The 57,671-nt window shown below is 65.3% G+C and carries 53 protein-coding genes and 1 other RNA gene (1 of these 54 running past the window's edge); 37 read left to right on the top strand and 17 right to left on the bottom strand.

Annotated features, from left to right (window positions below; translation table 11 throughout):
* From VGE27_RS16570 to VGE27_RS16560, 3 genes are all read left to right on the top strand, one after another.
* A protein-coding gene (locus VGE27_RS16570) for a ribonucleotide-diphosphate reductase subunit beta (protein ID WP_331050786.1) crosses the window boundary here: on the top strand, nt 1-1,080 show its 3' portion. The gene continues 12 nt to the left of window position 1, outside the view; 1,080 of the gene's 1,092 nt are visible here — the last part of the coding sequence; the start codon falls outside the window, past its left edge; the stop codon is at nt 1,078-1,080.
* 157 nt (nt 1,081-1,237) lie between these two features.
* On the top strand, nt 1,238-2,224 hold the full coding sequence (gene coaA, locus VGE27_RS16565; RefSeq protein ID WP_331050785.1) for a type I pantothenate kinase: 987 nt from the start codon (nt 1,238-1,240) through the stop codon (nt 2,222-2,224).
* Between the two features lie 13 nt (nt 2,225-2,237).
* A complete protein-coding gene (locus VGE27_RS16560; RefSeq protein ID WP_331050784.1) occupies nt 2,238-3,182 on the top strand; it encodes a pirin family protein in 945 nt (314 codons plus the stop codon).
* 10 nt (nt 3,183-3,192) lie between these two features.
* Here VGE27_RS16560 and VGE27_RS16555 read toward each other — a convergent pair whose 3' ends face one another.
* Entirely contained in the window at nt 3,193-3,891 is a 699-nt protein-coding gene (locus VGE27_RS16555) for a pentapeptide repeat-containing protein (protein ID WP_331050783.1), read from the bottom strand.
* Between the two features lie 234 nt (nt 3,892-4,125).
* On the opposite strand from VGE27_RS16555, the gene VGE27_RS16550 reads away from it, so the two are divergent.
* The 3 genes from VGE27_RS16550 to VGE27_RS16540 all read left to right on the top strand — a co-directional run bounded on the left by VGE27_RS16550 (nt 4,126) and on the right by VGE27_RS16540 (nt 9,711).
* Nucleotides 4,126-5,619 carry an amidohydrolase family protein gene (locus VGE27_RS16550; RefSeq protein WP_331050782.1) on the top strand — a complete coding sequence of 498 codons (1,494 nt, stop codon included), beginning with the start codon at nt 4,126-4,128 and terminating at the stop codon, nt 5,617-5,619.
* A gap of 17 nt (nt 5,620-5,636) precedes the next feature.
* The gene (locus tag VGE27_RS16545; RefSeq protein ID WP_331050781.1) at nt 5,637-6,995 is read left to right on the top strand and encodes an MATE family efflux transporter; all 1,359 of its coding nucleotides are present in this window, start codon (nt 5,637-5,639) and stop codon (nt 6,993-6,995) included.
* A 112-nt stretch (nt 6,996-7,107) separates the two neighbouring features.
* The gene (locus tag VGE27_RS16540) at nt 7,108-9,711 is read left to right on the top strand and encodes an ATP-binding protein (RefSeq protein ID WP_331050780.1); all 2,604 of its coding nucleotides are present in this window, start codon (nt 7,108-7,110) and stop codon (nt 9,709-9,711) included.
* Between the two features lie 28 nt (nt 9,712-9,739).
* On the opposite strand, the gene VGE27_RS16535 is transcribed toward VGE27_RS16540, so the two are convergent.
* Nucleotides 9,740-10,192, bottom strand: coding sequence for a PTS sugar transporter subunit IIA (locus tag VGE27_RS16535; protein ID WP_331050779.1), 453 nt, complete (start codon nt 10,190-10,192; stop codon nt 9,740-9,742).
* A gap of 82 nt (nt 10,193-10,274) precedes the next feature.
* On the opposite strand from VGE27_RS16535, the gene dusB reads away from it, so the two are divergent.
* Both dusB and ssrA read left to right on the top strand, forming a co-directional pair.
* Nucleotides 10,275-11,324, top strand: a complete 1,050-nt coding sequence (gene dusB / locus VGE27_RS16530) for a tRNA dihydrouridine synthase DusB (protein WP_331050778.1) — start codon at nt 10,275-10,277, stop codon at nt 11,322-11,324.
* Nucleotides 11,325-11,400: 76 nt separating this feature from the next.
* Nucleotides 11,401-11,758, top strand: a transfer-messenger RNA (tmRNA) gene (ssrA, locus tag VGE27_RS16525).
* A gap of 51 nt (nt 11,759-11,809) precedes the next feature.
* On the opposite strand, the gene VGE27_RS16520 is transcribed toward ssrA, so the two are convergent.
* The 11 genes from VGE27_RS16520 to truA are packed head-to-tail and all read right to left on the bottom strand — an operon-like array spanning nt 11,810 to nt 23,302.
* Entirely contained in the window at nt 11,810-12,418 is a 609-nt protein-coding gene (locus VGE27_RS16520; protein ID WP_331050777.1) for a hypothetical protein, read from the bottom strand.
* A complete protein-coding gene (gene purF / locus VGE27_RS16515) occupies nt 12,415-13,797 on the bottom strand; it encodes an amidophosphoribosyltransferase (RefSeq protein ID WP_331050776.1) in 1,383 nt (460 codons plus the stop codon). The genes VGE27_RS16520 and purF overlap by 4 nt, the downstream gene beginning before the upstream one ends.
* 14 nt (nt 13,798-13,811) lie before the next feature.
* A complete protein-coding gene (purL, locus tag VGE27_RS16510; protein WP_331050775.1) occupies nt 13,812-16,127 on the bottom strand; it encodes a phosphoribosylformylglycinamidine synthase subunit PurL in 2,316 nt (771 codons plus the stop codon).
* A gap of 20 nt (nt 16,128-16,147) precedes the next feature.
* On the bottom strand, nt 16,148-16,852 hold the full coding sequence (gene purQ / locus VGE27_RS16505; protein ID WP_331050774.1) for a phosphoribosylformylglycinamidine synthase subunit PurQ: 705 nt from the start codon (nt 16,850-16,852) through the stop codon (nt 16,148-16,150).
* The gene (purS, locus tag VGE27_RS16500) at nt 16,849-17,106 is read right to left on the bottom strand and encodes a phosphoribosylformylglycinamidine synthase subunit PurS (protein ID WP_331050773.1); all 258 of its coding nucleotides are present in this window, start codon (nt 17,104-17,106) and stop codon (nt 16,849-16,851) included. Before purS ends, purQ begins: the two co-directional genes overlap by 4 nt.
* Nucleotides 17,103-18,005, bottom strand: coding sequence for a CDP-diacylglycerol--serine O-phosphatidyltransferase (gene pssA / locus VGE27_RS16495; RefSeq protein ID WP_331050772.1), 903 nt, complete (start codon nt 18,003-18,005; stop codon nt 17,103-17,105). Before pssA ends, purS begins: the two co-directional genes overlap by 4 nt.
* Before the next feature lies 1 nt (nt 18,006).
* Entirely contained in the window at nt 18,007-18,657 is a 651-nt protein-coding gene (locus tag VGE27_RS16490) for a phosphatidylserine decarboxylase family protein (RefSeq protein ID WP_331050771.1), read from the bottom strand.
* A complete protein-coding gene (locus tag VGE27_RS16485; RefSeq protein ID WP_331050770.1) occupies nt 18,657-19,601 on the bottom strand; it encodes a phosphoribosylaminoimidazolesuccinocarboxamide synthase in 945 nt (314 codons plus the stop codon). The genes VGE27_RS16490 and VGE27_RS16485 overlap by 1 nt, the downstream gene beginning before the upstream one ends.
* Nucleotides 19,598-21,055 carry an adenylosuccinate lyase gene (purB, locus tag VGE27_RS16480; protein ID WP_345788030.1) on the bottom strand — a complete coding sequence of 486 codons (1,458 nt, stop codon included), beginning with the start codon at nt 21,053-21,055 and terminating at the stop codon, nt 19,598-19,600. Before purB ends, VGE27_RS16485 begins: the two co-directional genes overlap by 4 nt.
* Nucleotides 21,052-22,521 (bottom strand): trypsin-like peptidase domain-containing protein, encoded by a 1,470-nt coding sequence (locus VGE27_RS16475; protein WP_331050768.1) that lies wholly within the window; start codon nt 22,519-22,521, stop codon nt 21,052-21,054. Before VGE27_RS16475 ends, purB begins: the two co-directional genes overlap by 4 nt.
* A 1-nt stretch (nt 22,522) precedes the next feature.
* A complete protein-coding gene (gene truA / locus VGE27_RS16470) occupies nt 22,523-23,302 on the bottom strand; it encodes a tRNA pseudouridine(38-40) synthase TruA (RefSeq protein ID WP_331050767.1) in 780 nt (259 codons plus the stop codon).
* A 106-nt stretch (nt 23,303-23,408) separates the two neighbouring features.
* Here truA and VGE27_RS16465 point away from each other — a divergent pair, with 106 nt between their 5' ends.
* A complete protein-coding gene (locus VGE27_RS16465) occupies nt 23,409-24,719 on the top strand; it encodes a GAF domain-containing protein (protein ID WP_331050766.1) in 1,311 nt (436 codons plus the stop codon).
* Nucleotides 24,709-25,746, top strand: coding sequence for an anthranilate phosphoribosyltransferase (gene trpD / locus VGE27_RS16460; protein ID WP_331050765.1), 1,038 nt, complete (start codon nt 24,709-24,711; stop codon nt 25,744-25,746). Before VGE27_RS16465 ends, trpD begins: the two co-directional genes overlap by 11 nt.
* Nucleotides 25,747-25,803: 57 nt before the next feature.
* Here trpD and lexA read toward each other — a convergent pair whose 3' ends face one another.
* Complete coding sequence (lexA, locus tag VGE27_RS16455; RefSeq protein WP_331050764.1) at nt 25,804-26,412, bottom strand: transcriptional repressor LexA; 609 nt, start codon at nt 26,410-26,412, stop codon at nt 25,804-25,806.
* Between the two features lie 146 nt (nt 26,413-26,558).
* On the opposite strand from lexA, the gene VGE27_RS16450 reads away from it, so the two are divergent.
* Genes VGE27_RS16450 through VGE27_RS16415 form a run of 8 tightly spaced genes read left to right on the top strand, consistent with a single transcriptional unit; the run spans nt 26,559 to nt 34,286 of the window.
* A complete protein-coding gene (locus VGE27_RS16450; protein ID WP_345788031.1) occupies nt 26,559-27,344 on the top strand; it encodes an indole-3-glycerol phosphate synthase TrpC in 786 nt (261 codons plus the stop codon).
* 28 nt (nt 27,345-27,372) lie between these two features.
* Entirely contained in the window at nt 27,373-28,086 is a 714-nt protein-coding gene (locus VGE27_RS16445; RefSeq protein ID WP_331050762.1) for a phosphoribosylanthranilate isomerase, read from the top strand.
* On the top strand, nt 28,086-29,285 hold the full coding sequence (trpB, locus tag VGE27_RS16440; protein WP_331050761.1) for a tryptophan synthase subunit beta: 1,200 nt from the start codon (nt 28,086-28,088) through the stop codon (nt 29,283-29,285). The genes VGE27_RS16445 and trpB overlap by 1 nt, the downstream gene beginning before the upstream one ends.
* A 2-nt stretch (nt 29,286-29,287) precedes the next feature.
* Nucleotides 29,288-30,979 (top strand): HEAT repeat domain-containing protein, encoded by a 1,692-nt coding sequence (locus VGE27_RS16435; RefSeq protein ID WP_331050760.1) that lies wholly within the window; start codon nt 29,288-29,290, stop codon nt 30,977-30,979.
* On the top strand, nt 30,976-32,430 hold the full coding sequence (locus tag VGE27_RS16430; protein ID WP_331050759.1) for an HD-GYP domain-containing protein: 1,455 nt from the start codon (nt 30,976-30,978) through the stop codon (nt 32,428-32,430). Before VGE27_RS16435 ends, VGE27_RS16430 begins: the two co-directional genes overlap by 4 nt.
* Entirely contained in the window at nt 32,399-33,214 is an 816-nt protein-coding gene (gene trpA / locus VGE27_RS16425) for a tryptophan synthase subunit alpha (RefSeq protein ID WP_331050758.1), read from the top strand. Before VGE27_RS16430 ends, trpA begins: the two co-directional genes overlap by 32 nt.
* Complete coding sequence (locus VGE27_RS16420) at nt 33,204-33,767, top strand: hypothetical protein (RefSeq protein WP_331050757.1); 564 nt, start codon at nt 33,204-33,206, stop codon at nt 33,765-33,767. Before trpA ends, VGE27_RS16420 begins: the two co-directional genes overlap by 11 nt.
* Before the next feature lie 9 nt (nt 33,768-33,776).
* Nucleotides 33,777-34,286 (top strand): LytR C-terminal domain-containing protein, encoded by a 510-nt coding sequence (locus VGE27_RS16415; RefSeq protein ID WP_331050756.1) that lies wholly within the window; start codon nt 33,777-33,779, stop codon nt 34,284-34,286.
* Here VGE27_RS16415 and rlmN read toward each other — a convergent pair.
* Together rlmN and VGE27_RS16405 are read right to left on the bottom strand one after the other, a co-directional pair.
* Nucleotides 34,215-35,297: a 23S rRNA (adenine(2503)-C(2))-methyltransferase RlmN gene (gene rlmN / locus VGE27_RS16410; RefSeq protein WP_331050755.1), complete on the bottom strand. Its 1,083-nt coding sequence runs from the start codon at nt 35,295-35,297 to the stop codon at nt 34,215-34,217. The genes VGE27_RS16415 and rlmN overlap by 72 nt on opposite strands.
* Complete coding sequence (locus tag VGE27_RS16405) at nt 35,294-36,190, bottom strand: hypothetical protein (RefSeq protein WP_331050754.1); 897 nt, start codon at nt 36,188-36,190, stop codon at nt 35,294-35,296. Before VGE27_RS16405 ends, rlmN begins: the two co-directional genes overlap by 4 nt.
* Before the next feature lie 138 nt (nt 36,191-36,328).
* Between VGE27_RS16405 and aspS the strand changes: the two genes are divergently transcribed.
* From aspS to VGE27_RS16310, 19 genes are all read left to right on the top strand, one after another.
* Nucleotides 36,329-38,131 (top strand): aspartate--tRNA ligase, encoded by a 1,803-nt coding sequence (gene aspS, locus VGE27_RS16400; RefSeq protein ID WP_331050753.1) that lies wholly within the window; start codon nt 36,329-36,331, stop codon nt 38,129-38,131.
* Nucleotides 38,131-39,111 (top strand): PhoH family protein, encoded by a 981-nt coding sequence (locus VGE27_RS16395; RefSeq protein ID WP_331050752.1) that lies wholly within the window; start codon nt 38,131-38,133, stop codon nt 39,109-39,111. The genes aspS and VGE27_RS16395 overlap by 1 nt, the downstream gene beginning before the upstream one ends.
* The gene (ybeY, locus tag VGE27_RS16390) at nt 39,111-39,608 is read left to right on the top strand and encodes an rRNA maturation RNase YbeY (RefSeq protein ID WP_331050751.1); all 498 of its coding nucleotides are present in this window, start codon (nt 39,111-39,113) and stop codon (nt 39,606-39,608) included. Before VGE27_RS16395 ends, ybeY begins: the two co-directional genes overlap by 1 nt.
* The gene (locus VGE27_RS16385; protein WP_331050750.1) at nt 39,605-40,909 is read left to right on the top strand and encodes a hemolysin family protein; all 1,305 of its coding nucleotides are present in this window, start codon (nt 39,605-39,607) and stop codon (nt 40,907-40,909) included. The genes ybeY and VGE27_RS16385 overlap by 4 nt, the downstream gene beginning before the upstream one ends.
* Nucleotides 40,906-41,883, top strand: a complete 978-nt coding sequence (locus tag VGE27_RS16380; RefSeq protein WP_331050749.1) for a CNNM domain-containing protein — start codon at nt 40,906-40,908, stop codon at nt 41,881-41,883. The genes VGE27_RS16385 and VGE27_RS16380 overlap by 4 nt, the downstream gene beginning before the upstream one ends.
* Entirely contained in the window at nt 41,864-42,928 is a 1,065-nt protein-coding gene (gene meaB / locus VGE27_RS16375) for a methylmalonyl Co-A mutase-associated GTPase MeaB (RefSeq protein ID WP_331050748.1), read from the top strand. Before VGE27_RS16380 ends, meaB begins: the two co-directional genes overlap by 20 nt.
* Entirely contained in the window at nt 42,925-43,728 is an 804-nt protein-coding gene (locus VGE27_RS16370) for a class I SAM-dependent methyltransferase (protein ID WP_331050747.1), read from the top strand. The genes meaB and VGE27_RS16370 overlap by 4 nt, the downstream gene beginning before the upstream one ends.
* A 97-nt stretch (nt 43,729-43,825) precedes the next feature.
* On the top strand, nt 43,826-44,239 hold the full coding sequence (locus VGE27_RS16365; RefSeq protein WP_012683197.1) for a cobalamin B12-binding domain-containing protein: 414 nt from the start codon (nt 43,826-43,828) through the stop codon (nt 44,237-44,239).
* A complete protein-coding gene (locus VGE27_RS16360; protein WP_331050746.1) occupies nt 44,236-45,852 on the top strand; it encodes an acyl-CoA carboxylase subunit beta in 1,617 nt (538 codons plus the stop codon). The genes VGE27_RS16365 and VGE27_RS16360 overlap by 4 nt, the downstream gene beginning before the upstream one ends.
* Nucleotides 45,852-47,228, top strand: a complete 1,377-nt coding sequence (locus VGE27_RS16355; protein ID WP_331050745.1) for an acyclic terpene utilization AtuA family protein — start codon at nt 45,852-45,854, stop codon at nt 47,226-47,228. Before VGE27_RS16360 ends, VGE27_RS16355 begins: the two co-directional genes overlap by 1 nt.
* A gap of 4 nt (nt 47,229-47,232) precedes the next feature.
* Nucleotides 47,233-47,586, top strand: a complete 354-nt coding sequence (locus VGE27_RS16350) for an AtuA-related protein (protein ID WP_331050744.1) — start codon at nt 47,233-47,235, stop codon at nt 47,584-47,586.
* Nucleotides 47,583-47,735: a hypothetical protein gene (locus VGE27_RS16345; protein ID WP_331050743.1), complete on the top strand. Its 153-nt coding sequence runs from the start codon at nt 47,583-47,585 to the stop codon at nt 47,733-47,735. Before VGE27_RS16350 ends, VGE27_RS16345 begins: the two co-directional genes overlap by 4 nt.
* Before the next feature lie 80 nt (nt 47,736-47,815).
* On the top strand, nt 47,816-50,323 hold the full coding sequence (locus VGE27_RS16340) for a U32 family peptidase (RefSeq protein ID WP_331050742.1): 2,508 nt from the start codon (nt 47,816-47,818) through the stop codon (nt 50,321-50,323).
* An 89-nt stretch (nt 50,324-50,412) separates the two neighbouring features.
* Complete coding sequence (locus tag VGE27_RS16335) at nt 50,413-52,209, top strand: ATP-dependent DNA helicase RecQ (protein WP_331050741.1); 1,797 nt, start codon at nt 50,413-50,415, stop codon at nt 52,207-52,209.
* A 36-nt stretch (nt 52,210-52,245) separates the two neighbouring features.
* Entirely contained in the window at nt 52,246-53,463 is a 1,218-nt protein-coding gene (locus VGE27_RS16330) for an acyl-CoA dehydrogenase (protein ID WP_331050740.1), read from the top strand.
* Between the two features lie 568 nt (nt 53,464-54,031).
* Complete coding sequence (locus VGE27_RS16325; protein ID WP_331050739.1) at nt 54,032-55,594, top strand: Rne/Rng family ribonuclease; 1,563 nt, start codon at nt 54,032-54,034, stop codon at nt 55,592-55,594.
* A 94-nt stretch (nt 55,595-55,688) separates the two neighbouring features.
* Nucleotides 55,689-56,006: a 50S ribosomal protein L21 gene (gene rplU / locus VGE27_RS16320; protein ID WP_012683188.1), complete on the top strand. Its 318-nt coding sequence runs from the start codon at nt 55,689-55,691 to the stop codon at nt 56,004-56,006.
* Between the two features lie 52 nt (nt 56,007-56,058).
* Nucleotides 56,059-56,352: a 50S ribosomal protein L27 gene (gene rpmA, locus VGE27_RS16315; protein WP_012683187.1), complete on the top strand. Its 294-nt coding sequence runs from the start codon at nt 56,059-56,061 to the stop codon at nt 56,350-56,352.
* Nucleotides 56,353-56,499: 147 nt separating this feature from the next.
* Nucleotides 56,500-56,889: a hypothetical protein gene (locus VGE27_RS16310; protein ID WP_331050738.1), complete on the top strand. Its 390-nt coding sequence runs from the start codon at nt 56,500-56,502 to the stop codon at nt 56,887-56,889.
* Nucleotides 56,890-56,896: 7 nt separating this feature from the next.
* Here VGE27_RS16310 and VGE27_RS16305 read toward each other — a convergent pair whose 3' ends face one another.
* Entirely contained in the window at nt 56,897-57,613 is a 717-nt protein-coding gene (locus tag VGE27_RS16305; RefSeq protein ID WP_331050737.1) for a glycerophosphodiester phosphodiesterase, read from the bottom strand.
* Nucleotides 57,614-57,671: the final 58 nt, after the last annotated feature.

Here is a 57,671-nt window from a genome sequence, read left to right as displayed (position 1 = left end):
ACCGCTCACGATCCGTCGCTGGCGGACCTGGCCACGGGCCTTGGCGAAATCGACCGGCATGGTGGCCGGGTGCGCGTCGACGACAAGGCGATGATCAATTGCCGCGCCGACGTGAATCAGCTGTTGCCGCTCAAGTATCGCTGGGCGTGGGAGAAGTATCTGAGTGGATGCAACAACCACTGGATGCCCACCGAAGTGTCGATGCAGGCCGACCTGGCGATCTGGCGTTCACGGGACGGGCTGACGGAAGACGAGCGTCGCGCCATCAAGCGCAACCTGGGCTTCTTTGCGGCTTCGGAATCGCTGGTGGCCAACAACATCGTGCTGGCGATCTATCGCCATCTCACGAACCCCGAATGCAGGCAATACCTGCTGCGTCAGGCGTTCGAAGAAGCCATTCACACACACACCTTCCAGTACATCTGCGAGAGTCTCGGTCTCGATGAGGGAGAGCTCTTCAACATGTACCGCGAGGTGCCGTCGATCACGGCGAAGGCCGCGTGGGCGCTCAAGTACACGCAGCACCTGTCGGACCCGGGATTTAGCACGGGCACACCCGAGACAGACCAAGCCTTCCTGCGCGACCTCGTGGCGTTCTACGTGGTGTTTGAAGGCATGTGGTTCTACACGGGCTTTGCGCAGATCCTTTCGCTTGGCCGGCGCAACAAGATGGTGGGCATCGCCGAGCAGTATCAGTACATCCTGCGCGACGAGTCCATCCATCTCAACTTCGGCATCGACGTGATCAACCAGATCAAGGTCGAGAATCCGCACCTGTGGAGCATGGAGTTCCAGCAGGAAGTGCGTCAGATGCTGGCCGAAGCATGCGAACTCGAAGTGGCCTACGGTCGCGATACGATGCCACGCGGGTTCCTCGGGCTCAATGCGGCGCTGTGCGAGACGTACATGCACTTCATCACCAATCGGCGGTGCGCGCAGCTTGGATTGGCACCGGTGTTCCCGGAGACAGAGAATCCGTTCCCGTGGATGTCCGAAGCGATCGATCTCAAGAAGGAGAAAAACTTCTTCGAGACGCGCGTGATCGAGTACCAGAACGGCGGCGCGCTCAAGTGGGATTGAGGGATGCCAGGGTTCGCCCTCTGTCGGGGTGAACCCGCCATCCGGGTTGCGCGGGCCATACCCCGCAAGAACATTTCCCGGATGCGTGCTCCAGCGAAGTCGGCCCGATGTCAGGGCGCGGTCAGGATCAACAAGATGGGCGGGCGGCCTGCGCGTCATGCGCAGCCCGGTGCTTGACGTGGACGAGCAGGTCACCGCTGGTGCGCCCCTGTCCTCGGCGCCGCGCCTCGCTCCGCCGTATGTCATTTTTGACCGGGCCCACTGGGCCACGTTGCGCGGAGCAAGCCAGGTGGCGCTGCCGGAGGCTGAACTTCGGGCACTGGCCGGTGTGAACGACCCGGCATCGCTCAGTGATGTCACCGAGGTCTTCCTGCCGCTGGTGCGGCTCATCGAGCTGCACATGGCCGCAGCCCGGAGCCTCAACCAGATGGTGGGGGGCGCATTTGTGGGACAGTGGCGCGGGACGATGCCCTACGTCATCGCCATTGCCGGCAGCGTGGCGGTGGGGAAGAGCACCTTTGCCCGCTTGCTGCGAGCCGTGCTGTCACAGGGACCAAGCCGTCCTCGCGTGGATCTTGTTGCGACGGACGGCTTTCTCCATCCCACCAAGTTCCTGAAAGAACATCAGTTGATGGAGCGCAAGGGATTTCCGGAGAGCTACGATCTCCGGCGCATGCTGACCTTTCTCGAAGGCGTGAAGGCGGGTGATGGACACCTGCAGATCCCCAACTATTCGCATGAGGCATACGATGTCGTGCCTGGCGAATTTCAGGTGGTGAATCGTCCGGACATCCTGATCTTCGAAGGATTGAACGTGCTGCAGACCGCCAACAGTACCGCGGTCGCCTCCGACTTCTTCGACTTCACGATCTATCTCGACGCCGACACGGCCACGATCGAAGATTGGTATGTAGATCGCTTTCTCAAGCTGCAGCGCACCGTGTTTCAACGGGAAGCGTCGTATTTTCACCACTACAAGGACCTGACGCCCGAGGCTGCGGCGAAGGTAGCGCACGACATCTGGCGCCGGATCAACCTGCCGAATCTGGTGGAGAATATCGAGCCCACACGTCGCCGCGCACGTGTGGTGATGCGTAAGGGTCGCGATCACCGCATCGAAGAGATCTGGTTGCGGCAGACCTGAGCGAGGTGACGACATGAGCTGGAATCCCGCATTGGAACCCGGTTGCCCGGGGGCCGGCGATGTAGATGCGATCGAGACGCTGATCGTACCAAGAGCGCGTGACATCGGTGGGTTCGAGGTGCGCCGCGCCTTGCCCGCTCCGAACCGGCAGATGGTGGGCCCCTTCATCTTTTTCGATCAGGCCGGACCCGCTGAGCTGCTGACCGGACACGGGGTGGATGTGCGCCCGCATCCACACATCGGACTGGGCACGGTCACCTATCTCTTCCAGGGTGAGTTCCACCACCAGGACAGCATCGGCACGAATCAGGTCATCACACCTGGTGCCGTGAACTGGATGGTCGCCGGTAAGGGCGTCACGCATTCGGAGCGCACACCGGCGCTGCATCGCCAGCATCCCAATCGGCTCTTTGGCATCCAGACCTGGGTGGCCTTGCCGGAAAACGATGAAGACATGGAGCCCACGTTCTCGCATCACGGCGTCGACACGCTCCCGCTCATCGAAGATGCCGGTGCCTCGGTGCGCCTCATTCTGGGACGCTCGTATGGTGCGCAAGCGCCGGCGCATCTGTATTCCGATGCGTTCTACGCGGACGTCATGCTGCAACCACACGCACGCCTGCCGTTGCCAGACGACCACGAAGACCGCGGCATTTACGTGGTGGAAGGCTCGCTGACCGTCGCCGGCCAGACCTTCGAGGCCCAGCGCATGATGGTCTTCCGACCCGGCGACTCGCTCGCTGTCACGGCCGGCCCACAAGGCGCGCGCCTCATGCTGCTCGGCGGCGCCACCTTGAATGGACCGCGCTACATCTGGTGGAACTTCGTTTCCTCACGCCGCGACCGAATCGAAGCAGCCAAGGAAGACTATCGACGCGCAAAGTGGGGACAGGGGTTGTTCGATCTGCCACCGGAGGATCGCGCCGAGTTCGTGCCGCTCCCAGAGGAACGTCCGTAGCGCCCTGCGCTCAATCGGGGTGTACGTCGAGCCCCATGGCCGAGAGCAGGGGGTACTGTTGACGCGCAGAGATCACCAGTCCCTCGAAGCTGCTTAGGGACTGCAGGTTGAGGCCATCGATGGTGGCCCCACGCACATCCGCGCGAGCGAGCCGCGCGCCATCGAATGCGGTGCGTGTGAAATCGGCATCGCGCAGGTCGGCGTCTTCGAGATCGGCCTGATGCAGCACCGCCTCGCGGAATCGACTCTCCCGCAAGTCACCTTCGCGTAGTCGCAGGCCGCCCAGATTCGCGAACTCGAAGTTGCAGTCGGTCATCCAGCCGCCCCACTTCACCAGCTTGCGCGAAAAGCTGCGGGAAAACTCCACGCGGACAAACGCACCGCCGCGCAGGTTGCAGCCTATCAGCCGCACGCAGTACAGATCGCAGCGCTCGAAGCGCGCGAACGACAGGTCGGACCGTTCGAAGCGCGCCTGCTCCATACGCGACAACGAGAAGTGCGCACCCGTGTGTCCGGCATCATCGGTGAAGTCACATTCCACGAACTGTGCGTCGCGGAACTCCACGCTCGAGAAGTGACACCGCGTGAACCGGCAACGTGCAAACCGGGCCGCCTCGAAACGGGTGCCTGCAAACCGCACCTCAGTGAAGACACAGTCCTCGAACCGCGCACCGGTGAGGTCGAGATCAGCAAAGCGGGACTGTGACAAGTCCTCGCCGTGAACATGGCATTCCGGTTCGAGCGGCATGGCGGGCGGAGACAGCGGTGGTGGACTGACGAGTCCTGCAATTTCGCGTTATCCTCGATGATTGGCGACAGGCCACCCGTGCTGAAACCCCTCCATTTCATCAGGACACGCACCATGGCGTTCTCGGTGTTCTCTCCGCTGGTCTCACACCACGGCTCCTCTCTGCAGGCGACCCACTCACGTCGACCCGCCCTGATGACTGCGGTGATCGCAGCGCTCGGCGCGCTCGTGTTGTCGGCTGATGGCCTGATGGCGCAGGCGGCACCGACACACGGTGTGCGCCCGCGTCGGCTCGCCATCCGCGGCGCCATTGTGGTGGAAGGGAACGGCACACCGGCCGAGGGCCCCAAGGACATCATCATCGAAGGCAATCGGATCACGCAGATTGTCGCCATCGATCCCGCGGCCATTCGCAACGGCACCGCGCGCCGTCCGGCGGCCGACGTGGAGATCGATGCCCACGGCAAGTACGTGGTGCCCGGGCTGATCAACCTGCACGGACACGTACAGGACGAACGCGCCGGGCAGGCGCAGCCGCTCGAGTACCAATTCAAACTGTGGCTGGGCATGGGCGTGACCACCGTACGCGACGTCTCCAGCGAGACGCCCAAGACGCTGCAGCTCCGCACGCGAAGCCTGGCCGGTGAAGTGATGGCGCCGCGCTTCTACGTGTATGCGCGCTACGCCTACATGCCCGTGCCGCGCAACGAGACGGAAGCACGGCAGCGTGTGCGCGATCTCAAGGCGCAGGGTGTGGATGGTCTCAAGCTGTTCGGCATGGACAAGGATGTGTACGCGCCGGTGCTCGACGAGGCGAAGAAGCAAGGCCTGCGCGTGGCGCATCACATGGCCGTGGACGAAACCAACGCGCTCGATGCCGCGGCGAATGGCCTCACGAGCCTGGAGCACTGGTACGGTGTGCCCGACGCGGCGATCCCGGACGGCGTGCAGCAGTTCCCGTCGAACTTCAACTACGCCGATGAAGGAATGCGCTTCCGTCTCGCGGGGCGCCTCTGGCGCGAAGCCGATCCGGCGCGCCTGCAGGACGTACTCAAGGCGATGGTGAAGGGCGGTGTGGCATGGAATCCCACGCTGGACATCTACGAGGCGAGCCGCGACCTGCAGCGCGCCGAGACGCAGCCGTGGTATGCGCAGTATCTGCACCCCACGCTCGAGAAGTACTTCAAGCCCGATCTGTCCAACCACGGCTCGTACTTCGCCAACTGGAGCAGCACCGACGAAGCGTTCTGGAAGGAGAACTACCGCATCTGGTTTGGCGCGGTGCGTGACTTCGAACGACTTGGCGGGGTAATCGGGGCAGGGGAAGACGCGGGCTTCATCTATCAGGTGTACGGATTCGGTCTCATTCGCGAGCTCGAACTGCATCAGGAAGCCGGATTCCCCACCTTGAAGGTGCTGCAGCACGCGACGGCCAATAACGCACAGATCCTCGGTCAGCAGGACAACCTGGGTCGTGTGCGTCCCGGTTACCTGGCCGACCTCGTCGTGCTGAATGGCAATCCACTCGAAGACCTCAAGGTCTTCTACCCGCCGCGCGCCGACGCGGCAGCCGGCCCCGGTGGTGGTGTGGCCTGGACCATCAAGGACGGCATTCCCTACGATGCGCAGCGTCTGCTGCGTGAAGTCCGTGAACTCGTGAGCACCGCCAAGCGGGGCTCTGCGCGCTAAGCTCTTTCCCGATCCCGATGCAGTTCGCACGCGGGTGGCAGCGCGACCTGCGTGAGATGGCGCAGGTCGCGGCACCCATCGTTCTGATCAATGTGGGCATCCAGGCCATGGGCGTCGTCGACGCCATCATGGTCGGGAAGCTCGGGGGGGCGGCCATCGCCGCGGTCGCCCTCGGCAACTTCTATTTCTTCAACGTCAGCGTCTTCGGGATCGGCTTGTTGTTTGCCATCGATCCTGTCGTCGCACAGGCCGTGGGCGCCGGTGATCATGCGGCCGCCGCCCGCGGTGTGCAGCGCGGCTTGCTGCTGGCGGTCGCTGTCGCTGCCGTGGTGACGCTGTGTCTCATGCCTGGTGAGTGGTTGCTTGGCGCCCTCGAGCAACCGCCCGAGGTCATTGGGGAGACGGCTGTCTATGCGCGCCGGCGTGCCATCGGCGCCCTGCCGTTCTTCCTGTTCACCGTGTTCCGGCAGACGTTGCAGGCCATGGGACCGGTGCGGCCCATCATCATCGCCGCACTGATCGCCAACCTCGTCAACGCTGCGGTGAACTGGCTGCTCATCTTCGGCAATCTCGGATTTCCGGCCTTTGGTGTGGCCGGTGCCGGGTACGCCACCGCCATTTCCACGTGGGCCATGATGTTCGTGTTGCTGTGGCTGTCCTGGCCGCTGCTGCGCGACACCGTGCGCCCCTGGCGCCCCGAGAGCTGGCAATGGGGCCCGTTCGCCCGCATGGTGCGTATCGGCGTCCCGATCGGCATCCAGTGGTTCTTCGAGAGCTTCGCGTTCGGGCTCACGGCACTCTTCATGGGCTGGATGGGCACCGCATCACTGGCTGGCCACGAAATCGCGCTGAACATGGCCGCGATGACCTTCATGGTGCCGCTCGGTATCTCTGGCGCGGCCTCGGCCGTAGTGGGTCGTGCCATTGGCCGGGGCGACGTGGATTCCGCACGCCGGGACGCTGCAGCGGCCATCGCCTGCGGCGTGGGCTTCATGTGCCTGAGCGCTGTGGTGTTCATCCTCTTCCCGACGGAACTGGCTACGCTCTACACCACGGAGACCGCCACCGTAGCCGTCGCGGTGGCACTGATCCCTCTGGCCGGCTGGTTCCAGGTTTTCGACGGCCTCCAGGCCGTCACCAGCGGCGTGCTGCGGGGTACGGGAGACACACGGGTGCCTGCCGTCCTGCACATGATCGCCTTCTGGGGCGTTGGCGTGCCGTTGGGGGCGTACCTCGGATTTCGCACCTCACTGCGGGAACAGGGCTTCTGGGTAGGATTGGTGGCCGGGCTGGCTGCGGCCGCAGTACTGCAGAGCTTACGGGTCTACTGGCGCCTGCGCGGCGACCTCAGGCGCGTGGTCATCGATCAGCACTGACAGGTGAGATTTGAACCTTCACGCAGTTCGTGAATCGGATGTGACCCGTCCAACGCATGGGGGCCCACGGCGCTCTGGCGAGCCCGGCGCTGCATAACTAGCGTCACCAGCAATGGTCTCCCCGTCCAACCGATTAGTCCCCAAGCCCTTCCGGGCGGGTATTCGGCGGCGCCTGTTCCTGCTCGCCCTGTCACTGACGTTCCCCATCGCGATGATCTCGCTGGTGCGCGCGGTGGAACGGTGGCGCAGTGAACAGGAGTTGCTGTCCGAGCGCAGCCTGGCAACAGCGCGGCGTGCGGCGCAGCTATTGGACGCGGATATCAACGGGGTGCGCACCATTCTGGCATCCGTCTCGCGCCTGCTGCGCATCGACGATCCGTCGGTGCGCAACGATTCGTTGCTGCGCTATGTGTTCGACGAGACCAGTATCAACCTCACCAACGTGTTCATCACCGACACGTTGGGCGTCGTGCATGGTGCATTGCGTCGAGCCGCCATGGGACCGGCGCTGCCGAACATGGCCAATACGGATCCGTTCCAGGAGGTCATGCGTACGCGCCGCTATGCGGTGAGTCGCGCGCGACGCTCCGTCGTGTTGCCCGACAGCGGATGGGTCGTGCCGTTGACGATGCCCATTCTGGCCGAAGGGAGTGCTGTTCCCATCGGTGTGGCCGGTGCCTCCATCGCACTCGATTCGCTGGCGGCCGTGCGTCTGGTACGTGACCTGCCCGCGGGCTCGGTACTCACGGTGCTCACGCGCACTGGCGAAGTCTTCTTACGTACGGCAGATCTCGACGACTGGATGCAGCGTGCTCCGGCTGACTCGGCGATGATGGCGTTCGACTACGCGCATCCGGACGACGTGCAGGACATTCTCTCGCTCGATGGCACGCGTCGTTTGGTGGCCCACGCTCCACTCACGGCGACGGATGGGTTGCTGTACATCGGCATTCCCGTGTCGGCCACGCTCGAAGTGGCCCGTCGACAATTTCTGCTCGACTTGCTCATCGGTTTGATGGGCACTTTGGTGTTCATCGGGTTTGCGTGGTTCACCGCACGGCGCATCACCGATCCGCTGCTCAATCTCTCCGACGTGGCCCGCGCGCTCGCCACTGGTGATCGCGACCGCCGCGCCACCGTGAAGAGCGGCGACGAGATCGAAGCACTCGCCAACTCGCTGAATCAGCTGGCCGACACGGTGAGTGATCGCGAGCGCGCGCTCGAGGCCAGTGAAGCACGCTATCGCCACCTGTTCTCCACCAGTCCGCTGCCGATGCTCACGTGGCGTCTCACGGACGGTCGCATCGAGCAGGTGAACGATGCGGCAAGTGTCTTCGTGGGCGCACGTGAACTAAGTGCCGGCACTCGCGTGCTCGACCTCATCGTGGAAGAAGAGCGCGAGGCCTTTGCCGAATTGCCGTTGCCCGACGCGGCTTCCACCATGCGGGCCGGTGTATGGACCTTTCGCGACTTGTGGGGTGGCCGTCGTCAGGTGGAGCTCTACGTGGGCGCCATCGAACGCGTGCAGGAGACAGTGGCCGTCGGCATCATGATCGATGTGACGGAACGCCGCCGTGCCGAGGCAGAACTCGAACAGTCACGTGAGCAGTTGCGGCAGTCGCAGAAGCTCGAGGCGCTTGGTGCCTTTGCCGGCGGCATTGCGCACGACTTCAACAACTACCTGTCGGCCATCGCCACCAACGCCGAGTTGCTGCGCGATGAGCTGCCGGTCCAGTCATCGCATCGACTGGAAGCCAGCGAGATTCTTGGCGCGGCGCAACGCGCATCCGCACTCACGCGACAGATCCTGGTGTTCAGCCGTCGTCAGGTTGTGCACGACGAACGCCTCGATGTGAACACGGCCATCCAGGCACTGCGCCGGTTGCTGTCCCGTCTGGTGGGTGAACAGATCGAACTGCATATCGTCACTGCGCCAGACGCACCACGCGTGATGTTCGATCACGGACGCCTCGAGCAAGTGCTCATGAACCTCGCGGCCAACGCGCGTGATGCGATGCCATCCGGTGGCCGGCTGACCGTGACCACTGAGCGCACGAGCGCCGGCGATTTGCGACTACGTGTGGGTGATTCCGGTGCCGGTATTCCCCCGGAAGTCCTGCCGCGTGTGTTCGAGCCATTCTACACCACCAAGACACGCGAGCGCGGCACCGGTCTGGGGCTCGCCATGGTGTACAGCATTGTCACCGCCGCGCGCGGTGAGATTGTGGTGACATCGGACGTGGGGCAGGGCACCGAAATCGTGATCACGTTCCCCGGCATCGTCGCTCCGGAGCAGCAGGACGAGACCACACTGGCCGCCAGCGATCCGGCCGGTGGCACGGAACACGTCCTCCTGGTGGAAGATGATGCGGCGGTGCGGAAGGCCACCACGTCGCTGCTGACGCGTGCCGGGTACCGCGTATCGGCAGCCGATGGTGCCTACGCCGCGTGGGACCTGCTCGAAGCCATGCCAGAGCCGCCGGACATGGTACTCAGTGATGTGGTAATGCCGCAGGTATCGGGACCGGAATTCGCGGCGCGGGTGTCCGCCCGATATCCCGATGTGCCCGTGCTCTTCATGAGCGGCTACGCGGACGACGATGCGGTGATGCAGGGCATCGCGAGCAATTCGCTGCATTTTGTCGCCAAGCCATTCAGCGCCGGCCAATTGCTCGGCGCTGTCCGTCGACTGCTGGATGAGGTCAACGCCGCCTGAGCAGATCGCTCAGCACGGACGCGAAAGATCAGACCCGCTTTTCCTCGAGCAGCGCCATGAACTGCGCGGGCGAGGTCAGTTCGAGCAAACGGGCAGGCACATCACCCTCCTTGCTGAACTGCGCGATCTTGCCGAGCACGGGGAGGTACTGGTTGGAGACCTCGAGTGGCGGGGCAACGATCAGGAAGAAGAAGTTGACCGGCTTGTCGTCGATCGCCTTGAAGTCGACGCCGTCCTTCTTGCGGCCAAAGGCCACGCGCAGACGGTTCACGACCAGCGAGCGGCAATGCGGAATCGCGATACCACGGCCAATGCCGGTGGAACCGAGGTTCTCGCGCCGCTTGAGCATCTTGAACAGCATGCCCTCGGACTTTTCGTCGAGCTTGAGCAGCCCGATCAGTTCCTTCAGGATCTCGTCCTTGCTCGTGCCCTGAAGCTCGAGTTCGACGGCGTCTTCGGAGAAAAACTCGCGCAGTTCCATAGCCCGTAATCGTAACAGCAGGGCAGCCCCTGTCAAACAGGACGCGTTGCCCCGCTGAACCGGGTCGGCTAGGTTCAAGTGTATGCCCCGCAAGACGTTCCCCTTTGCCGTCCCGCATTCGGTCCCGCTGTACCTGGCGCCGATGGCAGGAGTGTCGGAATCACCGTTCCGTCGGCTGTGTCACGCCCACGGGGCTGACGTCGTGGTAACCGAGTTTCTCTCGGCTGAAGGCATCCGGCGCGAGAATGAGGCGACCATCAGCAAGCTGCGGTTCGCCCCTGAGGAACGACCAATCGGCGTGCAGATCTTCGGCTCTGAGCCCGCGGCCATGGCCGATGCAGCCGCGCTCGTCACCGACATGTTTCAGCCCGACTTCGTCGACATCAACTTCGGTTGCCCGGTCAAGAAGGTCGTGCGGCGCAACGGTGGTTCGGGGTGCCTCAAAGACCTGAGCCTCGTCGAAGAAATCATCCAAGCGGTCTCCAAGGCCACGCCACTGCCCGTCACCGTCAAGACGCGCTCCGGATGGAACGAGGAAATGCGTGACCCGGTGGGCATCGCGCTCCGCATGCAGGACGCCGGCGCAAAAGTGTTCGCACTGCACGCCCGCACACGCACGCAGATGTACTCCGGTAGTGCCAACTGGGACGAGATCGCTCGCGTCGCCGAGGCGCTCGATATCCCAGTGCTCGGCAACGGCGACATCAAGACGGCGCAGGACGCCAAGCGCATGCTCGATCACACCAAAGCCGATGGCATCATGATCGGCCGTGGTTCGTACGGGCAGCCGTGGGTCTTCAAGCAGACGCGTGCGCTCATCGACGGCACGCCCGTGCCGGAAACGCCGGGTGTGCACGAGCGCTTTGCCATCGCGCTCGATCATGCGCGCATGGTGCAGGGCTACGAAGCAGATGCCGTCGGCGCCGCACTGGAATTCCGCAAGCATCTGGGCTGGTACGTGAAGGGGTTGCCCAACTCGGCGGAACTGCGCGCCAAGCTGCACCAGGTGCGTGACTTTGCCGAAGTGGAGACGATCTTCACCAACTACCTCGAGTTCTACGAGGAGTACAAGGCGCGTGGTCTGGCGGCGTCCGATCCGGACGTGTCGTCGCTCACCTGCGAAGCGGCGTGAGAGCCGTGCAGGGCGCGGCAGTTGCCGGGACCCCGGCTGGTCGTGTAGTGTAAGAATGCAGGACCGTTCGAATACCGGGGGTGACTGGCTTCGACGGGGTTGGTGAATCTCTGGTAGCGTGCCCAGGTCCTCGAGCACCTGGTAAAACACTCGGGAAAATTCCAATCGCGAACAACAACCTCGCGCTCGCTGCCTAACCTTCGGGTTACGTAGCAGTGCTCACGCGGCAGCCCGCCCGGGGCGGCACGTGAGTATCGCAAATCTGGGCTAGTCTCGGTGTGCGCCTTCCGCACCGAGGCAAAACTCTAGAAGGCTTGTCCTGACGTGGGCTTCCCATTGGCCAGCTGAAGGAGACCTCAATCAATGGGATACGCACGTAGAAACCGGGGTGGATCTAGTCTCGGACAGGGGTTCGATTCCCCTCACCTCCACTCAAGAGAAACGCCCCGACCACTCAGTGGCCGGGGCGTTTCTCTTTGTGCGTCCTACTTCTTCAGGTAGCGCGCAGGAATCGGATTGTCGGGACGCTCCGCATCCCAATAGATCGAGACCACCCACCACCGCGTGCCGTCGTTCAACAGCTGGATGCTGTTGATGCCGCGCTGAAACGGCTTGGGGTCTTCGAGCTTGCGCTTGGAATCGTAGGCGCTGAACACCTGCGTGATCTTGCCGAAGGTATCCACGCTACGGCCAATCTCGCGCTCGAAGAAGCCGTCCCGCTCAAAGCCAGCGCTGGTGCGCTGAATGAACGCTTCCGGCGTCAGCACCGTGACCAGACCAGGTTGACCAGCCGGCTGCGCGGTCGGCATCAACCGCGCGCCCGGCACGAACAATGAACGGAATCGATCCCAGTCCCGCTTCTGACCAGCCGGTCCGGAAATGACGTCGTAGAGTGCCGCGAGAATGGCATCCATGGACGACACATCGGCGGGCTTGGCAGGCACCGGAGCATGCGCGGGCAGGGCCGCTGCTGGCGACGCCGCCTGTGCCTTCACGTTGCTCACCACGCTGAACGTCGACGCGATCAGCACACCCGCCACCGTCACGGCCTGACGCACGCGCGACGCGGCCATCAGCGAGAATCCGGCAATCATGCAGCACTCCCTGCACGCAGCAGTTCAGGGTCCGCCGGAATCGGCGTGGGGTAACGACCGGAGAAGCAGGCATGGCAATAGCCATCCGGCCCACTCGGCATCGCCGACAACATGCCGTCGATCGACAGATAACCCAGCGAATCCACACCGAGGTGACGCACAAGCTCCGCGTGCGACATCTGGGCAGCGATGAGCTCTCCGCGGTGCGGCGTGTCGATGCCGTAGTAGCACGACGAGATGATCGGCGCGCTGGAGACGCGCATGTGCACTTCGCGCGCACCCGCCGCTCGCACGAGTGACACGAGGCCACGCGTGGTGGTGCCGCGCACGATGGAGTCGTCGACCATTACGACGCTCTTGCCCTCGAGGAGCTCGCGCACCGGATTGTACTTCACCTTCACCTTCGCATCACGACCGGCCTGCGTGGGCTGAATGAACGTGCGTCCGACGTAGTGGTTGCGGATAAGTGCCAGCTCGTACGGGATGCCCGACTCCTCGGCGAAGCCAAGCGCTGCCGAGTTGGACGAGTCAGGCACCGCGAAGACCACTTCGGCACCCGGAGCGGGCTGCTCGATGGCCAGCTTGCGACCCAGCGCGCGGCGCGAACGATCGACCGAGCCGCCGAACACCTTGCTGTCCGGGCGCGCGAAATAGACGTGCTCGAACACGCAGCGATTGATCGGCGCCGCAGCGAGAGGCTGAATGGAACGCACGCCCTGTGCGTCCACCGCGACGATCTCACCGGGCAGGATCTCGCGTTCCACCGTCGCCCCAACGATGTCGAGCGCGCAGGTCTCCGAAGCGAACACATAGCTCTCACCAAGGCGACCCATCACCAGCGGGCGCCAGCCATGCGGGTCACGCGCCACCACCACCGTCTCGTCGAGCACGACCAGCAGGCAGTAGGCGCCCTCCACGCCCTGCAGCGCGGAGGCGACGCGCGCTTCGGGCGAGTCACCCGTGGCGCGTGCAATACGGTGCACGATGGCTTCCGAGTCCATCGTGCTGGAGAAGATCGCGCCGTCGTCTTCGAGGTCGCGACGCAGTTCCACCGCGTTGGTGAGATTGCCGTTGTGTGCGAGCGCAATGTGGCTGCGCCGCACACGGGCGAGGATGGGCTGCGCGTTTTCGATGGCCGAGGCACCGGCTGTGCTGTAGCGCGTGTGTCCGATGGCGATCGGTCCCTGCAACACATCCATCTCGGCGTCCTCGAACCCCTCCGAGACAAGACCCATCGCACGGCTCACCCGCGCGCGGCCATCATCGTCGACCGCCACGATGCCGGCCGACTCCTGTCCGCGATGCTGCAACGAGTACAGTCCCAACTGCGTCAGCGCGGCCGCTTCCTGATGGCCGTAGACGCCGAAAATACCACACATGGGTAGAAATCCCGTCAGTCGTTGGTGGGTGCGTGCGACGACGCCACCGCGTGCTCGGCCGGCGTTTCGCCGTCCATCGCCTGCGGAATGGCTTCATGGAACGCTTTCGCGAGCCACATCACCGGAGCGGTGAACGTGTCATCGGAAATGGTGAAGCTGGCGCCACCGGTCGCGTCGGTCACCGTACCGATGACCTGCGCCGGAACGCCATGACGCCGCGCGATCTCCAGCACGGCCGCACTCTGCGCCGTGGAGACGACCACACGACCATGGGCCTCGCCGAAGAGCAGCGCACGATGCGGCAGCGCAGCCCACTTCGAGAGATCCACCGAAAAACCGAAGGCGTTGTCGCGATCGAGCATCGCGCACTCGGCCAGAGCCACCGCCAGACCGCCGTCGCTGCAATCGTGCGCCGAACGCACCGCGCCAGCCTGAATAGACTCGAGCAGTGCATCGATGAGCGCGCGTTCGCGCGTCGGATCACACACCGGCGGCTCGCCGATGGTCAGACCGTGAATGGCCAACAGGTACTCGCTCGCCCCGAGTTCATCGGTGCAGTCACCCAGCAGTACGATTTCGTCTCCGGTCTTCTGGAACGCCGACGGCGTCACATGTGCCATGGATTCGATCAGGCCCACCATACCGATGGTCGGCGTGGGGTGAATCGCACCCTGCGGATTTTCGTTGTAGAGCGAAACGTTGCCGCCCGTGACCGGCGCTTCCAGCACGGTGCACGCCTCGCCCATGCCGGCGATGGCTTCGCTGAGCTGGAAATACACCTCGGGCTTCTTGGGGTTGCCGAAGTTCAGATTGTTCGTGATCGCCTTGGGGCGGGCACCGGAGCAGGCCACGTTGCGCGCGGCCTCGCACACCGCCGCACGACCACCATTGCGGGGCGAGAGGGCCACGTGACGGCCGTTACCGTCGATGCACAGGGCAATGGCCTTGTCGGTGCCACGCAGGCGCACCACGGCCGCGTCGCTGCCCGGGCCGCGCACCGTGCTGGTGCGTACGGTGGAATCGTACTGCTGCCACACCCAGCGCTTGCTGGCAATGGTCGGCGAAGCCAGCAGGCGCTCGAGCGTCCATGCATGGTCGCGTTCGTCGGCCAGCGGCGTCACGTCGAGCGGGTTGCGGGCACGCGCCGCCTTGAGGGCCTCGCTTTCCTTCGGCTCGAGCACGTACTGCGGGCACTCGGTCACCAGGCGAGAGCCCGGGAACTCTGCCACCACCGTCTCGCCTTCGGTCACGCGATACACCGGCTCGGCGATCACTTCGCCGATCACCGCCGCTTCGAGGTCCCACTTCGCGAGGATGGCACGCACGTCATCTTCGTGGCCCTGCTTGGCCACCACCAGCATGCGCTCCTGCGATTCCGACAGCAGGATCTCATACGGTGTCATGCCCTGTTCCCGCACAGGCACCTTGGTGACGTCGATCGTCACACCCACATCACCACGTTCGGCCATTTCCGCCGACGACGAGGTGAGGCCAGCCGCGCCCATGTCCTGAATGGCGACGATGTGGCCGCTGCGAATGAGTTCGAGCGAGGCTTCGAGCAGCAGCTTTTCCGTGAACGGATCGCCGACCTGCACCATGGGGCGCTTCGCTTCGCTGCTCTCCGACAGATCCTCGGATGCGAAGGACGCGCCGTGAATGCCATCGCGGCCCGTGCGGGCACCGACGGCCATGATCGGATTGCCCACGCCTTCTGCCACCGCGCGCATCAACTCGTCTTCGCGCATGAGGCCGACGCACATCGCGTTGACCAGCGGGTTGCCTTCGTACGACGGGTCGAACACCACTTCGCCGCCCACCGTCGGCACGCCCACGCAGTTGCCGTAGTCACCGATGCCCTTCACGACGCCGGAGAACAGCCACCGCACGCGCGAGGAGGTGAGTGGACCGAAGCGGAGGGAGTTGAGCAGCGCAATCGGACGCGCGCCCATCGTGAACACGTCACGCAGGATGCCACCGACACCGGTGGCAGCGCCCTGGTACGGCTCCACCGCCGACGGGTGATTGTGCGATTCGATCTTGAACGCCACCGCCCAGCCATCGCCCACAGAGATCACGCCGGCGTTTTCACCGGGCCCCTGCAGCACCCATGGCGCCTTGGTCGGCAGCGTCTTGAGCATCGGACGCGAGTGCTTGTAGGAGCAGTGTTCACTCCACAGCGCGCTGACCACGCCGATCTCGGTGAACGTGGGCGTGCGGCCCAGCATGTTCACCAGTCGCTCGTACTCGAACTCCGTGATGCCGTGTTCGGCGACCAGGGCCGGCGTGATCGCCGGATCACCCGGACGCGACTGCACCTTCGAAGAAGTCATGGACGGACTTTCGGACGTACTCATGCGCGGACACCCCCGGCCAGCGATTCGAGGATGGACTGGAAGAGAGGCACCCCATCGACAGAGCCCAGCGCCGTTTCCAGCGCACGCTCGGGATGCGGCATCATGCCGAGCACGTTGCCTTCGGCACTCACGATGCCGGCAATGTTGCGCAGCGAGCCATTGGGATTGGCGGCATCGGTGGCTTCGCCCCCCGCATTGACATAGCGGAACACCACCTGACCCTCGCCCTCGAGGCGCGCGAGCGTATCACCATCGGCCGTGTAACGACCGTCGCCATGGGCGACCGGGACGTTGATCACCTGACCAATGTGATACTGCGACGTGAAGGGCGTGGCGATGCTTTCGACGCGCAGGTCCACCGGTGCGCTGACGAACCGCAGGCTCACGTTGCGCAACAGTGCGCCGGGCAGCAGTCCCGCTTCGCACGCGATCTGAAAACCATTGCAGATACCGAGCACGAGACCGCCGCGCTTCGCGTGTGCGACCACTTCCTGCATGATCGGGCTGAAGCGCGCGATGGCGCCGGCACGCAGGTAGTCACCGTAGCTGAATCCACCCGGGAGGATCACCAGGTCGACGTTCTGCAGGTCGTGATCCTTGTGCCACAGGTACACGGCTTCCTGTCCGAGGGCGTCCGCAATGGCGTGAAACGCATCCTCGTCGCAGTTGGAGCCGGGAAAACGAACGATGCCGGCCTTCACGCGCGCACCAGGCTGGCGATCTCGAAGTCCTCCGTGACCGGATTGGCCAGCAGCTTCTCGCACATGGCCTTCACCTGGTCACGCGCTGCGTCTTCCGACGCCGCCTCGATCTCGGCCACGACATGCCGGCCCACGCGCACCTCACCGACGGCGGCGAAGCCGAGGGAGTGCAGGGCATCGGCGACAGCCTTCCCCTGCGGATCGAGAATGCCGCGCCGCGGGACGATATGGATGGCGCAACGGAAACGGGTCATGCCGGAGACTCCTCGTGACCGGTGTGGATACCGGATGGGTTTTGTTTGGAACGACGGCGCAGCGAACGGCGCCTGGTACTGGGATCATCGAAATCGTCGTCATCGTCCGCGTCATCGCGGCCCGGCAGGCGATCGAGCAATCCCAGGAACACGGTGCGCAGGATGCCGTACAGCACGTACGCCATCAGCGCGGGGAAGAAGAACTTCTTCGGCAGGAAGATCACGCCGATGAATGTGCCAATGACCAACAGGAAACCCAGCACGCCCTTGATGGTCCGGAAGTTGACCGTCGGCACCTTGGCGTACTGCACGTTGCTGATCATCAGCATGCCGAGCCCCAGCATCACCCAGCGCAGCATCTGGTGCCACGGCAGGTCACCGATGATGGTCTCGGTGTAAAGCGGGGTCTGGCTGAACCAGTAGTACGTGGCCAGCGTCATACCCGCGGCGGGGCTGGGCAGACCACTGAAGTGTGTGGTCTTCCGGCCGGCCGACTCCACGTTGAAGCGCGCGAGGCGCATCACCGCGCATGCCGTGAAGAAGAAGCAGAAGATCCATTCCCATCGGCTGCTCTGGAACACGGCGAAGTACATGATCAGCGCCGGTGCCGTGCCGAACGAGATGGCATCCACCAGCGAGTCGAGTTCCTCACCGAAACGCGATCCGGACTTGGTCGCCCGCGCGATACGCCCGTCCAGCGTGTCGGCGATGGCACCAAACACGATGAAGCGCGCGGCCGCATCGAAGTCCCCACGCGACGCGGACACGATGGCGAAGATCCCGAAGAAGAGATTCGCCAACGTGAAGCCATTCGGCAGTGCCACGACGGCGCGCGGCCGCGGGCGCCGGGCGCGATCGGCCGGCTCGGTGCCTTGCCGTGCTTCGGGGGACTGACTCACCTCACGCCACCGGCAGGTCGGCGACGATGGACTCGCCGGCCTTCATGCGCTGGCCCACCTGCACGCGCAGCGTCGACGACGGCGGCAGGAACACATCCACCCGCGAACCGAAGCGAATCAGCCCCATACGAGCGCCTTGAGTGGCGGTATCGCCGTTGGCCGAATCGGTGATGATGCGGCGGGCGATGAGGCCCGCGATCTGACGCACCAGAATGCGGTGCGGTCCGCTCACGATGCCCACCGAGGCCTGTTCATTCTCGACGCTGGACGCTTCGGTCACGGCGTTGAGAAACTTGCCGGCCTTGTGCACCACATACGCCACACGTCCGTTCACCGGATACCGGTTCACGTGCACGTCAAACACGTTCATGAAGATGGACACGCGCGTAGTCGGGCCGCCCACAAACGTGGGCTCGTCGATGTTGGTGATCAGCACCACGCGGCCGTCGGCCGGCGAGACCACCACGCGGTCGCCACGCTCACCCGTGCGCTCGGGATTGCGAAAGAACCAGGCCACCCACAGCGCGATCACCGTGAGCAGAAAGGCCACGACCCACAACGGCCACGAACGCAGTCGCAGAGCACCCACATAGGCGATCGCCGCGAGCGCCAGCGCGCCCAGCATGAACGGGTATCCCTCGCGCGCAAACATCAGCGATCCTCCGGGAGTCCAAGGCGGGCCAAATCGAGCGGTGCGCCGGTGATGCGGGCAAACGCATCACGGTAGCGCACGCTGGTGGCATGAATCACTTCAGGCGGCAATGTCGGCGGCGGTGCTTCGCCATTCCAGCGTCCTGCGCGGCGCTCGACATCCAACCAGTCACGCAAAGGCTGCTTGTCGAAGCTGGGCTGTCCACGCCCCGGCGCATATCCATCGGCCGGCCAGAAGCGCGAGCTGTCGGGTGTGAGCACTTCGTCGATCAACAGCAGCTTTCCATCGCGCCAACCGAATTCGAACTTCGTGTCGGCCACGATGATACCACGCGGCTCGGCTGTTGCCCGGCCGTACTCGTAGATGCGGCGGGCGAGTGATTCCAGCTGCGCCGCGGTTTCGGCGCCCACTTCGGACACCACCTGCGAGATGGTGATGTTCTCGTCGTGACCCGTCTCGGCCTTCGTAGCTGGGCTGAAGATGGGCGGATCGAGACGATCACTTTCCCGCAGACCGGTCTTGAGCGCTTCGCCGGCCAGCGTGCCATGCTCGCGGTATTCCTTCCACGCCGAACCCGTGATGTAGCCCCGAATCACGCATTCGAGGGGCACGACGTCGGCACGCAGGGTGAGCATGCTGCGACCAGCCAGCGCATCACGGTGCGGCGCCAGTGACGGCACGGCGGCGATGATCTCGTCTGTCTCGGCGGTGATCAGATGGTGATCCACCATGCCCGACAACTGTGCGAGCCACCACGCGGTGACCTGCGTGAGCACCGCGCCCTTGTACGGAATGGCTTCGTGCATGACCACATCGAACGCACTGATGCGATCGGTGGTGACCATGAGCAGACGATCGTCATCCACCGCATACACGTCGCGTACCTTGCCACGGCGCACGAGCGGCAGCGGCAGGTTGGTCTGCGTCAATGCAGCGGCACTCATACGCGCACCTCCTCGAGTTCCACGGCAGCGCGTTCACGGGCCAGCCACGGTGCGACATGTTCGTCGAGGAATTCCACCACCTGCTGCGGCGCGCGCCCAACGAAGCGGGACGGCTCCGCGGCGGACTGCAGATCTTCAAGTGACACACCAAACGCCGGATCGGCGGCCAGGCGCTCGAGCATGTCGTTGCGCGGTGCACCGTCTTTCACCGCGCGCGCTGCGGCGATGCTGTGCACACGAATGAGCTCGTGGGCTTCCTGACGGTCGCCGCCCGCGCGCACGAAGCGCACGATGAGTTCTTCGGTGGCCATGAACGGCAGTTCATCGTCCACCCGGCGGCGAATGCGCGCCGGATGCACCTCGAGGCCACGCGTCACGTTCTGCATGAGTACCAGAATCGCGTCAGTCGCCAGAAACGACTCCGGGATCGCAAGCCGGCGGTTGGCCGAATCATCGAGCGTGCGCTCGAAGTACTGCACCGCATGCGTCTGGTTCGCATTCGGCTCGAGCGACAGCACGAAGCGTGCGAGTGCCGCAATGCGCTCCGAGCGCATGGGGTTGCGCTTGTACGCCATGGCCGACGAACCGATCTGGTTCTTTTCGAACGGTTCCTCGAGTTCGCCGAATGCCTGCAGCATGCGGATGTCGCCGGAGAACTTGGACGCCGTGGAGGAAATGCCCGCCACCACGCCGAGCACCTGAGCGTCCACTTTGCGGGAGTACGTCTGGCCACTCACCGGAATGGACGTCTTGAACCCCATGCGCTCGCACACCATGCGATCGAGTTCACGCACCTTGGCGTGATCGCCGTCGAACAACGTGAGGAAGCTGGCCTGCGTGCCCGTGGTGCCCTTCACGCCGCGGAAGGGCAGGGTCGCGATGCGATACTCGAGGTCTTCGAGATCGAGCAGGATGTCCTGCATCCACAGTGTGGCGCGCTTGCCCACCGTGGTGAGCTGCGCCGGCTGGAGGTGCGTGTAACCCAGCGCCGGCACGTCCTTCCACTCGCGCGCGAACTCACCCAGTGACTCGAGCACATCGAGCAGCTTCTCGCGCAACAGCGTGAGGCCGCGGCGCATCAGCACCAGTTCGGTGTTGTCGGTGACGTAGCAGCTGGTCGCACCCAGATGGATGAACTTGCGGGCCGCCGGCGCCACATCACCGAACGCATGCACATGTGCCATGACATCGTGACGGAACGACTTCTCGTACGCTGCCACCGCGGCAAAGTCGATGTCGTCGAGGTGCTCACGCATCTCCGTGATCGCCGCATCGGGAATCTCGATGCCCAACGCTTGCTGCGATTCGGCCAGGGCGAGCCACAGGCGGCGCCAGAGTCCGTAGCGGGTCTGCCCGCCCCACAGGGTGAGCATCGCCTTCGATGCGTAGCGATCAGCGAGCGGCGACTGGTACGTGGCGTGCGGAGAGCGGTCTGGTGCGGTCACGGAACTCAACGAAGGGTGAACTGCGTCTGGAAATACTGTCGGTTGCGCTCGAAGACGAGCACGACGGCGCCACGGGCGCCCTGACGATCAATGGCCTCGGACACCTGCTGGGCCGACGTCACGCGCGTGCGGCCCACCTGCGCGATCACGTCGCCTTCCTGCAGGCCGATCTCGTCACGAATGCGATCGGACACCTTGAATACGAGCGCGCCGGCGTTGGAGGCGATGCCACGTTCCTGGCGAATGGCGTCAGTGACGGTCACCAGCTGCAGTTCGCGCAGCACGGTGACCTTGGGCGCCGTGACTTCGGGCGCGTCATCGACCCGCATCGTGACAGGGACGTCGCGTCCCGCTCGACGCAGCGTGATGGGAAGGGACTCACCCACCCGCAGATCCAGCAGACGCGCTTCCCACTCGAAGGGATTGCGCACACCTCGGCCACCGGCCGAGGTGATCTGATCGCCCACCCGCACCCCAGCACGTTCAGCGGGCGATCCAGGCGCCACGCGCGCCACCACCGCGCCCACCGAAGCCACTTCGCGCGCGCTTTGGACCTGCGGCGTCTCGAGACGGATGCCCACCCACGGATGACGCGCCACCCCGTGTTCGAGGAGATCCTCGACGATGCGCTTGGTTCGATCGATGGGAATCGCGAACCCCAATCCCACCGACCCGCCACTGGGCGAATAGATGGAGCTGTTCACGCCCACCACTTCCCCATTGGCGTTCACCAGCGGACCGCCCGAGTTGCCGGGATTGATGGCCGCGTCGGTCTGAATCATGTCGATGTACACACCGCCACCGGACGTCTGACCCGCGAGATTGCGTCCCACGGCGCTCACTACGCCCACCGACACGCTGGGCTCGTTGTTGCCGAGCACAAAGCCGAACGGGTTGCCGATCGCGATGGTCCACTCGCCGACAATCAGGTCGCTGGAGCGACCGAGCTGCGCAACCGGCAAATCGCGGGCGTCGATCCGCACGACCGCCAGATCGTTGGTTTCGTCGACGCCCACAATCGTGGCGCGGTAGGTCGTGCCGTCGAGCATCGCCACGGAAACACTGGTCGCGCCCATTACCACATGAGCATTCGTGACGATGACCCCGTCATTGCGGACGATGAAGCCAGACCCAATGCCGGCATTGCGACGTTCACCGGAGCGCCCGCCCAGCAAGTACTCGAACATGTCGACGCGCACCCGCTCGACCGTTTCCGTTTGCACGGTGACCACCGCAGGTGCCACGCGCTCGACTGCCGTCGTGATCGCCGTTCGACGAGAGGCGTCGATGTTCTGAGCCGGGACCGGCCCGGTGGCGGTAGGCCGCGACGGTGGCAACGTACGCGTCTGCGCAGCCGAGTCCGAAGGATTGATGCCCTCGCAGCCGACGAGCACCAGGGTCACCAAAGCCACAAGCGGTGTGCGAGTGGTCAGGCGAAAGCGGCCGGAGAACGGCAGGGCGGGGACGGGGGGCATCTCAGCTCTCCTGCGCATACAGCGCCGCGGGATAGGTGACTTCGCGCAGCGACAGACCGTGCGCAGGGGCCGGCGGGGAGGTGTCCGCGTTGTCGGGTGTGACCAACAGCCGCGCGATCGTGCCGCGCGGACGGCGCCCAAGCGCCACATCGACCATCGTCCCGACCAGGAATCGCACCATGTGATGGAGAAAGCGGTTTGCCGACACCTCGAACACCCAGCCGCCCTCGCGAGGCACCCACGCCGCATGATGAATGATGCAGCGGTGGTGATCGTCGACCGGCGCCGTGTGAGCTATGGCAAACGCCCGAAACGTGTGCTCTCCCAACAGTCCAGCGGCCTCGCTTTGTAGCGCGTCCACATCGAGCGGGCGGCTGAGCGCCCATTCGTGGCGGCGGCGAAACGGCGACGAGGCCAAATCATCCGTCCCGATAAGATAACCATATCGCCGCGCCGTCGCGCTGTGCCGGGGGTGGAATTCCGGCACCATCGGGTGCGCGGCGGCGACCCAAATATCGTCGGGGAGCAGGGCATTCATGGCCCGGCGAAGCTTTGGGGCCGTCCACTGGGGCGGCACGCGCACCCCCACCCCCTGACCGTGGGCATGCACCCCGGCATCTGTACGCCCCGCCCCCACGGCCGGTACGTACTGACCGCCGCACAGCCGGCCCAGCACGCGCTCCATTTCGCCTTGGACGGTGCGCACGTCGGGCTGGCGCTGCCAGCCGGCGAATCGCCCCCCGTCGTACTGGGTTACCAGGAGGATCGGTCGCGGGTCCATAAGCGCGGGGAAGCTAGGCGAGGTGGGCGTCCGCTTCAACTCACGGCCGGACGCCCATTGCATTGTGATGGTCGCTGACGTTTTCTCCACGTCTCATCCCCACGACATGCCCCCACGTTCCCTCGCATCACTGGCGCACGCCCTCACGGCGTCCCCCGATCTCGATGGCGCACTCATTGCGCTCGGCGAATGCCTCGCCGAACTCGATCGCGGGGCCTCGGTGGCGCTCATCCACTACGATGCGCGGCGGGATATGCTGCGGGAGCGCCTCACGCCCGTGGGCGCGCAGGTGGTCCGGACCAGTATGGAGACCACGTTCGATCACCTGCCGGAGCCCGTGCGGTCCCGGATTCAGGCCGGCGGTCCATTCCTCGATGTGACCGATCGTTCGGCGGACTACGCCCGGTTGTGCGGCTTTGCGGCCGCCCTGGACGGCGGTGTGCTCGCTTTGCGTGGCCTGCGAGTGGAAGGGCATCTGGGCGCGGTATTGGCTCTGTACGAGCCGCGCAAGATTTTTGGCACCCGCACCACGGAGCGCATTGCACCGGCCGTGGCACTGTTCGACCTCGCCTATGCCCGCATCTCCGAGCGTGACGCCCGCGAGGAGGCCGTGCGCACGCTCGAAGACGTGACGCAGCGCGTGCACGGTGAATACGTGCGCAAGTTGTCCGTGCTCGAAGCTGAATTGCGCGAGGTCCGCAATACCCCCCGCGAGGTGACGGCCTTCAACTCGGCCGAAGCTGTCGCGTTGCAAGCCGATGCCGCGCGGGCGCAGGAAGAAATGCGCCGAGCCGGACGCAAGGCGGAGCTCGCCGAACAGCAACTCGCGTCGGCGGTGGGGCAGCTCGAGCAGGCTCATATCGAACTGCATCGTCGCAGCGAGGCGCTGCGCCAGCGCACGCGCACGCTGTATCTGGTGGACCGCGCCCTGTCACTCGACGCTGAAACCACCGATGCTCGCACGTTGGTGGACGCGCTGCTCGCGTTGGTGGGTGACGATATGCAGGCTCAGCGTTGCTCGCTGATGCTGCGCGCCCCGGAGCCCGACCACCTGTATCTCGCTGCGGCACGCGGCATCGCGCCCAACATCGTGGAAGGCATGCGCATCCGCATCGGCGAAGGTGTGGCAGGTCGCGTGGCGGCGGCGCGCGAACCTCTGCTGGTGCAGGACGTGCGCGAAGCCGCCCAGCACCCACTGCTGCGCGACCAGTACTTCACGACCGGTAGCTTCATCAGTTTCCCGCTGGTCTATCACGAAGAGCTGGTGGGCGTGCTCAATCTCACGAATCGGGCGCAGCGTGGCATCTACACCGAGGAAGACGTGGAGCGCGTGCGCCTGCTCGGCCTGGTGATTTCGCTGATTGCCTCGCGCAACAGCCTGCCGCAGGCGCTGCTGGAGACGTTGCATGCCCGCTGATGCGTTGGCAGTGGCCATCCGCCGGCTGGCGATGCACCAGCCGCTGGATGGTGAAGAGCTGCATCAGGCGTTCGGCATCATCATGCGCGGAGAGGGCACTCCGGCGCAGGTGGCCGCATTGCTCATGGCGCTGCGGGTAAAGGGCGAGACGCCCACCGAAGTGGCAGCTGTCGTGCGTGCGCTGCGGGATGCGATGATCGTGCTCCCGGCCACTGAACCGAACGGGTTGGTGGACACCTGCGGCACGGGGGGCGGTTCACTGACGACGTTCAACATTTCCACGGCATCGGCATTGCTGGCCGCCGGCATGGGCGTGCGCGTGGCCAAGCACGGCAATCGTTCCTTCACATCGCGCTCAGGCAGTGCCGATGTGCTGGAGGCGCTGGGGGTGGTCATCGAGACGACGCCGGCCGCGATGGCCTCCACGCTCGAAGAAGCGGGCATCGTGTTCATGTTCGCGCCGCTGATGCACCCGGCGTTGCGTCATGTTGGGCCGATTCGCCGTGAGCTGGCCGTGCCGACGGTCATGAACATTGTGGGTCCGTTGGCCAATCCGGCCCGTGCGGGCCGTCAAGTGGTGGGCGTGGCCGAACTCGCCCGGCTCGAGCTGCTGGCCAATACATTGATACAGCTGGGCTCGGTGCGCGCCATGGTGGTGCACGGTGCCCCGGGCGTCGATGAGATCTCCCCGCTGGGGCTCACCGAGGTGCGGGAGGCCCGCGACGGGCAGGTGCGTAGCTGGACCATCGATCCGGCGCACTTTGGCATCGGCCTGGTAAGCGCGGAATCGCTCGCCGGAGGAGACCCCGTGCAAAACGCCGCCGTGATCGAAGAGGTGCTGCAGGGCGGAGGCTCCGAAGGCGCCCGCGCCGCGGTGCTACTCAATGCGGCAGCCGCACTCTACGTGAGCCGGGACGACCTCTCATACGAAGACGCCGTGGTAGAGACACGCAGGGCAATGGCGTCCGGCGATGGCTACAATGCACTCCAACGTCTGCGCACCGCGTCCCAACGTTGGCGCGCCTGACGATTGGTCAGGCGCACCGCGCGACGATCGCATTGATCGTCGCGAAGCCGCACGCAATCAGTACCGGCGGAGCACACCGACGACGATGCCCTGAATGCGGACATCGTCTTCATGCACGAACATGGGCTGCATGGTCTCGTTGGCGGGCTGCAGACGGATGCGGCCATCACGTTCACGATAGTATCGCTTGACCGTGGCACCAGACCCGTCGAGCAGGGCGATGACCATTTCGCCGTTGTCGGCGGCCTGCTTGTCGTTGATCACCACGTAGTCGCCGTCGCGGATGTGCTCCTCGATCATGGAGTCGCCGCGTACCCGCAGCACATAGTGACTGCCGCTCCGTCGCAGGAAACCGTCGGGCACGGCCATGGTTTCGCCACTCTGTACCGCCTCGATGGGCGCACCGGCGGCCACGGAGCCCAGCAGTGGCAACTCCACCGAACGCTGGTAGATCTCCGATGGCAGGATCTCGATGGCACGGCTCTCGTTGTACGAGCGCTTGATGTACCCCTTCCGCTCGAGGTTGGTCAGGTGCTCATGCACCGTCGCAAGCGAGTTATAGTTGAACTGCGACGCGATCTCCTCGAAGCTCGGCGCATAGCCGTTGACCTCGTTGTACTCGGAGAGAAACGAGAGGATTTCGCGCTGTCGCTTGGTGAGCGGCATGAGAGCTCCACAGTAGAAGGGGACCAGCCTCGCCCGAAAACAGGCCGAAGTGCATCACCCGCCACGCTAACCGAAGACAGGCCGAAGTGCAAGGATTTTCTTCAACCACGCCACAATTGTCGGCCTGGACCGAACCCGAAGGCACGCTGGGGCAGCTCACGCGCGACGCCCACGCCCGCGCCGCGGCCGTGGCAGATCGCCTCGAAGACCTGCAGGCTGCGGCCAAAGACGCCCGTCCTGTCCGCGCGTTCGTTTCCGCGTTGTCCGGATCGCATATTCGCGTCATCGCCGAGGTGAAGCGTGCCTCGCCCTCCAAGGGCACCATCGCCCCGGGGCTGGATGCCGTGGCCCAAGCCGAGGCGTATGTGCGGGGCGGGGCGGCCGCGATCTCCGTGCTGACCGAACCCAGTCGGTTCGGCGGCTCGCTCGAAGACCTGCAGGCCGTCGCGGCCGCCGTGGAGGTGCCGGTCATCCGCAAGGACTTCCTGGTGCACCCGGTGCAGCTGTGGGAAGCTCGCGCCGCCGGTGCGTCAGCGGCCCTGCTCATCGTGCGAGCCCTGTCGCCTTCGCTGCTCCCCATGCTGGTGGACACGGCACGGGAGATCGGCCTCGAACCCCTGGTCGAAATCCGTGACCTCGCCGAACTCGATCGGGCGCTGGCCGCCGGTGCGACAGTCATTGGTGTGAACAACCGCAATCTCGAAACACTGGTCATCGATACCGCGACCGCGCCGCGCATCATTCCGCACATCCCGGCCGATCGCATCGCGGTCGCCGAAAGTGGGATGCAACACGCGCACGACGTGCTCGCACCCCGGGATGCCGGCGCCGATGCCATTCTCGTCGGCAGCGCGGTATCCACCGCCTCCGATCCGGCTGACAGCGTGCGGGCTCTCGGCTCTATCGAGCGGCACACCACGGCGCGCCGGTGAAGCGGTGTCTGGTGACCCGGAACGCGCGATGATATCCACCGATCACGACCGCGTGCGGGTCAAGATCTGCGGCCTCACACGCCCGGCCGACGCCGCCCACGCCGAAGCGCATGGGGCGTCGTACCTCGGCGTGATCCTCGCCGGTGGCCCCAGGCTGCTCACAGTTCCGCAGGCTCGCACCGTCATTGGCCCGCGCCGTTCGGGCATACAGCGTGTAGCCGTGTTCGGTGACCAGCCGGCGGAAGAGATCGTGGCGATTGCGGATACACTCGATCTCGACGTGCTGCAACTGCATGGGCACAGCATACGTGCGAATGATTCGAAAGCGTCCCGCACCTACACCGACACCGTGGCGTGGATTCGTCGGACGTCCGGGCGCACCGTGTGGCCCGTGCTGCGCGTGTCCGGGCAGCAATTGCCTGACGACGCGATGCAGCTGGCACAAGTCGCCGGCGTGCTTGTGCTCGATGCACATGTGGTCGGCCAGCTTGGCGGCACGGGCGTCGCGCTCGACTGGTCGGGGCTGCGGGACAGCATGGCGTCACTGCGGCAGGCGGTCCCGTCACTGCAATTGGTGTTGGCCGGAGGTTTGCGTCCCGAAAATGTCGCGGCGGCGATCGGACTGCTGTCGCCGCAGGTCGTGGACGTATCTTCCGGCGTGGAGGTCGCGCCGGGTGTGAAGGATCCTGAGCGTGTGCAACGGTTCGTGAAGGCAGCGCACGGCGCTGTGGAGACTGAGTGATGACGGTGGAGCAGATGGAGACCATGGCGCACGACCGGTTCGGCCCCTTCGGCGGACGCTATGTGCCCGAGACGCTGATCCCGGCACTCGACGCGCTCGATGCTGCATTCGATGCCGCGCGCGCCGATGCCGCTTTCCGCAGCGAGCTCGATGGCTTGCTGCGCGAGTATGTCGGTCGCCCCACGTCGCTCACGTTTGCGCCACGCCTCAGTGAGCGCATTGGGGCACCGGTGTGGCTCAAGCGCGAAGACCTGAACCACACCGGCGCCCACAAGATCAACAACACCGTGGGTCAGGCATTGCTTGCCCGGCGCATGGGCAAGCACCGCATCATCGCTGAGACCGGCGCCGGCCAGCACGGCGTGGCCACCGCCACGATCTGTGCCCGATTTGGTCTCGAGTGCGTCGTGTACATGGGTGAGGAGGACATGCGCCGCCAGGCGCTGAATGTCTTCCGCATGCGATTGCTGGGCGCGACCGTCGTGCCGGTGACTGCAGGTACGCGTACCCTCAAGGACGCGACCACCGAAGCCATCCGCGACTGGGTCGCCACCGTGAACGACAGCCACTACATCATCGGATCGGTCGTGGGCCCGGCCCCGTATCCGCGCATGGTGAAGGAGTTTCAATCCGTCATCGGGCGGGAAGCGCGTGCGCAGATGCTGGAGCGCGCCGGCCGGCTGCCCAAGACCGTGGTGGCCTGCGTGGGTGGCGGCTCGAATGCGATGGGTATCTTTACCGGCTTCGTGGATGATCGCGACGTGGAACTCGTTGGCGTGGAAGCCGCCGGCGATGGCCTCGACACCGATCGCCACAGCGCGTCGATCACGAAAGGCACCCCGGGCGTCCTGCACGGATCGCTCAGTTACCTGCTGCAGGACGAAGCGGGTCAGGTGCATCCAGCGCACTCCATCTCGGCCGGCCTCGATTACCCTGGTGTCGGGCCCGAGCACTCGTGGCTGCACGACAGTGGGCGCGCGCAGTACGACTCCATCACGGACACGGAAGCGCTGCGTGGCGTGGCCCTGTTGAGTCGCCTCGAAGGGATCATTCCCGCGCTCGAGACGTCGCACGCCGTGGCGTGGATCGAGCGGTCCGCCGGCCGCTGGAAGGCCGATGAGCCCGTGCTGCTCTGCGTGAGTGGTCGCGGTGACAAGGATGTTGGCACGATCAGTCAGCACACGCTGCCCGAGGTGTGAGCATGGGTGCGCACGACACCACGCCATCGCCGCAGACGATTTCTGCGATCGAGGACGCGCTGCGCGCGATGGCGAAGGCGTTTCGTGCCGTACAATTGTACCTGCCCAACAATCCGTCGCGCGGTCAGAGCCTGGAGTGGGCACGTACCGCGTTTGCGAAGGTGTGGGCCCATGAACCGGTGCTCGAACTGCATGTGCACGAGGCGTCGTTCCAGTGGGAAGGCCGGGTGGTCTTTCAGGACGCCGAGCGAGCCACAGAATCGTTGCCGTGGCTGCTGCACCGCGACGGCCTGCGCGCGATTGCGTTTCAGCCGGGCTGTGAGGCGCAGGATCTCGAAGCGCTGCTCTCTCTGCTGCAACGTGCGCGTGCAGCCGCCAGCGACGACGACGATCTCGTGACGATGTTGTGGGTGGCGGACCTCGCGCATGTGACTTACCGCTACGTGGACGTCGGCAATGCTGCCGAGCCGATGCTCATGTCATCGGGCGATCGTCCAGGTGTGGCGAACTTCGCGCCAGGCCAGGCCCCGTTGGCGGTGCCGCCTGCCGAAACACAGCCGCCGGGCGAAGGGCCACCGGGCATGGTGCGCGTGGAGAACTTCGATACCACGCTGTACTTCCTCGACCAGCGGGAAACGGCCTATCTGCAAGATGAGTTGCGCCGCGAATACACGGAGGATCAGCGCCGTCTCGTCTTGGCCAGCCTCTTCGACATTCTCGAGTCACGGCCTGAAGCGCAGGCACAGCAGGAAGTGTTGTCCATCCTCGATCAGCTGGTGATCGAGTTCCTCACCATGGGCGACTACGAACTGGTGGCCTATGTGCTGCGCGAAGCATCCACGGCGGTGCGTAAGCCGCACATCGATCCATCGTTGGTCAAGACTCTCGAGGCTTTGCCCGGTCGGCTCAGCGAACCTCAGGTGGTCGCGCAGTTGCTGCACGCCCTCGACGAAAGCGCACGCACGCCCGTGACTTCGTTGCTCGAAGGGCTGTTCTCGGAACTGCGCGCCGAGGCCCTGGAGCCTCTGGTGTCGTGGCTGGGAGGCGCGAGCGCCTCGCCGGCGCGTGCGTCCATCGAGAAGGCATCGTTGCGTCTGGCTGGCGCACACACCGCAGAGCTCAACCGGTTACTCGAGCACCCCAAGGACACGGTCGTGCGTGGCGCATTGCGTCTCGTCGCGCAGCTGGGCACCGCCGCTGCCGTTCCGGGGCTGGCGCGTCTCCTGCGCGTGGCCGAGACGCAGGTGCGCGCCGAGGCGGTGGGCGTACTTGCTGACATCGGCTCTCCCAGTGCACTGCAGGCACTCGAACGGGCCATCGATGACGCCGATCGTGATGTGCGCGTGGCCACCTATCGCGCCATCGGTACACGCAAACATGCCGGCGCGCTGCCGCGTCTACTGGATGCGATTCGTCGCAAGGACACACGCGGTGCCGACCTCGGTGAAAAGATGGCGCTGTTCGAAGCGTTCGGTGCGATGTGCGGCAACTCGGGCGTCAACGAAATGGACACCTTGCTCAACGCACGAGGTCTGCTGGGCGCCAAGGAGAACGCCGAGATGCGTGCGTGTGCCGCCCGTGCCCTGGGACTGATTGGCACGCCCATGGCGATGAGTGCGCTGCAACGCGCCGCTGATACGAAGGACCTGGTGGTGCGCAATGCCGTGGCCCGCGCCATGCGAGGTGGCCAGTGACGGGCCCGCAATCCGCACCAGAGCAGGGGAGCGGTGCCTCAGCGCAGAAACACGCCCGCGCCTACATCGTCGCGATGAACAGCGCCGTACGTGCGGTACGGCTGTATCCCATCGAGAATGCCGCGGTGCAGCGCGCGATCGCCGAGCTGGTCACGTGCGCCGATCGCGTGCGAGAGATGGAAGGCGAATGCGCGCTCCGCCGCATCGGCGATTTCCTGTTTGTCAACGAAACGCGGTTGCGGCTGTCGTTCGACAACTACGCCGCCGTCGCGTCGTTGCTGGGGCTGTTCCGTGAAGCAGGCATTGGTGGCGTCACGCTGGTTGGACGTCCCGATGCGCGGGCCTGGGTCGTACTGCTCTCGTTCCTGCAGTCACCCCCGCTCGAGTATCCCGAAGAGGAGCGTCTCGCGCAGTTCACCGAGCGCCTCGAACAGGCGCGGGTGACCGACTTCGAACTCTCGCCGCCGCTTGAAGAAGGCGTGCGGGAGGAGGCGGAACTGGATGCCAAGGAGCGCGCGCGGCAAACGTACGTGCGCTCACTCGATGTCACACGCGAAGTCATCACCTCCACGCGTCTTGGCAAGAGCCCCGGTCTCAAGCGGGTGAAGCGTGCGGTGCAGGGCATCGTCGATTCCATCCTCAACGACTCGACATCGTTGATGGGACTTACGACGCTCCGCGATTTCGACGAATACACCTTCGTGCACAGCGTGAACGTGTGCATCATGTCGGTGGCACTGGGACGTCGTCTGGGCCTCACCAAGCTGCAACTGCTCGACCTCGGCCTCGCTGCGCTGCTGCACGACCTGGGCAAGTCCCGCGTGCCGCTCGAGTTGCTCAACAAGCGCGGTGAGCTCGATGAGGACGAACGTCTGCTGCTGCAGTCGCACACCTGGCAGGGTGTGCTCGCACTGTTCGGCATCCCCGGCATGGCCACGCGCCCGTGGCGCGCGATGTCGGCGGCGTATGAGCATCACATGCGCACCGACCTCTCGGGGTATCCGCGACTGGTGCGGCCCCGCACCCTGTCGCTGTTCTCCAAGATCATCGCGGTGACCGATGGCTTCGACGCCGCCACGACCAGTCGCGTCTATCAGGACGCACCGTGGACGCCCGCTGACGTATTGCGGGGCATGCGCGACAATCCGCGCCTCGGCCTCGATCCAGTGGTGGTGAAGGCATTCATCAACCTCACCGGTATCTACCCCGTCGGCACGGTGGTGGTGCTGGACAGCTTCGAGATTGCCCTGGTGATGACAGCCAACCCCGATGCGACAGCGCTGTCGCGTCCGCTCGTTCGCATTCTCATGGACGAGCGCGGCAATCCCGTGCAGGACACCGCCCTCGTGGACCTTACGACGCGCGACGCGTCTGGCCAGTTTGTTCGCTCCATCATTCGCACTGAGGACCCGCACCGTTATGGCATCAGCATCGGCGACCACTTCGCCTGACGTCTCCGCACCGTCCCGTCTCACCGCGCGCTTCCGCGCATTGGCGGCCGAAGGTCGGAAGGCGCTCGTCTGCTATGTCACCGCCGGCCATCCGGATCCGGCCAGCAGCGTGCAGTTGCTCCGTGGCTTGGCTGCGGCGGGCGCCGACGTCATCGAGATCGGCGTGCCGTTCTCCGATCCCATGGCTGATGGACCGGTCATCCAGCACAGCTCGCAAGTCGCGCTCGACCACGGCATCACGCTCGCACGCACCCTCGACATCGTGAAGGAGGCGGCGGTTGATGTGCCGGTGGTGCTGTTCAGCTATCTGAATCCCATCCTCGCTGGCGGCCAGGACGTGCTGCGCCGCGCGCGCGAGTGTGGTGTGGACGGTGTGCTCGCCACGGATCTGCCTGTCGGTGCCGATCCCGAACGTGAAGCGTGGTTTGGGGCCAGCGGTCTCGATTTTGTGCGCCTGGTGGCGCCGACCACACCCGCGCCGCGCATGGCTGAGATCGCGCGACATGGCGGCGGGTTCGTGTACCTCATCAGCCGACTCGGCGTGACAGGCGAGCGCGACTCACTGCCCGATGATCTGCCGGATACTGTGCAGCGTCTGCGGAGTGCGACATCGCTGCCCATCTGCATCGGATTTGGCATCTCCACGCCGGAGCATGCCAAGGCCGCCGCCGCACTCGGCGACGGCGTCGTGGTGGGCAGTGCCCTCGTGCGGGCTGCGGGCCGCTCGATCGAGGATGCCATCGCGCTCACGCGCTCGCTGCGCGCCGCTCTCGATGAGCGCTGAGCAGACCACATCCGCCGTGACATCGCTGGTGCTGCCCGACTGGGCCATCGTCTCTGACAAACGCCGCGCGCACATCCAGCGCGTGGTGGCGTTGCTCGAGCGGTGGGCTGGTGAATTGTCGCTGCCAGATGCCGAGCGGCAGGCGTGGATAGATGCCGGACGCTGGCACGATGCCCTGCGTGACGCCGACGAACCGACGTTGCGTGCGGCGACCGGCGATACCGAGCGCCCCTACGGCATGCTGCATGGACCGGCAGCCGCATCGCGATTGGCCGCGGAGGGCGAATCGCGACAGGCAGTGCTGGACGCCATCCGTTGGCACACGGTGGGCTCACTGGAATGGGACCAGGTGGGACGTGCGCTGTACATGGCGGATTTCCTCGAGCCCGGGCGCACCTTCATGCAGGCCGATCGGGCGTTTCTCGCCGACGGCGTGAGTGGAGCTTTCGACGCGGTGTTTCGTCAGGTGGTGCGACTTCGCATCGAGTGGACCATTCGCGAAGGCAAGGGGCTGGCACCGGAAACGGTGACGCTCTGGAACCACGTACGCTGATCACGGTCCATGACCAACGGGTTCCCGACCTGGCCTGAGTTGCCGGAAGCGCCGCGCGGAGGCAATCGCCGGTGGCTGCTGGCTGTTGTACTGCTGCTCGTGGTGGCCGGTGGATCGGGCTTCGCGTGGTGGCAGTACTCGCAGTCCGCCACTGGCACGGCCACGCCGGAACCCTCGTCCACGGTTTCTCCGGACGACAGCTCCGCTCGCCCGCCGGGTGGCACACGCGTTGTCGTGCGGATCGTGAACATGTCCGGTGTACGCGGACTGGCGCGGCGCGCCACGCTACTGCTCCGAGACTTCGGCTACGATGTCGTGGACTACGACTCCCAGCCCAAAACCGAACGACCGAGCACGGAGATTCTCGTGCACAAAGGCCAGACCGATCTGGCTGAGCGACTGCAGCGTGCACTCGGCGTCGGGACCTTCACGCCGAGCAACGATACGTCACGCTACGTTGACCTCACCGTGCTCCTGGGCCGCGACTGGCAACCGCCGACCGAGCCGCTCCGTCCGTAGCTGACCACACGCCGCCGCGATATCGAGTCCGCGGCTGCGACGCACTGCCACCTCCACGCCGCGCGCCCGAATGGCCTTGGCAAAGGCCGTGATCGTGGACGTGGTCGACGGCGAGAAACCCATCGATCCGCCCGGATGCAGCGGGATCAGGTTCACAAAGGCGCGGCAATCGCGTGCGAGCTGGGCCAATTGCGCGGCATGCTCTGGCTGATCGTTCACGCCGCCAAGCATGACGTACTCGAAGGTGACGCGGCGATCGAATTCGGCAGCCGCCGCGATGACATCGGCCAGCGGATACTTCGTGTTCACCGGCATCAGCGTGCGACGCAGTGCGTCGGACGGCGCGTGAATGGAGATCGCGAGGCGGAACTGCTCCGGCCGCGCCGCCAGTGCCACGATGCCCGGCAACACACCCACCGTGGAGATGGTGATGTGGCGTGCGCCGATGCCCAGCGCACGCGGATCGTTGAGCAATGACAGGGTGGGGCCAACGGCCTTCCAGTTCATCAGCGGCTCGCCCATCCCCATGAACACGATATTGGTGGGGACGATCGAGGGCGTCATCATGCGGAGTTCGCGCACCTGTCCGGCGATTTCCGACGGATGCAGGTTGCGCTGAAAGCCCATGGCCCCCGTGGCGCAGAAGGCACACTGCAACGCGCAGCCAGCCTGCGACGAGATGCAGAAGGTCAGCCGGTCACCATCCGGAATGGCCACGGTCTCGATGAGCTGCCCGTCGTGCATGCGGAAAAGAAACTTCTCCGTCCCGTCCACCGACTTCTGTCGCGTGGTCAGCTCCAGGGCCGAAATGCGGAACGATTCGCCGAGGGCTTCACGCAGCGCTTTTGGCAACTCCGTCATCTCGTCGAAACTGCGCACGGGCCGCTGCCAGAGGCGTCCGAACACCTGCGCCGCGCGGTAGGCGGGCTCCCCGCGCGCAGTCATCCACTCACCGAGCAGCGAGAGCGCTGCGTCGGGGTCGAAGTCGAGCAGGTCAGGGAGTGCGGTCACTTGATGATGGAGCTGAGCGTGAACTGATAGACGGCCCCGAGTCCGGAGACGCCTTCCTCGCGCGCGACGCCGACGGCGAAACGCGCGTAGTACAAAGACAGGCCAAACCGCAGACGATTGACGGACTCGCCACCGACATCAGTGCGCAGATGTGCGAGGCGCGCCTCCACCCGATCGCGGCGTGCCGAGACAAACGGGCCCGCTTCCTGGGCGCCCCGATTGACGTTGTCGTACGCAAAGCCGGCACGCACTTCGCGCTCCGTTGTCGTACCCGCGACCCGTAGATCGGCTGCGGTCAGGAGCGCGGGACGATCGTCGATTTCCCGACCGGGTCGCCAGAGAAAGCTGGAGACGGCGACCCGGGCATTGCGCCAGGGCAGGTCGTGCAGCACGGCGCCCAGATCAGCAGCGAGTGCATTCCCGGTGACCTGATCGGCCCGCCCGTAGCGCCATCGAACAGCCGCTCCAACGGTGAGATGCGGCACAAGCTCCCGTGCCCCCGTCACGCTCACCAGCCAGGTCGCATACGGGATATCTCCCACGGCCTGTGGGTCGGTGTCGGTACGCACGAGCCCTCCGATGGCCGCGCGCGCCACGCTCAGTCCGAGCGTCGTGCCCGACTCACGGCGCATGGCGCCACTGAGCAGCTGCCCGTCCACGCCCTGCGCCGACCCGGCTGCCAACGAGGCCACCCCGAAGCGATATCGCTCCCCAGGTCGCAGCGCGATGGTCGCAGGATTCCACAGCCCCGCTCCCGGCTCGGATGCCAGGGCGGGCGGCTCGTAAATGGCCCCGAGCGGGAACTCCCACAAGTCACGCGCAGGCACTGCCTGCGCTTCGAGCCGACTGGCCCAACCGAACGCGGCAAGCCCGCAGATCAGTATGCGGCGCATACGGGAGACTAAACGGCGCCCGGAGGACCGGTCAAGCGAACCACTGTGACCAAACTGCTACCCCCCGTCTCGTAACCCATTTAACTTTCGACGTTTGCATCGTTTCTTCGGCACGTCCCCTTTGGAGTCTCGCCCCTGATGTCGCATCCGTCCGAACCGTCCGCGTTGGCCACGTCGCTGCGTACCGATACCTGCGGCCTCCTTCGTCGGGCTGATGTGGGGCGCACTGTACGGCTGGGCGGCTGGGTCCATCGCAGCCGCGATCTGGGTGGATTGGTCTTCATCGACCTGCGCGACCGCACCGGATTGGTGCAGCTGGCCTTTGGTCCGGCGTGGACCGCGCCGGAAGTGCAGCACGCGGCCGCCGCGATCGGCGTCGAATCGGTTGTGCTCTGCGAAGGCGAGGTGGTCGCGCGTGAAGCCGACCGCGTGAACCCCGATATGGGCACCGGCGAAGTCGAGGTGCGTGTGACGTCCATTCGCGTGGTCGGGCCGGCCGTGACGCCCGCGCTGCCGGTGGCCCGCGGTCGCGGTGACAAGATGCCGGCCGAAGAGCTGCGCCTGCGTCATCGCTATCTCGACCTGCGTCGCCCGGAGCTGCAGGAGAACCTCGTGCTGCGCCATCGGCTGATGCAGGTGACGCGCCGCTTCCTGAGCGACCGTGGGTATCTCGAACTCGAGACACCCATCCTCACCAAGCCCACACCGGAAGGCGCACGCGACTATCTCGTGCCGAGTCGTGTGCATCCGGGTGAGTTCTACGCATTGCCACAGTCGCCGCAGATCTACAAGCAGCTGTTCATGTGCTGCGGCTACGATCGCTACTTCCAGATCGCGCGCTGCTTCCGCGACGAAGACCTGCGTGCAGACCGTCAGCCCGAGTTCACGCAGATCGACATCGAGGCCTCGTTCATCGAGCGCGAGGACATCCTCACGATGGCGCAGGGTCTCATCGGTGCGCTGTGGAAGGAAGCGGGTCATGACATTCCTGCGCAGTTCGATCGCATGAGCTATGCCGATGCGATGGAACAGTACGGCTGCGATCGCCCCGATCTGCGCTATGGCCTCGTGCTGCGCGACTACAGCGCGGTGTTCGCGGGGCTCGACTTTGCCGTGACCAAGACAGCACTGGCGTCGGGCGCGCGCGTGCGCGGTCTGGTGGTGCCCGGTGGTGCCGCATGGAGCCGTAAGCAGGTGGACGAGCTGGAAGCACTGGCCAAGGGTGCTGGCGCCGGCGGATTGCTGCGCCTGCGCAAGGCAGACGGCGCGTACGATGGCCCGTTGGCCAAGTTCCTCACCGACGATGCGCAGGCCGCCTTCGCGCTGGCCGATGGCGATCTGGCGCTCTTCGTGGCAGCGGCCGACCACGTCAGCAATCCCGCGCTCGATCGCGTGCGTCAGGAATGCGCACGCCGGCTTGAGATCGTCGATGACAAGGCCCAGCGTTTCCTGCTCGTGATGGACTTCCCGATGTTCGAGCAGGACCCGGTGACGGGTGCGCTCGCCGCCGTGCACCATCCGTTCACGGCTCCGCATCCCGAAGACATGCAGGCCTATCCCGACGAGCCGGCACGCTGGCGCGCGCTGGCCTACGACGTCGTGCTCAATGGCACCGAGCTCGGTGGTGGCAGCATCCGCACCAGCGATCCCGCCGTGCAGTCGCGCATGTTTGGCCTGCTCGGCATCGGTGACACCGAAGAGCAGGAACGTCGCTTCGGCTTCCTGCTCGAAGGCCTGCGCGCGGGCGCTCCGCCGCATGGTGGCATCGCGTTCGGTTTCGACCGTATCGCCATGCTGCTCTCCGGCGCCACCTCGCTGCGCGACGTGATCGCATTCCCGAAGACCACCGCCGCACGCTCGTTGTTCGAAGGCGCGCCCGTGGCCGTTCCGGCGAATGACCTCAAGGAACTGCATATCGCCGTGCGCGGCGAAGGCGCCTGATGACCGAACCCCGGAGTGAGCGTGCGGCAGAGACGACCGCAACCGCTCGCATTTCCGTCGAAGGCGCCGACCAGCAGCTGCTGGCCGGCGTGAACGACGGCAACCTCGTCGAGCTTGGGCGCGCCACCGGCGTGCGCGTGGCTCTGCGAGGTGACCATCTCTCGCTGACCGGCGACGCCGAAGCGATCGCCCGCGCCGAAGGTGTGGCCGCGGCGATGGTCGCCATGGTGCGCGACGGCAAATCGGTAACCGCCGACGACGTGTTGCGCCTCTCGCTCATTGAGCGGCCGGCCGATGCGCCGGGCGCCACCAACGGCTCGCTGGTGTTGCCGGGCGCGCGCCGCGGGGTGCAGCCCAAGACACCGGGGCAGGCGGAATATCTCAAGAAGATCGCCGAACACGATATCGTGATCGGCATTGGCCCGGCGGGTACGGGCAAGACGTATCTCGCCGTCGCCGCCGCCGTTGATGCCCTGATGCGCAAGCGCGTGCGGCGTATCGTGCTCGCACGGCCGGCCGTCGAAGCCGGCGAAAGCCTGGGCTTCCTGCCCGGCGACATGCAGGCCAAGGTCGATCCGTATTTGCGGCCGCTGTACGACGCCCTCGATGACCTCATCCCGGTCGAGCGCATCCAGAAGCTGATCGAGACGCGCACCATCGAAGTGGCGCCGCTCGCCTTCATGCGCGGCCGCACGCTCGGTGACTCCTTCGTCATCCTCGACGAAGCGCAGAACGCCACCGGCATGCAGATGAAGATGTTCCTCACACGCCTTGGCGTGAACTCGAAGATCGTCATCACCGGCGACAAGACGCAGGTGGACCTGCCGCGGCGCGAGGACTCGGGACTCATGCAGATCGAACGTATTCTGCATGGCATCGAGGGCATCTCGTTCCACTACTTCACCGACGCCGACGTCGTCCGTCATCGTCTCGTGCGCGACATCATCCGTGCGTACAACGAAGACGCGGCGGGCGGCTGATGACACCCGCCCGAAGTTCGCGCACGGGTGACGCGCCCAAGCCCGATCCGCGCGCCGTCGCGGTCGAGTGCGATGGTGTGCGCATTCCCGTGGCCACGGCGCGCCTCGCGGAGCTGTCAAGACAGGTGCTGCGCGCCGGCAAGGTGGCGCGCGCGATGCTGTCCATCACGTTCGTCACGTCACGCGCGATGGCCGCACTCAATCGCAAGCACCTGGGCCATACAGGTCCCACCGATGTGATCACGTTCGCGCTGGGCAGTGGTCCCGATGGCACGGTGATCGGCGACATCTACATCTGCCCGGACGTGGCGCGAAAGCAGGCCGCTGAACACGGTGTGGGCATTCGTGAAGAGCTGGCCCGCTTGGTGGTGCACGGTACGCTGCACGCCTGTGGCTGGGAGCATCCCGAAGACGACGCGCGCACGACGTCGCCGATGTGGCGCCGCCAGGAGCAGCTCATCGAGCGCTTCTGGATGCCTCCGTCCCCGCGTATATGAGTATCGTCGCGTGGGGATTGGCAGGAGCGGGCGCTGCCCTGGCAGCACTCGCCGCGATCGCAGACGGAGCATTGCTCTCCGACCTGCCGCTCCCGGCGCATCTGAGTGACCGTCCCGACGGGGTGGACACGGCGTCTCTGACGCCCAATGCCGCAAATGGCCATCGCAGTGTCACGGCCCGTGAGCGCACCCACCGCGCGCTCGCCTTCGCCCGCGTCATCGGGCATCTCGCCGCCGGAAGCGGCATCGCGGTCGCTCTCGATCTCATCGAACAACCCACCATCGGGACGGCTCTCTCGGTGGTGTTCCTGGGCTTGGCCACGGTGCTGCTCGCCGAAAGCATTGCCCGTGTCGTGGGTGATACGCTTGGCGCCAACGCCTCGGTGCGCCTCGCCGGTGTCACCCGCGTCATCGAAGCGGTGCTGCGGCCGGTGGTCCTGCTGGGTGACTGGCTCGATGGCCTGTTCGCCGAAATTGTGCCGGAAGCCGACGCCACCCACGAACGACGCGAAGAAGCCGCCGCGCAGTTCCGCGATGTCGTGACCACCGAAGCCGACGTATCGCGCGACGAGCGCGAATTGCTGCTTGGTGTGTTCGACTTCGGCGAGACCACGGCAGAAGAAGTGATGGTGCCGCGGGTCGACATCACCGGTGTCGAGCGGGAAACTCCATGGTCGGAAATGCTCGACCGCATTCGCAGTGCGCAGCATTCGCGCATCCCCGTGTACGAAGGCACGATCGATGAGATCGTGGGCATTCTGTACGTGAAGGATATCCTGCCCGCCGTATTGGCCGACGAGGAACCGGCAGAGGGTTGGACCTCGGTGATGCGCACGCCGGTGTTCATTCCGGCGTCGAAGCGTATTGCCGACCTGCTGCGCGAGTTCCGGCAGGCACGACGCCATATCGCCATCGTCGCCGACGAGTATGGTGGCACCGCAGGACTCGTGACCATCGAAGACGTCCTCGAAGAACTGGTCGGCGAAATTCGCGACGAGTACGACGAGGAAGAACGGCTGGTCGAAAGCGAGGAAGGCGCGCGTTACTGGGTCTCCGGCCGCCTCACGCTCGACGATCTCTCCGAAGCACTCGGCTATGATTTCGCGCGTGACGACGTGTCGACGGTGGGTGGTCTGATCCTCGAGTTGCTTGGCCGCGTCCCGCGCGCCGGCGAGTCGCTGGCCATCGGCCCCTTCCGTGCCATCGTGGAGCGCGTGGTGCGCCGCAAGATCGAGCGGGTGTTTCTCGAACGGGTGCCCGACGTGGATGATAGCGATGCCGAGTCGGAGGCCCATTCATGACCGGGCTGCTGATGTTTCTGGCCGTCGGCGCGATGGCGGTACTCACGCTGGGCGCGACGGCCGTGCGTACCGTCAGCCGGCTGTGGCTGCGCCACTGGATTGAACATCGCGCTGGTGGTGTGGGCGCGATGGCGCGGTATCTCGAGCGCCCCACGCGTCTGGTACATGCGGCGGGCACGGCGGGCATGCTGGTGGTGTTCACCACCGGCGCACTGATCGCCATGGCCGATGGCCTGCGCGCCTGGAAGTTCGTCGCCGACGTGGCGCTGTTTCTCGTACTGCTGCTCGTGTTTGGGCAGTTGCTGCCGCGTGCCGCAGGACGTCGATGGGCACCGCGTCTGGTGCCGGTCATGGTGCCGCTGCTGCGTGGAGTGGATCTCGCGCTGGCCCCATTTCACGCCATCGCCAGTGCCGTGCGCCGGTTGGTCTCGCCATCGCGTGCCGCCACGCAGGAGGACGATGCGCGTGATGGACTGGAAGAACTGCTGCGCGACGGCGCCTTCGACGACATCAGCACGACGGAGGAGATGGCGATCATTTCCGGCGTGATGCAGTTCGGCGACAAGACCGTGCGCGATGTGATGCGCCCGCTGAGTGAACTGTTCTCGATTCCGGATGGACTCGCTCCGGATGATCTGGCGCGTCGGGTATCGCAGTCCGGATACAGCCGTGTGCCCGTGTATCGCGATCGTCCCGACCAGATCGTCGGCATGGTGCACGTGATGGACATCTTCAAGCGGCGCGGCGAGTCGCTGCCGCCGCTGTTGCCGGTGACCCGCACGATGGCGGATCGACCGGCCAACGAATTGCTCTTCGAACTGCTGCGAGCCCGTCGTCAGCTCGCGATGGTGCAGGAGGGCAGCGCCGACGCGCCACACACGATCGGCATGGTCACGCTCGAGGATATGCTCGAGGAGTTGGTGGGAGATATTCGGGATGAACACGATGAGAGTCATGACGACAGTGGCGACTGATTCGGCCATTGCACGCCTGCTGGAGCAGTTTCGCGCAGGCAAACCGGCCGCCCTCGCACGGGCCGTCAGCATCGTGGAGAATCATCGCCCGGGCTTCGAGCAGATTCTCGCCGCACAACATGCGCTCATCGGACGCGCGCGCCGTATCGGCATCACGGGCCCACCGGGCGCCGGCAAGAGCACGATCACCACGCGACTGACGCGCACCTATCGCGAGCGTGGGCTCCGCGTGGGTATTGTCGCTGTCGACCCGACGTCACCGTTCACCGGTGGTGCGCTGCTCGGCGATCGCATTCGCATGGAGGAAGTCGCGCTCGACGAGGGTGTGTTCATCCGCTCCATGGCCACGCGGGGATCATTGGGCGGCCTCGCCACGGCCACGCGCGAAGTGTGCGACGTACTGGATGGTTTTGGCATGGATGTCATCCTGCTGGAAACCGTCGGCGTGGGGCAGAGCGAACTCGATGTCGCTCGCGCTGCAGACTCCACGCTCGTGGTGTTGGTGCCGGAGTCTGGTGATTCCATCCAGACGCTGAAGGCAGGTGTCATGGAAATCGCTGACGTGTTCACCGTGAACAAGGCCGACCGTCCGGGCGCCGATCGGTTGCGCCACGATATCGAACTCATGCTCGGCCTCCGGGCGGGGCATGCGCGTCCCGTGAAGGCCGCCGCCCACAGCGCTCACTCCGATGGCTGGACGCCTCCCGTGCTCGGCACCATCGCTGCGCAGAACCAGGGCATCACCGAGGTGGTGGAGGCGCTCGATCGCCACGCCCGCTATCTCGAAGAGAGCGGTGAGTTGCGCGTGCGTCGCCGTTTGCGCCTGCGCGAGCGTGTGATGGAAGTGGTCGAGCAACAGATCCGTCAGCGCCTTTGGCGCGATGCCGCCACGTTGCAGTGGCTCGATGCACAGCTCGATGGCCTCGAGGATGGTACGCTGGTGCCGTTCGCGGTGGCCGACGCGCTACGCGCCCAGAGCGCGTCGTTGCTCACGGACCCGAGTTTCTCGCCATTGCCTTCGACACAGGGAGACGTGATCACATGACACGCCCGAGGAAGATCGTGTCCGCTCCGCAGTCTGCCGCGAAAGCCAAGCCGGCCGGCGCCTGGTGGCAAACGCATTTTGATGCGCAGTATCTGCACGAATACGAACCGCTGTTCGATCTCGTCCAGGATCGCCGAGAAGTTGCGCGTCTCCTTGAAGTGCTGGCGCTGCCATCCGGAGCGCGCATTCTCGACTGTCCATGCGGACAGGGGCGGCATGCGCACCTGCTGGCCGAGGCGGGCTTCGATGTCGACGGCCTCGACTACTCCGATGCGCTGCTCGACGTCGCCCGAAAGCGGGGCACGGGCCGCACCCTGCGCTACACACAGGGCGACATGCGCAAGCTGCCCGCGCGCTGGACCGGACGGTTCGACGCCGTGGTCAACTTGTTCACATCGTTCGGATTCTTTGACACGCCACAGGACGATCTGCGCGTGCTGGAGCAGTTCGCCCGGGTCCTCAAGCCCGGTGGGGTGCTGATCTGGCATGGCGGTGCCCGCGACGGCGTGATGGCCAAGTTCCTCACGCGGGATTGGTGGAGCACGGCCGACGGCACAATGTTCGGGCAGGAACGCAGCTTCGATCCACTGTCGGGCTTTCTCGAGATCACCTCCACATGGCGTGGGCCGAGTGGTGAGGGAGAGCGGACGCACCGTATCAGGCTGTATACCGCCTCTGAACTGGCGAGCCGGATGCGTGACGTGGGCCTCGTCGTGGAACAGGCCTTCGACAGCTGGGCCGACCGCCCGCTCAGCCGCACTTCGAGCGAAATGCTGCTGGTGGCGCGTAAGGAAGGTTGAGTAAGTTGGAAGGCTGTCCCGGGGTTTCCTGGGTGCGGCCTTCGTACGACCGGAACAAGAAAATCCCGTCTCCGGGTCCCACCCTGCAAGCCAACCGATGACTCGACCGATCCGTGTGCTGGTGGCCAAGCCGGGCCTCGATGGGCATGATCGCGGCGCCAAGGTAGTCGCCGCTGCCCTTCGCGATGCCGGCATGGAAGTGATCTACACCGGCCTGCATCAGACTCCCGAGATGATCGCCACGGCCGCCGTCCAGGAAGACGTGGACGTCGTGGGTCTGTCGATCCTTTCCGGCGCACACATGACGCTGTTTCCGCGTGTGCGTGCCCTGCTGCTCGAGGCAGGGCGTGAGGACATCCTCCTCACCGGTGGTGGCATTATTCCCAAAGAGGACATGGACGCGCTCAACGCTCAGGGCATTGCACGCCTGTTCGGCCCCGGTACCAGCACGCAGGATCTCGTGGACTACATCCGCACCTGGTTTGCGGCCCGCGAGCAGCAGATCTCGTGAGCGGCCGTCTGCGCCGGCTCGCCGATGAACTCCGCGCGCTGGAAGCCCAGCTCCGCCAAGGCGGTGGGCCCGACAAGATCGAAAAACAGCACAAGCAGGGAAAGCTCACGGCACGTGAACGTGTCGAACAGCTCGCCGATCCCGGCACTCCGTTCCTCGAAATCGGCCTCCTGATCGCGCACGATCGCTATGAGGGCCAGGCCCCCGGCGCCGGGGTGATCACGGGTATCGCCATCGTCGATGGTCGTGAAGTGGTCGTCGTCGCCAACGACGCCACGGTGAAAGCCGGCTCGTGGTGGCCCGAGACGATCACGAAGATTCTGCGCGCGCAGGAAGTCGCCATGCGCTGCCGTATCCCCATCGTCTATCTCGTCGACTCGGCAGGCGTGAACCTGCCGTATCAGGGTGGTGTGTTCCCGGGGCAGTACGGTGCGGCGCGCATTTTCTACTACAACTCGATCATGCGTCGCTACCTGCGGATCCCGCAGCTCGCGGCCGTGATGGGACAGTGCGTGGCGGGTGGTGCCTACCTGCCGGCGCTCAGCGACGTCATCCTGATGGTGAAGGGAACGTCCTTCATGGGACTCGGCGGCCCCAACCTCGTGAAGGGCGCCACTGGTCAGTCCATCGATGGCGAAACGCTCGGCGGTGCCATCACGCACACCGAAGTGAGCGGCGTCGCGCACTATGCGCTCGACGATGATGCGGCGTGCCTCGCCAAGCTGCGTGAACTCGTGGCGCGTCTGCCGCGTCCGAACACGCCACCGCAGGCCGCGTGGCGTCCGCCCGCAGAGCCGCCCTCCACGTTGTATGACCTGCTGCCCGCCGATCATCGCATGCAGTACGACATGCATGCACTGCTACGCGCCGTGCTCGACGAGGGCAAGCTCGACGAGTTCCAGGGCAACCTCGCCAAGGAAATGATCTGCGGCGATGCGCGTATCGAAGGCATTCCCGTAGGCATCATCGCCAACCAGCGCGGCCTGATCAAAGGCCGCCTCGGTGAGAAGCCGCGTTTTGGCGGCATCATCTACGCTGAGAGCGCGGAAAAGGTCGCGTACTTCATCGAGCGCTGCGACAAGCAGGGCATCCCGATCATCTTCGTGCAGGACGTGTCCGGCTTCATGGTCGGCCCCGAAGCCGAACACGAAGGCATCATCCGCGCCGGCGCGCACTTTGTCGAAGCGATGGCGTGTGCCCGCGTGCCGAAGATCGTGCTCACCGTGAACCACGCGAGTGGCGCCGGCTACTACGCGATGGCGGGACAGGGTTTCGATCCCGATTTCATCTTCTCCTGGCCGACCGGACGCATGGCGGTCATGGAAGGGGAGGCCGCGGTGCAGGCCGTACACGGTCCGGCGCTCGACGCCGCCAAAAAGGCCGGTACCTCGCCGTCTCCCGAAGTGCTCGAAGCCGCTGCCACCATGCGGGCGGACTACGAGACGCAGCTCGATGCTCGCTACGCCGCCGCGCGCGGCTTTGTCGACACCATCGTGTATCCCGAAGACACTCGCAGCATGCTGGCGCTCGCGCTTCGCGCGGCGTCGCAGAACCCTGGACCGCATCTCGGCGCCTTCGTGCTGCCGACGATGCCAACATTCGGAGCGCAGTGATGTCGCAGGAATCGAAGGGCCGCGTGGTGCGCGTGGCCAGCGGCCAGGGCTTCTGGGGCGATTGGCTCGAAGCCCCGCGCCGTCAGGTCGAAGGCGGACAGGTCGACTACCTCATGCTCGACTACCTCGCCGAAGTCACGATGTCCATCGTGCAGAAGCAGAAGGAACGCGATCCCCGCATGGGTTACGCGCGTGACTTCGTCGGCGCCATGGAGAGCGTGTTCCCGGCCGTCGCCGAGCGCGGCGTGAAGGTCATCGCCAATGCCGGCGGTGTGAACCCGACGGCCTGCGCCGACGCGGTGCTGGAAGCGGCGAGCAAGCACGGCGTGCGTGGCAAGATCCGCATCGGTGTGGTGACGGGTGACGACATCCTGCATCGCCTCGATGAGCTCATGGCCGCCGGTCATGAACTGCGCAACATGGACACCGACGAGCCGCTCTCGACGATCCGCGACCGCGTGCTCTCGGCCAACGCCTACATCGGCTCCGCGCCGATCGTCGAAGCGCTGCAGAAGGGTGCGAATGTGGTCGTCACCGGCCGCAGCACCGACACGGCGCTCACCATGGCGCCGCTGCGTCACGAGTTCGGCTGGGCGGCCGATGACTGGGACAAGCTCGCCTCTGGCATCGTGGCAGGGCACATCCTCGAGTGCGGCGCACAGAGCTCGGGTGGCAACTGCCTGTACGACTGGCGCAACATTCCAGACCTCGCCAACGTCGGCTATCCGATTGCGGAAGCCAACGCCGACGGGTCGTTCGTGATCACCAAGCATGCCGGTACCGGTGGCCGTGTGAACGTGCCGAGCGTGACCGAGCAGCTGGTGTACGAAATGGGCGATCCGAACTCGTACATCACGCCCGACGTGGTGGCCGACTTCACCAGCATCCGTCTGCAGGCCGACGGCGAGAACCGTGTGCGCGTGCATGGCATCACGGGTGGCGCGCCAACGCCGTTCCTCAAGGTCTCCATCGCCTACCGCTCGGGCTACAAGGCCGTGGGCACGCTGGTGTACGGCTGGCCGGACGCGATGGAAAAGGCTGAACTCGCCGACCGTGTGCTGCGCGAACGCCTCGACCGCTTGGGTCTCAAGTTCGACCAGGTGCTCAGCGAGTTCGTGGGCGCCACGTCGACGCATGGTTCGCTGGCCGGCGACGGCCGCAGCGCGCCGGAAGTGCAGTATCGCATTGGTGTGCGCGGTGGTGACAAGGCAGCCGTGGAGCGCTTCGCGCGCGAGATCGTGCCGCTGGTGCTGAATGGCCCGCCGAGTGTCACCGGTTTTGCCGGTGGCCGCCCCAAGGTTGAAGAGATCGTGGCCTACTGGCCCGCGCTGCTCGACAAGCGCGCCGTGTCCACCTCCGTTGCCATCGTGGAGTAATCGCATGCGAGTCCGACTTCTCGACATTGCCCACGCCCGCAGCGGCGACAAGGGCGACACGGCCAACGTTGGTGTCATCGCGCTCAAGCCCGAGTGGTACGCGGTGCTCGACAAGTACGTCACCAAAGACGCGGTGGCGAAGCACTTCACGGGCCATATCACGGGCGACGTGGTGCGTTTCGAACTGCCCAACCTGATGGCGCTGAATTTCCTGTTGCATGGCGCGCTCGACGGCGGCGGCACGTTGTCGCTCAAGACCGACGCGCAGGGCAAGGTGTTCTCCACGGCGTTGCTTCGTATGGTGATCGACGTACCGGACGCCGAAGCCACGGCCGCTGGCCTGCCGGCCTTCGCGTGATCCTCCGACTGCGCATCGCCCTGGTGCTGGTGGGCGCGATCGCCTTCGTCGTGGCGCAGCGCACGGGGCTGGAGTGGCTGCGCTGGGTGGGCATCGTCATGGTGGCCTCGGCGCTGTTGCTGCGGTTCTACAAGCCCAGGCAGCCGTAAGGTTGTCCTCAGACGGGTGTGTGACAGTCCGTGGCGGGTCCCGGTCCAACGGTGGGCCGGGACCCGCTAGATTATCGGGGATGTCCCGTCGTCACGTTCCCGAACTTCTCGCCCCCGCCGGCACGCTCGATGCCGTCCGCGCCGCCGTCGCCAATGGGGCGAATGCCGTGTACCTCGGGGCGTCCATGTACAACGCCCGTGACGAGGGGGCCCAGCTCTCGCTGGATGAGCTCGGTCAGGCCTGTGCCATTGCCCACGCGCGGGGCGTGCGGGTCTACCTGACGTTCAATGTGCTCATCAAGCCGCACGAGCTGACCGAGGCACTGGTCTACCTGGGCGAGTGCATCGACCGCGGTATCGACGCAGCCATCGTGCAGGACCTGGGTGTGGTGCGCCTGATCCAGCAGGTGTATCCGCAGCTGGAGGTGCATGGCAGCACGCAGATGACGGTGCACGACGCCGGCGGCGCGCTGGTCATGCAGGAGATGGGGATCGAGCGCGTGGTGCTGGCCCGCGAGAACACACTGGAAGACATTCGCGCCATTCGCGAAGCGGTGCCGGACATCGGCCTCGAAACGTTTGTGCACGGCGCCCTGTGCATCTCGTATTCCGGACAGTGCTTCATGTCCGGCATGATCAGCGAGCGCTCGGCCAATCGTGGCTCGTGCGCGCAGTCGTGCCGCAAAGACTACACCCTCAATGACGAGCTGACGGGCGAAACGCTCGACAGCGGCTATCTCATCAGCACCAAGGATCTCGCCGCGCACGATCACCTCGAAGAGATCGCCAAGCTCGGTGTGGGTTGCCTCAAGGTCGAGGGGCGCAAGAAGAAGCCGGAGTACGTCGCGACGGTGACCAAGGCCTACCGTGGCTGGCTCGATGGCATTGCCCGCGGTGAAGAAGGCCGCGCGCCCACGATCGAAGAAGTCGAGCCGTTGGTGCAGATCTTCAGCCGCGGCAACACTGGCGGCATGTACGGTGGACGGCAGGGCCGTGAGTACATCACCCGTACCCAGCCGGACAATCGTGGCCTGACGCTCGGTACCGTGGTTGGGCAGGAGGGCGACGACCTCGTTGTCGAGGTGTCCCGTCCACTTACCGTGGGCGATGGGCTCGGCTTCGAGTCACCCGATCCGTCATCGTCAGCCAACATTGGCGGTACCGTCCAGAGCGTGCGCGCGATGGGCACACGTGATGGGTTGCATTGTCAGGTGATCTCCGTGCGCAGCGGCCTGCGAACGACGCGCGTGGCGAATGGCTGGCGCGTGGTGCGCACCAGTGACGCGCGCTTGCTCAGCGACGCGCAGGCATCGTACGCCAACGTGCCCATGCCGGAGCGCGTCGGCGCCATTCGCGTGGATGTGCGCTGCTTTGGTCACGCCGGTGGACCGCTCAAGACGGTATGGCGTGCTGGTGAACTCGAAGTGTCAGTGCGTGGTGAAGTCACGCTCGCGCCCGCCAGCAAGCGATCGCTCGATATGACGCAGGTGCGAGAGCAGCTGGGTCGTCTGGGTGGCACTGCGTTCAAGCTGGGCTCCATCGACATGTCAGGGCTCGGCGATGGCCTCTTCCTGCCCGTGAGCGAACTGAATCGCATTCGACAGGATGCCGTGGAGCAATTGCAGGAGCAGCTGGGATGGGCGCGCAGCAGCGATGAAGCCGTGCGTTTGGCACAGATCGCGGAAGCGGTGGCTACGGTACCCGTCGAACGACCTGCTGCAGATGTGTCGGGGCCGGTCGCGCTGCGCGCGATCGTGTACGACCTGGATTCGGCGCGTGAAGCCGCGGCGGGTGGCGCGACCGAGGTGGTGTTCGATCCGTTCCTTCGCCATCCCGCACCACCACGCAGCCGCGTGCTCGCGCTGCGCGACGAGTTGGCGGGGCAGGGCATTGGATTGCGCCTGCGCACGCCCACCATCGTGCGCCCGGAAGATCGCAAGGCCATCGCGCCGTGGCTCGCACTCGGCCTGCCGTTGCTGAGCGGTCATCTCGGGCTCATTCGCGAGTTTGGTGGTGAGCGCGATGTCATTGCCGACTATGCCATCAATGTCTTCAACGAACACACCGCGGCCATGATGTTCGAGGTGGGTGCGTCGCGTCTCGTCGCATCGATCGAACTCACGGTCGAAGAGCTGCAGGCCCTCGGTGCGCCGTGGGGCGGCGGCGGCTTCGACGTGCTGGTGTACGGACGTCCCGAAGGCATGACGATCGAGCACTGCGTGCTGAGCGCTGCGTTTGATCGCGTCGCAACCACCTGCCGAGATCTGTGCGTGCAGAAGCACACGCAGGTGTCGCTGACTGATCCGGCGGGCTACACGTTCGGCGTGGCCACCGACAGCGCCTGTCGCAATCGTTTGCTGCACTCGCGCCCGATCGATGGGTCGGAGTTCCTGCCAGCGCTGTGGGCGCAGGGCATCCGGGGCTATCAGATGGTGTTCAACGTGGCGGGGGACCCGGTGCAGCAGTTGGTGCGTGCCTACCGCACGACGCTCGATGCGCTGGTCAATCGCGAGCCGACACCAGCCAGCGCGTCACGCGCGCTGCTCGACGGTGCGTTTACGCGGGGGCATTTCGTCCGGGCGGTCTGAGTACGACGACCTGCCAGCGATGCGCATTAATGATCATGCGCGCGTCGGATGGATGACACACAAGTAGTCGGGATACATCACTGTGGGGCATGTCGAATGCCCCACTCCATCGACCGCCGTTCGGCACCCTGGAGCAGGCGCGCGCCACGCTCCTCCAGTATTTCGGGTATCCCGACTTCCGGCCGCCGCAGATTCGTGCCGTTGAAGCCGTACTGTCGGGTCGAGATGCCCTGATTGTGCTGCCCACGGGTGGCGGCAAGTCGCTGTGTTTTCAGGTGCCGGCGCTTGTGCGCGGCGGGCTGACCATCGTGGTGTCTCCACTGATCAGCCTTATGAAGGACCAAGTGGAGACGTTGGGCCGAAAGGGCATCGACGCCGCGTACATCAACAGCACGCTGTCGGCGGAGGAGGTGGCCAATCGCATGGCGCGCGCGCGCGACGGCTCGCTGCGCATGCTTTATCTCGCCCCGGAGCGTCTGGAGGCCGGGCGCGCGCTGCAGCAATTGCGTGCGATAGAAGTCACGCTGCTGGCCGTCGACGAAGCCCACTGCATCAGTGAATGGGGGCACGACTTTCGTCCGAGCTACCGACGCATCGGCAACATCCGGGAGCAGCTGGGGTCTCCGCAAACCGTGGCGCTCACGGCGACCGCCACACCTGATGTGCGAAACGACATCGCGCGCCAGTTGCTGCTGCACCAGCCCGAGGTCGTGGTGGGCGGATTCGATCGCACCAACCTCACCTACCATGTGGTGCCCACACGCACCCAACGCGAGAAAGATCTCACGGCCATCGCGTGGCTGCGCGACGCGCCCGGCGCTGCGGTGGTGTACACCCCAACGCGCAAGGCAGTGGAACGCGTGACCGCCGTACTGGTGCGAGGTGGTATCAGAGCGTCGGCCTATCACGGCGGCCTCAACGACCGCCTCCGCCAGCGCGCCCAGGACGCGTTCATGGAAGAGCGCTCGCGCGTGATCGTTGCGACCAGTGCATTTGGCATGGGCATCGACAAACCCGATGTCCGGGTCGTCGTACATCACTGCATGCCCGGGACACTGGAGTCGTACTATCAGGAGGCAGGAAGAGCGGGGCGCGACGGTCAGCCCAGTACCTGCGTGCTGCTGCACAACTACGCCGATCGATTCACACACGAGTATTTCATCAATAGTACGCATGCCGAGCGTGCTGATGTGGAGCGTATCTGGCAGGCCCTGCGGGAGAATGCTGACCACGATGGCATGATGTCGCTTCCGATCGGTGCACTCGCGGCCTGTACGCCGGGGCGAATCAGTGAGCCGAGGGCCAGCGCCGCACTGCGGGCGCTGCTCCGTGCCGGCGCCTGTGAACAGGTCCTCCCCTCCATGCATGACGTGTGGGTCCGGCTGACGGCTGCCCCCGTCCGCATTCGCCGCGAACTCCGCGAGGAGAGGGCACCGGAACTGGAGGTGCTGCGGGCGCTCTGGCGCGCCGTGGGCGCCAGGCTGGAATCCGGAGCGGCTATCAACCTGAAATGCCTATCGCCAAAACTCGGTGGGACGATGGGTATCATCCCTGTCCTTCAACGGCTCGAAGCGCAGCAGTTCCTCACCTGGGCACGTAGAGGGGGTGGTATTCGACTGGACCCACGCAGTCGGGACGCGTCGTGGCTTCCGGTGGATTGGAATGCGATGGCCCGTCGCCGACAGGCGGACATGGCCAGGCTGGATGCTGTGCAGCGCTATGCGCAGACGCGGCAGTGCCGCCGAGCGTTTGTGCTGCGCTATTTTGGAGATCCCGGGGTGAGATCGCCGTGTGGTGCGTGCGATCGGTGCCTCGGGCTCACCGCGTCTCCGGCCGGGGCGGGGCACCGCCCATCGGCTCTCGCGCGGTCCCGCCTTCTGACGTGACCGTTTCCGACCTCCGCTCCTTCCCGCCGTCCATCAATGCACGACAGTCTGTATTTCTCCGAACAGCACCTCGCCGTTCGTGACATGGTGCGCGCGTTTGCGCGCGATCACGTCGCGCCTGTGGCCGCGGCGCATGACGAAGCTTCGACGTTCCCGTGGGAGAACGTGAAGCAGATGGGCGAACTCGGGCTGCTCGGTGTGCCCTGGTCGGAAGATGTCGGGGGCGCCGGCTTCGACACGATCAGCTTCATGATCTCGATCGAGGAGCTGGCCAAGGTGTGCGCTTCGCACTCCATCACGATCAGCGCGCACACCACGCTGGGTACCTCGCCCATCGTGAAGTTCGGCACGCCAGAGCAGATCCAGCGTTACGTCCCGCTGCTGGCCAGCGGCAAGGTGCTGGGTGGCTTCGGTCTCACGGAGGAAGCGGCCGGCAGTGACGCCGGTGGCACGCGCACGACGGCGGTGAAGCAGGGTGACAAGTACATCCTGAACGGCAGCAAGCGCTTCATCACGCACGCCGGTGTTGGCGAGATCTTCGTCGTCACGGCGGTGACCGACCCGTCGAAGGGCACGAAGGGCATCTCGTCCTTCATCCTCACCAAGGAGTCGGTGGACCTCGAAGCGTGCCGTGTGCATGGCATTGGTCACGACGCGTCGTTGCCCAACATGAAGGGCTTCACGGCCGGCAAGAAGGAAGACAAGATGGGCTGGCGGGCCTCGGACACGCGTGAACTGCTGTTCGACAACGTGGAAGTTCCCGCCGAGAATCTCCTTGGTACAGAAGGACTTGGCTTCACGAACTTCATGAAGACTCTCGATGCCGGACGGATCGGCATCGCGGCGCTGTCCATCGGTATCGCGCAGGGCGCACTCGAGGAATCACTCAAGTATGCCAGCGTACGCAAGCAGTTCGGCAAGCCGATTGCCGATTTCCAGGGTGTGCAGTTCCAGCTCTCCGATATGGCCACGGAGATCGAGGCCGGCCGTCATCTGATGTACCATGCGGCGTGGTTGTCGCAGAACGGTCACCCGTTCAGCAAGGAAGCGGCGATGGCCAAGCTCTTCTGCTCCGAAGTGGCGATGAAGGCCACCATCAAGGCCATCCAGGTGCATGGCGGCTACGGCTACACCAAGGACTATCCGGTGGAGCGCTACATGCGTGACGCGAAGATCTGCGAGATCGGCGAAGGCACGAGCGAGATCCAGCGTCTGGTGATCGCCCGCCACCTGCTGAAGGACCTGATGGCGTAAGTCGCCGCCGCGTGACGGTGTCCGGGCCCGCCCGGTCGTTCCTGTCGTCGGCTCGTGCAAAACGGGTCCTGCGATGCAGCGCCATGCAACATTCGTTGCCTGCCGTGCATTGCGGGACCCGTTCGGCCATGTGTACTCTATAAGTGATGTTTTCGTAGCCGTCGCTTCTGGCGCCGGCGGTCCGTGCGACTCGCGGGCCGTTTGCGTTGGTGGTGTGGGCCGGCCGGTTAGTTCTTCTGTGGCCAACGTGCCACCGCCCGACCCAGCCACACGTCCCGCCGTATGACACGCTTGTGGGCAGCGCTTTCGCGCGCTCGCGGGCGCGTCGATCGCGGGCGACCGTGTTGGATTCCGGAGTCTGCGCTTTCCGCTGTGGCACATTGTGCGACACGGAACGGGCGGCGGCTCCGGCGCGGTTCGCCCGAACGATCGGTCATACCCGGGGGAGCCCTGTGACGTCGTCCATCGCGCGGCCATTCGGCGCGCGTGGGCACCCTGCTGGATCACCTGTTTCGTCGTCACCCTGGCGCCCAGAGTCGCTGCCGCCGGTGTGTACGACAGGCACTGAATGAAGCGAGAAATCTTGGTGAATGCGACGCCGCGTGAGACGCGCGTCGCCATCATCGAGGACGGCCAACTGGTGGAACTGCTCGTCGACCGACCCGACGCCCGCCGCATGGTGGGTGACGTCTATCTGGGGAAGGTCGAAGCGGTGCTGCCCGGTATTCAGGCCGCCTTCGTCAACATCGGCACAGAAAAGTCCGCGTTTCTGCACGCGGCCGACGTCGTGGTCGAGGACGCCCAAGTGTCCGACGACGATGACGACGACGAGGATGAGTCTGGTGAAGAGTCGGGCGGTGGCGGTGGCCGACGTGGCCGCCGCGAAGTCCGCCCCATTCAGGACCTCCTCAAGCGCGGCCAGGAGATCCTGGTCCAGATCACCAAGGAACCCATCTCCACCAAGGGACCCCGCGTCACGGCGCAGGTCTCACTGGCGGGCCGGTTCCTGGTCTACATGCCGTTTGCGTCCAAGGTGGGCGTGAGCCGCAAGATCGATGAGCGCTCCGAACGCCAGCGCCTGCGGGCCATGGTGGGCGAGATGCTCCCCGACGACGCCGGCGGCGTCATCGTGCGCACCGTCTCGGAAGACGCCACGAAGGAAACCTTCGAGCGGGAACTCCACACGCTCATCAACAACTGGAAGCGCATCAAGCGGAAGACCCAGTTCACCCGGGCCCCGTCGCTGGTGCATCGCGAGACCAACGTCACGCGCGGCCTCGTGCGTGACCTGTTCAGCGCCAAGGTGGAGCGGGTCACGGTGGACTCGAAGCAGGTCTACAACGAGATCACCGAGTATCTGCAGGGCATCGCCCCCGAACTCGTGGAGCGGGTCAAGCTGTACGAGGAGAACGTCCCGCTGTTCGACAAGGAGGGGATCGAGACGGAAATCCGCGATCTCTTCAAGCGGCGCTGCGACCTGCCCAGCGGGGGCTATCTCATCTTCGAGCCCACCGAAGCCCTGGTGTCGATCGACGTGAACTCGGGTCGCTACACCGGCAAGCGGGACCCCGAGAAGACCATCCTCAAGACCAACACCGAAGCCGCGCGCGAGATTGCCCGCCAGCTCCGGTTGCGGGATGTGGGCGGTATCATCGTCTGCGACTTCATCGACATGGAGACGCAGGGGAATCGCGACAAGGTGCTGCATGAATTGCGCACCCATCTGGGCCGCGACCGGGCGCGTACCAAGGCCTTTGCTGTATCCGACCTTGGCCTGGTGGAGATGACGCGTCAGCGCGTGCGCCAGAGCCACTGGCACAGCATGACCGAAGGCTGCCCCACGTGCAGCGGCACCGGGCGAGTGTTCACACCGGAGACCATCGTCCGCCGCACCGAGCGAGCCGTGCGCCGCATGGCCGCCGAGGGCCGCAAGGAGCCGGTGGTGCTGCGGTTGCACCCCGAAGTGGCCCTGCACGTGCTCGAGCAGGAGCACGATTTCATGAAGCGCCTGGAGAAGATGGCCGGCTTCTCGCTGGAGCTGCGGGACGACCCGCTACTCAAGCCGGACGAGATCAAGCTGGTGATGCGCGGTGCCCAGCGCGACGTGACCCAGCAATACGCACTGGCCTAAGGCGTGGCGCAGACGTGCCGAGGCCGTTGACAGGTAACCCTCATGCACGTAAGCTTCTAGGCTACGTTTGGAACGATATCACTTGGACAGAACCATGAGCTACGCGATCATCCGCACCGGCGGCAAGCAGTTCCGCGCTGAGCCGGGCAAGAGCCTTCGGATCCCCTCGCTGTTGGGCGAAGCCGGCACGGCCGTCGAATTCAACGACGTCCTCCTTGGCTCCGACGGCAAGCAGGTCCGCCTGGGCGTGCCCACGCTTTCCGGCGCGAAGGTCACCGCCGAGATCGTGAAGCATGGCCTCGATGACAAGATCATTGTCTTCAAGTTCAAGCGCCGGAAGAACTACGCCCGCAAGCAGGGTCACCGGCAGAAGTTCACGGAAGTCCGCATCAAGGACATCACCCTCGGCTGAGCGCCGGCGGTGCGCCCCTCCGGCGCGCTGCCCCTATTAGGAGTTATTCGTCATGGCACATAAGAAGGGCGTCGGCTCCTCACGCAACGGCCGCGATTCCAACCCAAAGTACCGGGGAATCAAGAAGTACGGCGGTGAGTTCGTGACGGCTGGCAACATCATCCTGCGTCAGTGCGGCACCAAGTGGCACCCGGGCTCGAACGTGGGCATGGGCACCGACTACACGATCTACTCGCTCGTCGACGGCGTCGTGCAGTTCGCCCACAAGAGCAAGAAGGCCTACAAGGTCAACGTCGTCCCCGTCGAGTACGTGGAAGTCGAGATCGAGGAAGTGGTCGAGGCGTAAGCCCGTCCGCTCCGCAAGACAGAGGGCAGGGCACTTCGGTGCGCCTGCCTTTTGTGTTTCCGGGCACTGAGCCCCGCAACTTTGGCGGCCCACCCACCGTAGGGACCACCGAGTCTTCCTTCACGCGAACTTTCGAGGGTTCGAGCCATGGCGCTCTGGGACAAGGTCAAGCAGGGGATCGACAAGGCCGGCAAGGCGGCGCAGGACGTCTTCGACGAGGGCAAGCTGCGCCTCGATGCCTATCGCGCACGGGAGCAGGCCGACAAGGCCGCCGAAGCGCTCGGTTACGCCGTGTTCCGTGCACTCGAGGCGGGTAGCGAACTCGATGCCGAAGCGCGCACCCGGCTAATGGATTCCCTGCGTGCCAAGGACGCCGAAGCGCGTCGCATGGAGACGGATCTGGCGAACGCCAAGGCCGCAGCAGCCGCGTCCGCGGGCGAGCCAGTAGTGCAGACTCCCGCCGCGGAACCCGCAGCGCCTTCGTCACCACCGCCAACCACTGATCAACAGAACGGCGGTTACGGCTCGCCCATGTAGCGCTTCACTACTGCCCTTCCACGGCAATCCGGATTTCACCCGGAATGTCCGTACACAGGGCATCGACGCCCCACGACGCCAGCAGGCGCGCGTGGGGCGCGCTGTTTTCCGTCCAGGCGATCAGCCGCACGCCGGCGGCATGGACATCATGCACCATCGCTTCGTCGATCAGCTCCTGGTGCTGCCACCAGGCCTCTGCGGCAGCGGGCAGCAGCACCGAGCGCACGTCGAGTGGATACGACGCGCTCAGCAGCCCGATGGCGAGTCCCGGGCTGAGAGCACGCACCTCAACCGGGATGCGATGGTCGAAGGCGTGCACCGCGACCGCGACGTGGGGGTGTCGGGCAATCACCGACGACACCATCGACTCGACGCGCGGCGCCTTCACCTCGACGTAGACCGTGGCCTGATCGCCCACCAGCGCGAACACCTCGTCGAGCGTGGGAATGGCATCACCACTCGTGAGGCGGAGGGCCGCCACCTCGGAGGCCTCGAGCGAGGCGATCGGCGGGGAGAGTTGTCCATCGGCCGAGCGAATGGCGGCATCGTGATGCACGACGAGCACACCATCACGGGTACCGTGTACATCGAGCTCGATGCCATCCGCGCCGAGCGCCAGTGCGCGTGCGAAGGCCTGCAGTGTATTCTCCCGGCACTCGCGCGACGCGCCGCGATGCGCGATGATCTCAGGGATGCCGGGAACCCGATTTCGACGACGTGACATGGCGGTCATACTCCGCAACCTGCCCCCGCTGCGCGGCAGGGTCAATCGGCTCCATTCG

This window comes from Gemmatimonas sp. (genome assembly GCF_036405635.1).
In the GTDB taxonomy this organism is placed as follows: Bacteria; Gemmatimonadota; Gemmatimonadetes; order Gemmatimonadales; family Gemmatimonadaceae; genus Gemmatimonas.
Note: the sequence above shows the minus strand (reverse complement) of the source record. Positions and strands in the feature narration are given on the sequence as shown.

Bases quoted from the DNA above. Each gene is read 5' to 3' on its own strand.
- coaA (WP_331050785.1), top strand. From the start codon at position 1,238: ATGCGCAGCCCGGTGCTTGACGTGGACGAGCAGGTCACCGCTGGTGCG.
- VGE27_RS16560 (WP_331050784.1), top strand. From the start codon at position 2,238: ATGAGCTGGAATCCCGCATTGGAACCCGGTTGCCCGGGGGCCGGCGAT.
- VGE27_RS16550 (WP_331050782.1), top strand. From the start codon at position 4,126: ATGACTGCGGTGATCGCAGCGCTCGGCGCGCTCGTGTTGTCGGCTGAT.
- VGE27_RS16545 (WP_331050781.1), top strand. From the start codon at position 5,637: ATGCAGTTCGCACGCGGGTGGCAGCGCGACCTGCGTGAGATGGCGCAG.
- VGE27_RS16540 (WP_331050780.1), top strand. From the start codon at position 7,108: ATGGTCTCCCCGTCCAACCGATTAGTCCCCAAGCCCTTCCGGGCGGGT.
- VGE27_RS16535 (WP_331050779.1), bottom strand. From the start codon at position 10,192: ATGGAACTGCGCGAGTTTTTCTCCGAAGACGCCGTCGAACTCGAGCTT.
- dusB (WP_331050778.1), top strand. From the start codon at position 10,275: ATGCCCCGCAAGACGTTCCCCTTTGCCGTCCCGCATTCGGTCCCGCTG.
- VGE27_RS16520 (WP_331050777.1), bottom strand. From the start codon at position 12,418: ATGATTGCCGGATTCTCGCTGATGGCCGCGTCGCGCGTGCGTCAGGCC.
- purF (WP_331050776.1), bottom strand. From the start codon at position 13,797: ATGTGTGGTATTTTCGGCGTCTACGGCCATCAGGAAGCGGCCGCGCTG.
- purL (WP_331050775.1), bottom strand. From the start codon at position 16,127: ATGACTTCTTCGAAGGTGCAGTCGCGTCCGGGTGATCCGGCGATCACG.
- purS (WP_331050773.1), bottom strand. From the start codon at position 17,106: ATGACCCGTTTCCGTTGCGCCATCCATATCGTCCCGCGGCGCGGCATT.
- VGE27_RS16490 (WP_331050771.1), bottom strand. From the start codon at position 18,657: ATGTTTGCGCGCGAGGGATACCCGTTCATGCTGGGCGCGCTGGCGCTC.
- VGE27_RS16485 (WP_331050770.1), bottom strand. From the start codon at position 19,601: ATGAGTGCCGCTGCATTGACGCAGACCAACCTGCCGCTGCCGCTCGTG.
- VGE27_RS16475 (WP_331050768.1), bottom strand. From the start codon at position 22,521: ATGCCCCCCGTCCCCGCCCTGCCGTTCTCCGGCCGCTTTCGCCTGACC.
- truA (WP_331050767.1), bottom strand. From the start codon at position 23,302: ATGGACCCGCGACCGATCCTCCTGGTAACCCAGTACGACGGGGGGCGA.
- VGE27_RS16465 (WP_331050766.1), top strand. From the start codon at position 23,409: ATGCCCCCACGTTCCCTCGCATCACTGGCGCACGCCCTCACGGCGTCC.
- trpD (WP_331050765.1), top strand. From the start codon at position 24,709: ATGCCCGCTGATGCGTTGGCAGTGGCCATCCGCCGGCTGGCGATGCAC.
- lexA (WP_331050764.1), bottom strand. From the start codon at position 26,412: ATGCCGCTCACCAAGCGACAGCGCGAAATCCTCTCGTTTCTCTCCGAG.
- VGE27_RS16445 (WP_331050762.1), top strand. From the start codon at position 27,373: ATGATATCCACCGATCACGACCGCGTGCGGGTCAAGATCTGCGGCCTC.
- trpB (WP_331050761.1), top strand. From the start codon at position 28,086: ATGACGGTGGAGCAGATGGAGACCATGGCGCACGACCGGTTCGGCCCC.
- VGE27_RS16435 (WP_331050760.1), top strand. From the start codon at position 29,288: ATGGGTGCGCACGACACCACGCCATCGCCGCAGACGATTTCTGCGATC.
- trpA (WP_331050758.1), top strand. From the start codon at position 32,399: ATGGCATCAGCATCGGCGACCACTTCGCCTGACGTCTCCGCACCGTCC.
- VGE27_RS16420 (WP_331050757.1), top strand. From the start codon at position 33,204: ATGAGCGCTGAGCAGACCACATCCGCCGTGACATCGCTGGTGCTGCCC.
- VGE27_RS16415 (WP_331050756.1), top strand. From the start codon at position 33,777: ATGACCAACGGGTTCCCGACCTGGCCTGAGTTGCCGGAAGCGCCGCGC.
- VGE27_RS16405 (WP_331050754.1), bottom strand. From the start codon at position 36,190: ATGCGCCGCATACTGATCTGCGGGCTTGCCGCGTTCGGTTGGGCCAGT.
- aspS (WP_331050753.1), top strand. From the start codon at position 36,329: ATGTCGCATCCGTCCGAACCGTCCGCGTTGGCCACGTCGCTGCGTACC.
- VGE27_RS16395 (WP_331050752.1), top strand. From the start codon at position 38,131: ATGACCGAACCCCGGAGTGAGCGTGCGGCAGAGACGACCGCAACCGCT.
- ybeY (WP_331050751.1), top strand. From the start codon at position 39,111: ATGACACCCGCCCGAAGTTCGCGCACGGGTGACGCGCCCAAGCCCGAT.
- VGE27_RS16385 (WP_331050750.1), top strand. From the start codon at position 39,605: ATGAGTATCGTCGCGTGGGGATTGGCAGGAGCGGGCGCTGCCCTGGCA.
- VGE27_RS16380 (WP_331050749.1), top strand. From the start codon at position 40,906: ATGACCGGGCTGCTGATGTTTCTGGCCGTCGGCGCGATGGCGGTACTC.
- meaB (WP_331050748.1), top strand. From the start codon at position 41,864: ATGACGACAGTGGCGACTGATTCGGCCATTGCACGCCTGCTGGAGCAG.
- VGE27_RS16370 (WP_331050747.1), top strand. From the start codon at position 42,925: ATGACACGCCCGAGGAAGATCGTGTCCGCTCCGCAGTCTGCCGCGAAA.
- VGE27_RS16365 (WP_012683197.1), top strand. From the start codon at position 43,826: ATGACTCGACCGATCCGTGTGCTGGTGGCCAAGCCGGGCCTCGATGGG.
- VGE27_RS16355 (WP_331050745.1), top strand. From the start codon at position 45,852: ATGTCGCAGGAATCGAAGGGCCGCGTGGTGCGCGTGGCCAGCGGCCAG.
- VGE27_RS16350 (WP_331050744.1), top strand. From the start codon at position 47,233: ATGCGAGTCCGACTTCTCGACATTGCCCACGCCCGCAGCGGCGACAAG.
- VGE27_RS16340 (WP_331050742.1), top strand. From the start codon at position 47,816: ATGTCCCGTCGTCACGTTCCCGAACTTCTCGCCCCCGCCGGCACGCTC.
- VGE27_RS16335 (WP_331050741.1), top strand. From the start codon at position 50,413: ATGTCGAATGCCCCACTCCATCGACCGCCGTTCGGCACCCTGGAGCAG.
- VGE27_RS16330 (WP_331050740.1), top strand. From the start codon at position 52,246: ATGCACGACAGTCTGTATTTCTCCGAACAGCACCTCGCCGTTCGTGAC.
- VGE27_RS16325 (WP_331050739.1), top strand. From the start codon at position 54,032: ATGAAGCGAGAAATCTTGGTGAATGCGACGCCGCGTGAGACGCGCGTC.
- rplU (WP_012683188.1), top strand. From the start codon at position 55,689: ATGAGCTACGCGATCATCCGCACCGGCGGCAAGCAGTTCCGCGCTGAG.
- rpmA (WP_012683187.1), top strand. From the start codon at position 56,059: ATGGCACATAAGAAGGGCGTCGGCTCCTCACGCAACGGCCGCGATTCC.
- VGE27_RS16310 (WP_331050738.1), top strand. From the start codon at position 56,500: ATGGCGCTCTGGGACAAGGTCAAGCAGGGGATCGACAAGGCCGGCAAG.
- VGE27_RS16305 (WP_331050737.1), bottom strand. From the start codon at position 57,613: ATGTCACGTCGTCGAAATCGGGTTCCCGGCATCCCTGAGATCATCGCG.